Source organism: Uliginosibacterium sp. 31-12 (genome assembly GCF_030548425.1).
GTDB lineage: Bacteria > Pseudomonadota > Gammaproteobacteria > Burkholderiales > Rhodocyclaceae > Uliginosibacterium > Uliginosibacterium aquaticum.
On record NZ_JAUOOA010000001.1, the window covers coordinates 1,009,663 to 1,062,331 of the forward strand.

Here is a 52,669-nt window from a genome sequence, read left to right on the forward strand (position 1 = left end):
GGTCTTTGGCGGATTTGATCCATAACGTGTAAGTGAGGGGTGAGGAATGAGCGAAGCGAAAGACGAGTCCCGCTCGACTGCAGGGTTATGCCACAGCTTTACCGATGACAACGGCAAAGCATGGACGGCCTGCAGTGAGTGCGACAGGGGCGGAAACGGCAACGCAAAAGACAAGTGCTCGTGCGGCTGGCAATGCACCAAATGGAACGGGCTCGGCTGCTTCCTTGGAGTGCCGATAGTTGGCGAACCTACGAAGCCAAAGAAACGGACTAAATCGCAAGAGCGATACATGCGCTTTCTTGAGTACGGCGACGGGTTCGACAACTTTCTGGCCTTCCTTCGGTGGGACGCTGAATCGGAACGTAGCTGGAACGCTGGGGCATAACGGCTGACGTGAGGGGCGAGCGGAGCGAGTCCCGCTCGACGTAGAAGTTAGACGGCAACAACTGGAGATAACCATGGATGTTGTAAGAGAAGAGTTACTGCAAGAGATTGAGAACATCGTGAATCTGTTTGCGGGGATGCAATTTGACCCGTCAATACCGAAGCACGTTAAAGAGGCACTGAGCGTAAAAGCTGCGGCTCTTGAATCAGTGCTTGATCGGTACATCAAATGACGCCTAACGTTTGACTTAACCGGCCGAAGGTCCGGTTGAAGGAATGGTTAGGCCGCTATGCAACCAAAGCGAGAGGAACTGACGATGACGACACTACCTGAGAACGCGACCGAGCCGATGCAGAAGGCCATGCAACGCGCCGTGATGCTGCGCAAGAGCATGAACGACGTGTGGCGCGCGGCGCTAGCTGAGTTGCCGGAACCGGTTGCGGCTGACGCGGCGGAGGTGGCGCGGTTGCGCCAAGCCTTGCGCGACATTGCCGACCCGATCTCGGCATGGCGCCGCGACTTGAAGGACGGCTACACGCTTGATGGCGCGATGTGCGTTCACATGGCCTCCGACCCTGAAACGTATCGGCGCATGGCTCGCGAGGCTTTGGGGCCTAACGTATTGTAGGGCTCACTCAAAACAACGCAGCCCATGCCGATAACAAGGCATGGCGCGGCTTTCGCGCAATTCTTAGGGGTCAAAAATGGCAAAGCTTCCAGCAGACATAACCATCCGCCTGAAGTCACGCAACGGCCCAGGCGCGGTGCTTGAACTGATCCATGTTTCACGCGGGCGCTGCTGTGTCCGTCGCGACGGGAAGCGATCAACGCAGATCGAAACCACCACACCAACCGCGATAGGCCGCGAGCTAGGCAAGTGGTTGGCGCGTGAATTGCCGCGCGTCAGGATGCGTGATTACACAACGGCCGCGCCGAAGTGATCGAGCCAAATACTGCATCCTCAACGCGCTGCACGATTGCCCGCAGTGTTTCGATGTCGTGTTGGATGTAGTCGGTCGTCACGTCTGCCCGGTCTGGCGTGTGATTCAGCAGGCGCTTGATCTGGTACATACTGGGCGCCGGAGAAAGCGAATTGAGCAGGCTTGCAAAGGTGCGGCGCAAGTCGTGCGGCGTGAAGTGCGCCCCGCGCTCCCGAACGTCAGCAATCGGGAAGCGCGGATCAACAATGTGCGAGTCGCCCTTTTCATTCGGTATCAGCCAGGCGCCTTTGATTTCCGCCACCTGCCGGTTCAATACCCACTCCATGCGCCAGCCCACAGGCACTGCAAACGACCGGCCGGCGCTGTTCAGATTCTTCGGATCAGCCACCGTCAGCACGCGCGTTTCGGGGTTCCAATCCTGCCGCCTGATCTTGGCCGCCTCGCTTGATCGCAAGCCCAGGCACACCATCAGCAGCAAATAAGCCTGCACCGCGGCGACTCGCTGCGTGCCAAGCGCGTGCGTCTCGCACCAGCGCAGCGGGTCAAGCGTCAGCACCGCCTCAAGCCACCGACCAAGCTCCAGATCCGCCAGGTAGTTATGCTTGCGGCTCGACGGATTCCACAGCCGGCGCTTCTTCAGCACAGCAACCGGGTTGGATAGCACCAACGCATCACCGCCAGCCGTCAGGTAATCATCGTTATCCTGCACGAAGTTGAACACCGCCCGGCATAGACGCATGGCGCGATTGGCTGCCGTGGGCGCAACGGCGCTGATCACCTTGTGAAGATCCGCCACATCTCCGCGCGTGATACTGGCCGCCTCCCTGCCCATCAGCGGTGCGAGGTACTTGTCTAGGTCGTAACGATAGCCCTCGGCCGTGCTGGGCTTAATCCCGCCCTTCTGCATTCCCTCGCGCTCGGAAATGTAAGCCTCGGCCACCTGGCCGAATGTCACACCATCGGCCTTGCGCAGCCGCGCGCGCTTCTCCAGCACCGGATCAATCCCGTCGCGCATCGAGAGCAGCATCTTTTCCGCACGCTCCCGCGCCACGGTTGCGCTGATTTCACCGTGCCGGCCCACCGTCGCCCGCACATTCCGGCCGTTTACTACACGCTCAACGAAGTAGGATTTCACCCCAGAGGCCGTCACGCGCAAGCCAAAGCCGCGCGTTTCAGTGTCACGCACGATCAGGTATGCTTCAGCCGGCGCCTGCAGCGCCTCAACGCTGGTTTTTGTGAGCTTGATTCTTGTTGTGGCCATGTCGCCTCTTTTGTCCTGCGCCGGATTCTACACAGCCCACCGTGTAGGGGCTATGTAGGGGGCAGAAATACGACGAGCCACATTCAGCCAGATCAAAAGCGGCAAACAGAAGCCGCAAAACGCAGGCGCAGCAAGGAAAGAAGTGTCAAAAAGGATCGTAATAGAGCTTACTGGAAAGTGCCCACAGCAAACTTAAAATCCCTCGGCGCAAGCTGTACGGGTTCGATTCCCGTCCCGGGCACCAAAACAAAGAATCACACCGTATCAGGACACATTGCAAAGCCCGCACACAGCGGGCTTTTTGCTCTGTAGATCGTATCAGGACGTAGCAAGACATCCCCCTTCTCGGGGGCACATTCGGGGGCAAAGAAAAGCGTCTTGGGCTTGGCGTATATCCCCAGATTTCCGAGTGATGAAGCCCCCGAGAAGCGCGACGAAACCCGCAAGCAGATTGAATCGCCCCGCGGCGAATCAGTGCACACGCCTCAAAATGAAAAATGCCGTTCACCTAAGTGAACGGCATTACCAGCAAACCGGGTCTTTCTCAAAGCATTGAGTATGGGCGGCCGTCCTTGGTATGTCCCTTGGCACCGCTGTGCAGGTCATAGACCTGACCGCGCAACGGGGGCTCCGGCGGCACGATCACCCAGCTGCGACTGCTCTGAGTGATCGGATCCACCGGCAACGCACGCAGGTAGCGCTTGTCAACAAGCTCGCCGAGTGAGTCTGGATAGCGGCCATTGTCGCCATAGAACTTGTCGATCACGTCACGCGTGACCTTCAGGTTTTCCATCAACACCGCATCCTTGGACCGATCCAGGCCGTCAAAGTAGCGCGGCACCGCGATGGTCAGCAGCAAAGCCAGAATGGCCATCGCCACGATCATCTCAATCAGGGTGAAACCCCGGCTTGCCGGGGCCGCGCGCTGCAAATCAGTCACTTGAACCACCAAACTTGCGGGAGCCATCGCCGTTGCTCACCGGCTGCACCACGATTTGCTGCACCGGCTGCTGGACCTGGGGAGAAGACTCGATCGAAGAACCACCCCCATCCCCCCCCTCACGACGGCCACGCAAGCTGCTCTGGGTGCCCGCATTGAAGCTGCGAGCATCCGCATCCAGCGTACGGTTCTGACGGACCAGGCGCGGCGTGATCGACAGCACGATTTCAGTCTTGCTCTCATCCGGGGAGTCAGAGCGGAATAAGCGCCCAAGAATAGGGATGTCTCCCAAGAGCGGCACCTTGCTGACCGTTTTCTTGTCGATATCCTGGATCAGGCCAGCGAGGATCTGGTTCTCGCCATCCTTGAGGCGAAGCACTGTTGACGCATTACGTGTACCAATGCGGTAGGCAACGATGCCCGCGGCTTTGTTCTCAACCGTGCTGGTAATGCTGGAAACCTCCAGATTCACCTTCATGGAAATTTCGTCGCCGGGAAAAATCTGCGGTTCAACCTCCAGCTTGAGACCCACATCGATATAGGTAATCGCCTGACTGACCACTCCTGTGGAGGTCGTATTGGAACTGATATTAGGCACCCGCTCACCAATCAAGATCTTGGCCTTTTCCTTGTTTTTGGCGCGAATACGAGGATTGGCCAGCAAATTGAGGCTATTGTCAGTGGCATTGAAATTAAGGGCGAGATCGCTCCCTAAGGTCATACCCAAGGAGCCCGGAGTCAAGCCCCAGAGATCACGCAGAGTCAGGGGGGTTGTACTGCTCGTCGTTCCAGAGCTCGTGGTTGAGACCGGAGAGGCGCTACGCGCAAGCGGCGTCAGGCTCACTGAAGTCGGCCAGGACACGCCAAGATTTTCCAGCTTGCCCTTGCTGACTTCAAGCACGGTCACTTCCAGCATCACTTCCGGTTCGGACTGATCGTGCATGGCCACCAGCTTCTCGGCCATGGCGATGGCTTCTGGCGTATCACGCACCACGATCATGTTGAGCTTTTCGTCCACGACCAGATTAGTGAAGCGCAACACCGTCTTCAAGCTATTGGCGACAAACTTCGCATCCGCGTTGAAGAGCTGGAAACTTCGCACCGTGAGGGCCTGATAGTCACGCTGCTTGTTGCTGTCGTCCATATAGACCAGCAGGGTGTTCTCATCGAGATTGCGCCAGGCGAGCCCACTGGTCATCACGATCTTTTCGATAGCAGAGCGAACCGTCGTATTGCGCAGATAGACCGTAGTCCGCAGGTCAGGCGAAACTTCGCGGTCGAAAATTACGTTGAGGCCGGAAGCCTTGCCAATCACATCGAAGAGCGAGCGCACGGTTGCATCACGAAATTCCAGCGTAACCCGGCGAGCCATCGGATCCTCCACCGCGACCGGAGCGGGAGTGGGTGCCAGAGGTGCTTGAACGGCAGGTGCGGCCGCGGCAAGTGAGGCAGCAGACATGGCATTGCCGCGCACAGCGGCAGTGCTACGCTCACGCACGGCCATGGCTGACGAAGCAGACGCCTGACTGCCGTTCGCAAACACTTGGGGCAACTCGCTCGTCACAGCGGAGCTTTGGGCCGACGAAGTGGAAAAAACTGAAGGCACGGCATTCGCCGCCTGCCCCGGAAGTGCAGTACCACCTGCTACGGCAGCTACCGATGCAGAAGAAGTGCTGCTGGCAACACTGGTAGAGGCGAGCACAGCAGGCGCAGCAAGTTTGCGTGCAGCGGGCACAGCTGACACATCCTGAGCATGCTGGACACGCTCCAACCCCTCATTGGCTTTACCGGCCTGGCCAGGAATTGCAGCCAGCTCGCGATAGGCGCTGCGTGCGTCCTCCCAACGCCCTTCATTCAGAGCTGACTCGGCACGACGCAAGGATTGCAGCGCATAGCGTTCGCGGGCAGCCAGCGTTGCGTTGTGCAGTTCGGCGTTATCGGGGTGATCCGCGCTGGCTCTTTGCAACGTCTGCCAAGCCGGGCCGTACTGACCTGCGGCGCTAAGAGCCTGGGCACGCTCCAGGCTCGACTGCACGCCGCTGGTGGCACAGGCCGCCAGCAGGCCGAACGCCAGGATGGCAGCCCCCTTGCGCAAATATCGGGAGGTGTTCATGTGCTCAATCTCTCTTGTCGCCATCGATCGGTATTACCAGCTCTGTCTTGTCCGTTTCACGCAACAGCCTCACTTCATTGCTGCTGACTTTCACGAGTTTGAAACCATCCGCCACCTCACCTTCACGCAAGGCCCAAGCCACACCATTGCGCTCAAGGAACACTTGCCAGCGCCCCGCTTCAAGCATGCGACCAATCAATATGAAAGGCTGCTCAGGTGGCGGCGGAGGGGGCGTATTTTCAGCTGGCGCTGGCGGGGGAGGAGCACTCCCGGTGCCACTGAAAAGATCAGTACTCCGCTGGCCTCTCTCAACCAGACCCATTCGCGCCCCCAAACGCTTGACCTGCCCAGGGCGAGCCTCTTCCGGCTCAGAAACAGCCTCTGCAGCCGGTGCTCCGGGAGAAGCCGAAGCAGGTGCAGAAATGCCACGCGAAGGCATGGCTACCTGCTCTTCCGGTGGCGTCTTGTCTCCAAACAAGGCAAGCCAGCCCGCTATGGCCAGCAGCGGAAGCATCAGCAGGAGACGCTGGCGCGAACTCATCGTGCGCCCCCCGTGACCGCCACCGGCTGCTGCCAGATGGAAAGCGAAATCTGCGCCTCAATGATGTTGTTGCCAGTCTGCTCGCGCTTGATGTTGAGCTGGTCTACCGATACGGAAGGCATCTGGCCGAGCATTTCACCCAGAAAGCGCTTCAGTGACGGATAGGAACCCTTGACCGGCATCGACACCTGCAGTTGCGAGAAGGCGCCGGCACCGTCAGCCTGCCGCCGCATATCAAGCTGGGCAACGCTCAGACCCGATTCGATCGCTTTCTGGTGAATCACGCGTAGCTGGGTCGGCGTCGCATCCTGCATCGCCAGCGTGTCGCGGAACAACTGCAGCGGGGGCACCTGTTGCTGCACGCTCAAACCACTGGGAGTCTGCCGGGCACGCTCCAGCTCTGCCTGTGCGGCCTGCAGACCGAGATACTGTGCCGGAAGCCAGACCAGCCCGGTCAGCAAGGCTGCCAACAGCGCAACCGCGGCCAGCGGTAAACGCCAGCCAAAGCGCCACAATGCAAGTTCAGCCTGCAGGCGCAGGTGCGCGGCAGAATCCAGATTGACGCGCTTCATTCCTGCCCCCTTGCCGGCGCCTTGCTCAAGGCGCGCGGCACCGCGTCGGCCTGCGGCATTTCAAACGTGAAGCGCCAGCCCTGACCATCACCACCACTTGCTTCCTGACGAGTCAGCGCAAGATTCTGGAATCCGGGTTCATTGCGCATGTCTTCAAGGTAATCCAGCGCTTCAGGCAGGCTTGCAGCCTGAACAATGATACGGAATGTGGAGCGAACCGGCCCCAGCTCGGCCGACATCAGGGCCACGTTCGGGCGCGCGCGGTGTTCGAGCGCTTCGAGAATATCGATCAAGGGGTAATCCATGATGCGGATCACGCCATTGATCGAATCCAGCATGTCTGGTGCGATCTGCTCCTGATGTCGGGCAGCCGAGCGCAAGGCATCCCGTTCCATGGCCAGCTCGGCCGCCTGCTGACGCAGTGCTCCGGCTTCGCGGGAGAAGCTGCTGCCGGCCACCAGACCCAACAAAGCCAGCGCGCCCCCCACCAGCACGGCCAGCGACCACTTCCGCGCAGAGCTGCGGTGCCCGCCGGTGCGAGAAGACGCAAATTCAATCTGCAGGGACTTCATCCGCGCACTCCCTGCAAAGCCAGCGTGCCGGCCTCAGAACGTACCGTGCGGCCAGCCTCCTCGTTCTGTTGCAGCATCAACAACCGCATGCCAGCCAGCTTGCTATCGGGCTCCAGTGGCGGCTCGATACCCAGCACGCACAGTACGGGCGGTGCCTCACCGCCAAGGCGCAGGATTTCGGCCTCCAGCAAATCTTCCAGACGCTCGACATCGACCACCTTGCTCAGCGGATGGCGGCGCACATGGACCACCTCACCCTCGGCAACCCGCGCTAGCAAAACGCCATGACGACCATACACAGCCACCCAGCATTCATCCGGAATCTGGCGCGCGAAAGCCCCCAACAAACGCACGGCAGAGGGCTGGATGGAACGCACGCGCCAGCCCTTGAGACCTGCGGCCTGCAGGGCATTGACGAGCTTTTCAGGCAAGGCGCAGACCAGAATCGCCCCAGTTGCGCGCCAGTCTGCCAGCATGCACCAGCCCTGCATGCTGACACCGAACAATGCCTCGAAACGCGTCGCGGCGAGCGCCTGGAGTTCTTCGAGGCGACTAACGCCTTCCGGCACGATGAAAATCCAGTAGCGGGCCCACTCATCCGCCACCGTTACCTGCAGATCCGCCCCACTGCCCTGCCCGATCTGGGCAGCCAGAGCTGCAATCGAGGGTCCCCAGTCTGCGCTGACAGCATGGGCCACGCCCGGCACATAGGCGTCCAGCGGTAGCGATGTGAGCGGGCGTCGGGAAGCGAGGTCAACTACCGTCATTTCCTTGCAGCCCAAGCCCAATCCGTAATGTTTACGCCGCGAGTGTGACACGACGTACCTCCTCAAGCGTGGTTTCGCCGGTCGCCACCAGGCTCAGCGCGTCCTCATACAGGCTTCGCGTACCGTTGCGGCGTGCGGCCTCAATAATCTGACGCACCGAGCGGCGCTCGACAATCAGTTCGGCAATTTCGGGATTCATCGTCAGCACCTCGGCCACCGCCTTGCGACCACGATAGCCAGAACCACGACAATCCCCGCAGCCACGCCCCTTCATGAACACGTAATCCTTCACCGCCTCCGCACTGAGGCTGGCATCGGCCAGTTCGGCATCCGTCGGCCGGTAGGGAACGGCACAATGCTTGCAGTTCAGGCGCACCAGGCGCTGGGCAATCACACCGTTCAGGGCCGAGACAAAGGAATACAGATCGACGCCGATGTGATGGAAACGCCCGAATACGTCATAAACGTTGTTGGCGTGCACCGTGGAGAGCACAAGGTGACCCGTAAGCGCAGACTGCACTGCAATCTCCGCAGTTTCCTTGTCACGAATTTCACCGACCATGATTTTGTCCGGGTCGTGACGCAGAATTGATCGCAGGCCACGCGCGAAGGTCAGGCCCTTCTTGTCGTTAACCGGGATCTGCAGGATACCCGGCAACTGGTATTCGACCGGATCCTCGATGGTGATGATCTTGTCGCGGCCGTGATTGATTTCAGAGAGAGCAGCATACAGCGTGGTGGTCTTGCCCGAGCCGGTCGGGCCGGTCACCAGCACCATGCCATACGGCTCCTGCACCAGGCGGCGCAAGGTTGCCAGGGTATCCGGGTCAAAACCGGCCGCATCCAGAGTCAGCCCGCCATGCGCCTCGACCATGGCCTGCTTGTCGAGAATCCGGATCACCGCATCCTCGCCGTGAATGCTGGGCATGATCGACACCCGCAGATCGATCTCACGCCCCATCGCCTCAACACGGAAGCTGCCATCCTGAGGCACGCGGCGCTCAGCAATATCAAGCTCCGATAAAACCTTGATACGTGAGATCACCTGCTCGGCCAGCGCCACGCCGGGCATGGTGGCCACCAGATCCAGCACCCCATCGATGCGGTATTTGGAAACCATGCCGTTCGGCGTGCTCTCCAGGTGAATGTCCGACACACCCTGGCGCAGCGCATCGTAGAGCGTGGAGTTGACCAGTTTCACTGCCGGGCTGGCCGCATCACTCACCGAAGCGAAGGTCAGACTCTCCAGTGTCTTGCCATCCACCGCCACGCCAGAATCCGTGGTGATCATGCTGTCGATGGCCCGGATCGACTCTTCCTGGCGCGAAAGATAGGCCTGGATGTCAGAGGGCAGTGCGAGGCGATAACGTAGCGCCCGGCCGGTACTGCTCTCCAGCCAGACCTGCAGATCCTCATCGAACGGATCAGACAGCACGGCCAGCACAGCCGTCGACTTGGCCGGATCACGCATCAGCACGCAGCCACGCTGCTGGGCCCGCCCCAGCGGCAGCAGATCAAAGGCCGGCTGCAGATCAAGCATGTGCGCCGTTTCGATGACCGGAAAATGGAAGTGGGCCGCAACGGCACGCAACACTTCGCGGGCGTCGAGTCCACTCATGGCCTCCAGCTCGGCAATCACCGGGCGCCCGGATTTCTGCGCAGAACTGCGCGCGAGTTTCAGGGTTTCAAGTTCGATCATGCTGTCATTCATTGCAGCGAGCCCGCCAGATCGAAGATCGGCATGTACAGCAGCACGATGATCACACCGATCACGCCGCCGATCATGGCCATCAATGCGGGCTCGAAGACCTTGGAAAAACGCTCGATCCAGCGGGCGCTCTCACCCTCGTAAAAATTCGCCGAGCGCATGAGCATCGCTCCGAGCTGACCGGAGCGCTCCCCCACACGCAGCATGCGCAAGGCGATCGGCGTCGACAGATCATGCTGCTCGAAAGCCTGCGACAGGCTCTCGCCACTCGAAATCTGGGCGCAAGCGCCTTTGAGCTTGAAACGGGTTTCGGCAGACACGGAAGTCTCCACCATCTCCATCGCCATCACGATCGGAATCCCGCCATCGAGCAGCATCCCCAGCGTGAGGTAAAGCCGCGACAACTCCAGAATCCGGGCCCGTTCACCGATGCCCGGAATCTTCTTGGCGAGTTGGGCCCAGCGGCCTTCACGCGAATTGCGCCGCACCATCCACACCAAGCCGCTCACCACCCCCAGCATGACGATGCCGACCAGCAGCGTGTGCTGCCCGAGGAGCTCCCCCCAGGACAGCAGCAAGCGCGACATCAAGGGCATCTCGCGACCACTGTCCTTGTACACGGCTGCGAACTTGGGCACCACGTAAGTCATCAGGAAGAGTCCAACCAGACCGCCCACCGAGAACAGAACCGCCGGGTAGATGGTGGCACTGATGATCTTGCTGCGAACCATGTCCAGACGCGTCTGGTAATCGATATAGCGGCGCAAGGCCTGAGCCAGATCACTGGTCCGCTCGGCAGCGCGCACGATGCCGATGAAGAGCGGCGGAAAGAACTCCGGTTGGGCAGCCACCGCATCGGAGAGCTTCGAGCCTTCGCGGATGCGGGCATTCAAGGCTTCCATCACGCTACGCGAAACCGGGGTAGTCTCCTTCTCGATCAGACCTTCCAGCGCTTCAACCAGGCTCAAGCCGGCTTCGAGCAGGGACAGCAACTCCTGGCTGAACATCACCAGCGAGAAGTTGCCACGCGCGCCACCGCTGCGAGCATGGCCACGGCTGCGCACGGTCACGATGCGCAGATTCTTCGCCTCTACGCTCTTGCGGGCGGCGAGCGCATCCACCGCCTCGACCAGCAAGGTCTGCAGGCGGTTATCCGACGAGAGGGCACGTACCTCGAACTGCACTTGGAGCCGACGCTAAAGCGCGGATCAGTTCAGGATATCGGCGGCGACATCCGTACCGCCAGGCTGACCATCGCTACCATAGGAAATGATGTCGAAGTCGCGCCCGCGAGTACCGGGAATCTTGTAGATATAAGTCTTGCCCCAGGGGTCCAGCGGAATCGCCTTGGCCAGATACGGACCATTCCAGGTCCGCACATCCACCGGCTTGGTGAGCAGGGCATTGAGCCCTTCAGCCGTGGTCGGGTAACGACCGGCATCCAGACGGAAGGTATCCAGCGCCTTGCCGAAAGCTTCAATCTGGGCCTTGGCCACGTTCTGCTCAGACTTCCCCAACTGCGAAAAATACTTCGGCCCCACATAGGCAGCCAGCAAGCCGATGATGGCCATCACGACCAGCAATTCCAGCAGGGTAAAACCAAGGTTGCGCATAGTGTGCGCGGCGCGCTTTGCGTGCTTCTGCTTCATGTTCTGCATCCTGTCGATGTTCTGTATTGTCTGCGGCCTGTACCGGCGGCTGTCTCCACCGGCGCTAGACTGCCACAAAGCTGCGCGACTTCCAATCGGCAGCGCACAAGGAATACCCCCCTTTGCCTGCCGCCCGTCGACTATTTGGCAACAAGGGGTTCGCCCGAGTGATGTGGCTGCATGTAAAGGTGTAACCTCTTTGTCGAAAGTAATAGATTTGCCAGCCATGCAGACCTCTGCCCGATCATCCCGTCCGACTCATCGCCTTGGCTTCAGCCTGATCGAAATGCTGATCTCGCTGGCCATTCTCGGCATGCTGGCGAGCATCGCGGTGCCGCTTGCCCAGGTGGCACTTCAGCGCAGCAAAGAGCAGGAACTGCGCCTGGCTTTACGCGAGATTCGCACCGCACTTGACGCCTACAAACTCGCCGCAGACCAGGGCATCATCCAGCGCGCCATCGACAGTAGCGGATACCCCAAGACTCTGGATGATCTCGTCATCGGAGCACCGGACCAGCGCAATGCGAGAGGCCAGAAGATTTTCTTCCTGCGCCGCATCCCGCGCGACCCTTTCAGCGCCGACCCCAGCCTGCCCAACGGCGCAACCTGGGGCCTGAGAGCCTATACCAGCGAAGCTAGTGATCCGCAGGAAGGCGTCGATGTATTCGACGTCTACAGCAAGGCGGAGGGCATGGGTCTGAATGGTGTGCTCTACCGCCAATGGTAAAGCCCCGCCCCCAAACCTCGGCCCGGCTTGCCGGCTTCACCTATATCGGCCTGCTGCTGGTGATCGCCGTCATCGGGCTGGCTGCGGGCAGTGCCATCCAGCTCGGAGCCATTTCCCAGCGCCGCCAGGTGGAAGACGAATTGATGTTCGTCGGCCTGCAATACAAGCGTGCGATCCGCAGTTACTTTGAAGCGGCCCCTCCAGGAGCCACGGCAGCAGCGCCTGCGCGCCTGGAAGACCTTCTGCGCGACCCACGCTTCCCGCAAGTCAAACGCCATATCCGTCGCCTTTATGCAGACCCCCTCACTGGCAAAAATGACTGGGTGTTGATTCGCACTCTCGATGGCCAGGGCATCCTTGGCGTACACAGTCGCTCCCCGGAAACCCCCATACGGGTGGATAACTTCCCGGACGAGTTCTTCCATTTCAAGGGCAAGAAGCGCTATGCGGACTGGGTGTTCGTCTATGGCGTGGTGTGTACCGATGCCGGCTGCGAGCTTGCGCCCTCCCAACGGGCAGAGTAAAAACCGCCAGCATTCATGTCGGATGAGACTAAAGCCCTGAAACGGCAGCCGTTCGTCGGAATGTTCGCGGTCTCACCCTGCCCTCCACAGCGCCCAGCCATTACAAAATTCTTCCATTGAACAATCTCGAGCGGCCCGGAAAGCGGCGCTTTGAAGACATCCGCATAGCCACTTCAATTCGCAATTGACAAACAACTAACGTGCGGTCAAACAACTCCGTTCCTTGACGCCAGCCCATTCGCATACCAGATTTCGTCTGCCCGCAATTCTCTATTCGCCTTCTGTGGCAAAGAAGTGACGGGTAACACAAGGAAGCTGAAGGCGGCAGCCGGGTATATCACCCGACTCACCGACTGCAGCCCAAACTCAAAAGATCTGGAGACATTCACATGTATAGCAAGCTTCTGTTGGGCCTCGTGCTCACCATCTCGGCGCTGACTGCGTCAGCTACTACAACCATTTCAGGCACCAAGGACTATGGTGGCGCAACGGTTGGCACGTCCTGCGACGGTCAGTCTGAAAGCCAGCAGCCGGTCTTCGTGCTAAAGGATGGCGCAGTGCTGAAAAACGTAGTCCTCAAGGCCGGGGCTGCGGCTGACGGCGTGCACTGCCTCGGCTCCTGCACCATCCAGGGCGTGAAATGGGCCGATGTCTGCGAAGACGCAGCCACCATGAAAGGCGGCTCCGGAAAAACCATGAATGTGGTCGGTGGCTCCGCTTACAAGGCCTCAGACAAGGTTTTCCAGCACAACGGCATCGGCTCCACCATCAAGATCAGCGGCTTTGCTGCGGACACTATCGGCAAGCTCTACCGCTCCTGCGGCAACTGCTCTTCCAACGGAGGCCCGCGCAAGGTCAGCATCAGCAGCACCAAGCTGGCCAATGTGTCGGCTTCGGTAGTGGGGGTAAACAGCAACTTCGGCGACGTGGCTACCATTCGCACGCTGCAGATCAAGGGCTACAAATCCGGCAGCCCTAAAGTGTGTGTCGAATACAAGGGCGTACAGAGTGGCTCAGAGCCGACCAGCCTGGGCGAAAAGTGGAACACCACCGCCTGTAACGTCAGCAAAACCGACGTAACCTCTTACTGAGCCATCTTGAATGCAGGCGCCTCACCGGCGCCTAGCACTCCGCAGGCCCGCCCTCGGCGGGCCTTTTAATTTTCTAGTCATCAGATTCGTACGCGACACCTCACCCGTTTTTCATCTAGGGACTTTCCCTTAATCAAAGCAACATCCGTTTAATTCCAAAGGAATTTTTTGCTGCTCTGCAGCACAAACACCTGCTGCAACAGAATGTAGCACTCTGCTCAGCCACCAAGGATTGGTGTATGGCCGGATCAAATGCCCCTCGCTGGCCCCATACCAAGGCTTTCAGTGGTTTTGCACGGCGCCCAGCCAAACGCCGCGTAGCGTGCCAACATTTAGTTTCAAAACCGACAAATGTTTCCGGTATCAAAACAAGTACAGCGCAAACTGAACTTATCTTGCTGAGCAGCATGTTACCGAGATCAATTCAGACCCTGCCTGATGCCTTAAGCATCCTTGACAGGGCTTTTGGCCTGAACCAGAGTGCCCTTCAGCTATTGACCAGATGCGCCCCGGATCGTGCAGCAGAAGGCGCCAGGCAATAGTCCTAATAATGAAGTTCATGCCTGGAGACAAACAACATGTACAGCAAACTCATCCTCGGTCTTGTGCTCGCCGTATCAACCCTGAGCGCATCGGCCACGACCACCATTTCCGGAACAGTTGATTACTCCGGAGCCACCGTCGGCACCTCTTGCGATGGTCAGTCCGAAAGCCAGCAACCGGTATTCGTTCTGGCGGCCGGAGCCACCATCAAAAACGTGGTCCTGAAGGCGGGCGCAGCCGCCGACGGCATTCATTGCCTGGGTAGCTGCAAGCTTGAAAACGTGAAGTGGGCCGACGTCTGTGAAGACGCAGCCACCATGAAAGGCGGCGCCGGCACCACCATGTATGTGAAAGGTGGTTCGGCCTACAACGCCAGCGACAAGGTATTCCAGCACAACGGTCTGGGCTCAACAGTGCAGATCTACGGTGGTTTCTACGGAGAGAACATCGGCAAGCTGTATCGCTCCTGTGGCAACTGCTCCACCAATGGCTCGGCTCGCTATGTCGTGATTGATAGCGTCAAGCTCAACACCGTGAATGCTGCCGTCGTAGGGATTAATACAAACTACGGCGACAAGGCAACAATCACCAACCTGCAGATCAAAGGCTACAAGTCCGGCAGCCCCAAGGTTTGCTACACCTACAAAGGCACCACCAGTGGAGAGCCGACCGCTATTGGCGAAAAGTGGAACACCAGCAACTGCGTGGTTTCCAGCAGCAACGTGACGTCTTACTGAGCTTTATCGCAGCAAGCAGGACCCCGCCCGCAGGCGGGGTCCTGCCGTTCTTCCGGGGCGTCTCTCACCACGGTGGCGAAGGCCTAGAATTTTCGATTCCAGCCCATCCCTGAGGCCACAGGCATGAAGCCGATCAAATCCAGGAAGCCCGCCGTAGCGGCCCCCCGCCCCTCGAAACAGGATGCGCTCGCAGCACCCTGGTTTGCCCAGGCATTGCAGCGTCATCGTGCCGGTGATCTGGGCGCAGCCGAGCCGCTCTATCAACAGGCCCTAAAACTGGCCCCCAAACATTTCGATGCACTCCACATGCTGGGGGTCTTGCACGCACAGCGCGGGGAACCAGCCCTCGCTGCACCACTGATCACCCAAGCGCTGCAACAGCAAGCACATGATGTAGCGGCACTCAACAATCTGGCCGGCGTGCTCAATCTGCTGCACCGTTTCGAGGAAGCCCTCGACTGTTTCGATCGCCTGCTGACACTCCAGCCTGACAATGCCGACGCCCATACCAGCCGCGCCGATGCGCTGCGTGGTCTCGAGCGCCACGCCGAATCCCTCGCCGCGGCTCATCAGGCCTTGAAACTCAAACCGAACCTTCTGCGCGCCCGGATAGCGCAGGCCAATGCCCTGCGACGCCTGAACAGGTTTGAAGAGGCACTGACCAGCCTCGATCGCGTACTTGAGCTGCGCGCAGATTATCCGGAGGCGCTGAACGACCGGGCCAACGTGCTCTTCGATCTGCGCCGCTTTGATGAAGCCCTGCATGCACTCGACGCTGCGCTGGCCTTGAGACCAGGGTATGCAGACGCCCTCTTTAACCGGGCCAACTGCCTGCGTGCCAGCGGCCGTTGCGAGGATGCCCTCGCCGCCTACGATGCGCTCCTCCTGCTGCAACCTGCACATGCCGAAGCACTCAATAATCGCGGTGCGGCTTGCGAAACCCTGGGTCGCTTTGAGGAAGCCATCGCCAGCTATCAACGCGCCCGCGAGGTTGAACCGCAGCATGTGATGGCCCACCTCAACGAAGGCCTGTGCCATCTGTTACGGGGTGATCTTGAAAGGGGTTGGCCGCTCTATCAATGGCGCTGGCAGGCACCAGAGGCGCGCCTCAATGACCGCCCCCTGCCCGCTCCGCGCTGGGATGGACAGACCTCACTTGCAGGACGAAGCATCCTGCTCCTGAGCGAGCAAGGCCTGGGAGATTGCCTGCAATTCTGCCGCTATGCCCGCCAGCTTGAGGCGCTCGGCGCACGCGTCATACTGGAAACCTGGCCACCACTGGCGAGGCTTCTGGCGCGGGCAGAAGGGGTAGCGGAAATTGCGCTGCGTGACGAGGTAAGACCCACGCCCGATTATTGCGTACCTCTGCTGGACCTGCCAGGTCTGCTCGGCAGCACACTTGAAAACCTGCCTCCGCCCGCACCTCTCACCGCAGACCTTACCCGGCGCCAGTACTGGCGGGACATGCTCGGCAAAATTGCCGCTTCCCAGCATCCCCGGATCGGTCTGGTTTTCTCCGGCAACCCGCGCCACAGCAACGATCACAAGCGCAGCATTGCACTGGCCAAGCTGCAAACCTTGCTGGAACATCCCGCCAACTGGCTGTGTCTACAGCCAGAGATTCGCGAGTCTGATCTTCCGGCCTTTGCCATCAGTGGCCTCAGCGATCTGCGCACAGAGCTGACAGATTTCGAGGAGACCGCGGCATTGATCAGCGAACTGGATCTGGTCATTACGGTGGACAGCTCGGTTGCCCATCTTGCGGCAAGCCTTGGCTGTCCAACCTGGCTGATGCTGCCGGCCAAGCCGGACTGGCGCTGGCTGCTAGGCCGTGCGGACAGCCCCTGGTATCCGTCCATGCGACTGTTCCGTCAGACTGTCCCAGACGACTGGAGTGGTGTGATTGAAGAGATCAGCGCCATCCTGCCAAGCTTCATCGCGGAACTCAGACCGCCCGCTGCAGCAGCAAGCTGACCCGTTCGCAAAGCATCGTCACCCACGCCTCCTGAAGCTCAGCCTCTGGGCGTGCGACATCAAGGGCCAATACCGTCAGGCGCTCGGCCGGCATGCCCAGCACGCAGGCCAGGCGAACTGCATCGACCAGACCGTGTCCATGGGAAGAGAGGCGCAGTGCGGCCTGTGGCAAATCGGCCACGCTGAGTTGATGCAGCGTGCCGGCGAGGCCGTCGCCGAGCAGCGCATCGATCACGATGGCACGCGGGGCTTCAAGCAGCAGCGGCGTGAGCTCGGCGGGCAGGCTGCAGGCGACGAGCTTCACCCGCCCGGGCAGGGCTTCATGACGCAAGGCCTCGATCACGGCCCAGCCGAAACGGTCCGCTCCGTGCGAGGAGCCGATGCCGGCGATGAGGGTTTCAGTCATTCGGATTCTTCGCGTGCGCATTCAGCGCCGTGGGCCTCGCTCCCACAAAATCAACTCGCGACCGGAGGCCGCTCCTGCTCGCGGCGCCCCACGCCCTACTCCCGATCCTCACGCGCGATTGACCTTGAGCTTGAGGAAGTGGGTGGAGCACGAGAGGCAGGGGTCGTAGTTGCGGATCACTTTTTCGCACAGTTCGCGCAGCGCTTCGTCCGGCTGATCGAGGCCGTAGTGCTCGACGGCCGAATGCAGGTTCTGCTCCAGCCGCGCCTGGTTCTGCGAGGTGGGCGGGATCATGCTGGCAGTCTTGACGCGGCCGTCGCGGTCGATCTCGAAGCGGTGGTAGATCATGCCGCGCGGCGCTTCGGTGCAGTGGTGGCCGATGCCGGGGCGCGGCGTGTAGTCCTGCCAGGGGCGGGTCGGCAGCTTGTAGTGCTGCAGGATGTCCAGCGTTTCGACGATGGCGAGGTGGCATTCCAGCGCGCGCGCGGCGACGTTCATGAACATGTTGCGCGAGGGGAAGGAGAGGCCCAGATCGTGCGAGAAATCCTGCACTTCCTGCGGCAGGCGATCGAAATTCAGATTCACGCGGGCCAGCGGGCCGAGGAAGTAGCTGCGCCCGTCCATCATCGAGTAGTGGGCGGTGGAGTGCTCCACCTGATGCTCATGGAAGTGCGCCGGGTATTGATCGAAGCCGATATCGAGCCCCTTGTCCGACACCAAGCGGCCTTCGTTGATGCCGTATTCCTGCGGATGGCGAATGGCGACGCTGACAAAGTCCTGCTCATCCACCGGGCGCGGCAGGCTCACCGCCCAAGCGGCGAATTCGCGCACGGCATCGCGCGCGGCGAGCAGCTTGTCGACCAGATCGGCCACTTCGTGCTTGGGTGGCGCACGATGGAAGCCCCCCACGCGCAGGCCGATGGGGTGCACCGAGCGGCCGCCGAGCAGGCGCAGCATGTCGTTGCCCAGCCCCTGCAGCAGCATGCCGCGCTTGACCTCTTCGGGATAGCGCGTGGCCATCTGCAAGGCATCGGCATAGCCGAGGAAATCCGGCGCGGCGAAGAGGTTGATGTGCAGCGCGTGGCTCTGCAGCCATTCGCCGTAGTAGATCACCCGGCGCATGGCATGCACCCAGGGATCTTCGACCACGCCGAAGATGGATTCCATCGCCCGGATGGATGTCATCTGGTAGGCAATCGGGCAGACGCCGCAAACCCGAGCGGCGATGTGCGGCACTTCGGTGTAGTCCTGCCCCTCGAGGAATTTTTCGAACAAGCGCGGCGGCTCGAAAATGCGCAGCTGGAGTTGCTCGATGCGGCCATCGCGCGCGGTGAATTCGAGCGAGCCTTCGCCTTCCACGCGGGTCAGCAGCGGCACCTGGATGTCGATATCGCGTTTCGGATCAAGTGTTGTCATCGCTTACTCTTCCATCCAGGGTTCGGAGCAGAACAATTTGGCGGCATCACTGAAAGCGGGCGACGCGTTGTTGATCGAGGCAAACTTGCGCAGCACCTGCTCCTGCGACAGGCCCAGCCCCATCAGGCGTCGGCCAAAGCTGCCGACGTTGATGTTCTCGGCCGGGCCGTAGCAGGTGTAGCACGGCGCGCCGAAGCTCGGGCACAACGCGCCGCAGCCGGTACGCGTCACCGGCCCCATGCAGGCCGCGCCCTGCGTGACCAGAATGCAGTTGTTGCCGCGCCGTTTACATTCCTGACAGACCTTCTCGCGCAGGTTCGGCGGCGTCACGCCAAACAGGAAGGCACGCACCGCCGCCAGCATCTGGCGCACGCTGACCGGGCAGCCCCATAGCTCGAAATCCACCTTCACGTAGTTGGCAATCGCGCCAGAGGACGACAGCGAGTGGATGAACTCGGGCTTGGCATACACCGAGCGCATCCATTCGGCCGTGTCGGCATTGTTGCGCAGGGCCTGGATGCCGCCGGAGGTGGCGCAGGCGCCCATGGTGATGAGGAAGCGACTGTGCTCGCGGATCTTCTTGAGGCGCTCCACATCATGCGGCGTGGTGATCGAGCCCTCGACGAAGGCAATGTCCATATCCTCGTCTTCGGACAGCACATGGCCCACCTCGGCCATGTGGGCGATATCGACCAGCTTGGTCAGCTCGATCAGCTCGGCCCCCATGTTCACGAAGGCCAGCTGGCAGCCGGAGCAGGAGGCGAACTTGTGAATCGCGACACGCGGTTTGGCGCTCATCTCAATACCCCTTCACGCGCATGAGCTCGGCGACCTGCGGCCAGGTGAAGATCGGCCCGTCCTTGCAAACGAAATGCTGGCCGAGCTGACAATGGCCGCAATGCCCCACGGCGCACTGCATGTTGCGCTCCAGTGAAACATGGATGCTCCCGCCCGGCACACCGAGATCGACCAGGGTGCGCGAGGTGTCGGCCATCATCTGGTCCGGCCCGCACATCATCACCACGCAGTTCTGCTTGTCATACTGCGCTTCATCGAGCAGCACGCTGACCCGGCCGAGATGCCAGTGCGGCCAGCGCGTCTTGTCGCGCGAGGCGGTGAGCAGCACTTGCGTATCCGGCAGGCTGCGCCATTCGTCGTACTGCGGCTCCCACAAGCCTTCGTTGCGGTGGCGCACGGACTGCATGATCACCAGCCGGCCGTAGTCCGCGCGATTGGCCACCACATGCTTGATGGACGAAGTGACCGGCGCGCAGCCGAGTCCGGCGGTGACGAAAACGATGTCCTTGCCGCGCGCCACTTCCAGCGGCCAGGCGCTGCCGAAGGGGCCACGCACGCCGATGTGGTCACCAATCTTCAGCTCCATCATCGCGCGGGTCACGCGGCCGACGGCGCGGATCGTGTGCAGCAGCTCTTCGCCTTCATTGGACATGACCGAGATCGCCACCTCACCCACGCCATACAGGTAGAGCATGTTGAACTGGCCGTGCTTGAAGCCGTACTGGCGTGCCACTTCGCGATCGGTGAAGCGCAGCCGCCAGGTGAAGATGTCGGGCGTTTCCTGGATGCGGTCGACGATCTCGGCTTCCCAGGGGAGATAAGGATTCGCGGGTTTCACTCGGCGGCCTCCGATCCATCCACATGCGGCAGTTCCGCCTCGGGTGCTGCTGCCAGGCCCAGCAGCACATTGGCCTCCAGCACGAAATCGATGCCGGCCGGGCACCAGGTGGTGCAGCGCCCGCAGCCGGTGCAGCCGATGCGGCCGTACTGCGGCACCCAGTTGAAGAGCTTGTGCGTCATCCACTGGCGATAGCGCTCGCGGGTGCCGTGGCGCACCACCTCGCCGACAATGTAGCTGTGGTCTTCGTTGAAGCAGGAATCGGCGTCACGCCAGTGCTCGGTGCTCTTGCCGTCGAGCGCCGGCACTTCGAATTCGCGGTGGCAGAAACAGGTCGGGCACACCGCTGTGCAGTTGCCACAGGACAGGCAACGCTCGGCGATACGCGTCCAGCGGGCATCTTCGAGCAGCGCGTCCAGTTGCTGAAGGTGTTGCTGCGATGGCAGGACGCGCTGCTGCTGCCGCGCGCAGGCTTCGCTTTGCTCGGCGGCCTCGGTCTGCTGCGCCGCGCCGGCTTGCTGTAGCGGCAGATCGGCCGCAATCATGGCTCCGCGCTCGCTGCCCACGCGTAGCAAATAGCCCTCTTCCAGCTCGTCCAGCAGCAGGTCATAACCCTCGCGCGCCACGGGGCCATCGCCAGTGGAAGCGCAGAAACAGGTGGCGGCCGCATGGGTGCAATTGACGGCCACCAACAGCAGACGCTCGCGCCGCGCCTTGTAATAAGGATCCACATAGGTGCCCTGCAGGAAATGGGCGTCCTGCAGCTCAAGTGCGGCGAGGTCGCAGGCGCGCACGCCGAGGATGGCGGTCTTGGCGGCCTCACGCTCGACCGCCTCGAAATGCACCCGCCCCTCCTTGCGCATCGCGCGCCAGAGTTTTTCACGCGGCGCATACAGATAGGGCTTGATGGCAGAGGCGGTATTGACCCAGGCAAAGCAGCGCGGGGAATTCGTTTTCGTCAGGCGGTAATGACCGGGGGCCTGACTGTCCCGCACGCCCTGCGGCAGATCCTCCACGCCATCGATCTCACGATACACAAGGCCGCCCTGACCGGTCTCCTCGCGCGGGCCGATCAGCCGGTAGCCTGCCGCCCGGATCGCACTGAACAACGTGGGCAGATCGGCGCGGTGCAGGTAACGCATGTCACTCATGGTCATGCTCCCGAAAGTGCTTGCACTCCTCTTTATCGGCAGCCCCGACGGATGCAGCAAGCCCTATCGGGAAGGCCTTTGATTTGATCGTAAATGCCTGTTCATAATTGCTTCGCCGGATATGCCCATCCGGACTGAAGGGCTTTAGGGTCTGTTGACATACATTCGGCGAATCGCGTTGAAACGTATGGCTTGTGGGACAAGGCGTGCAACACAGTGTGGAGTGGGCCTCCACACAAGGAGCGCAACACAGTGCCACGAGCCATACGCTTCAACCCTCAGGGCTCGGGCGCCTTGAGCGCGGCCGACGAATGTATGCAACAGCCCCTCAGGGAGACAGGGATGTGCCTCGGCGTACCCATGAAGATCGTCAGTCTCCACGGCGAGCGCGCCTTCGCCGAGGCGCTGGGCGTGCGCCGTGAAATCGGCCTGAGCCTGCTACCCCAGCCCTGGCCAGACCCAGGCGACTATGTGATGGTGCATGTCGGCTATGCCATCGAGCGCGTGGATGCCACCCTGGCTGAGGAATCACACACTTTGTGGCAGGCCATGGAGGCGGGTCGCGATGCATGAACTTGCGCTGTGCCGCGCCCTGATTACCTGTGCCGAGCGCGAGCTGGCAAAACACCCCGGTCGCCAGTTGCGCGCATTGCAGGTCAGCGTCGGCGCCCTCTCGGGTTGCGAGCCGGATCTGCTGGCACACCTCTTTCCGCACGCAAGCCCCTATACGTCAGCGGCTGGCGCCAAGCTCGAAATTACCTTTCAGCCCGCGCGCGTGCGCTGTACGCGCTGTGGCCAGGAGGCCGAAGTCGCGCCCAGCGCCCTGTGCTGTCCGGCCTGTGGCAGCCCGGCGGTACAACTGATTGCCGGGGATGGGGTGTTATTGACCAGCCTGACCCTGCGCGAGGATGCCCATGTGCAATGAATGCGGTTGCGGCCTGCCTTACTCGCCTGCGGCACGCAAGCAGCGCCTGCCTGCCGAGGCTCTCTCGCATGAAACCGTGATCGCTGTGCGCGAATCATTGTTTGGTGCCAACGAAGCGATAGCGGCGCAGAACCGGGCAGACTTCCGCCACCATGGCGTGCTGGTGCTCAATCTGATGTCCAGCCCCGGCAGCGGCAAGACGGCTTTGCTCGAAGCCCTGATCCCGCGCTTGCCACTACGCTGTGCAGTACTGGTCGGCGATCTGGAAACAGACAACGATGCTCGCCGCATTGCCTGTACCGGCGCGCCAACAATCCAGATCACCACCGGGCAGGCCTGTCATCTGGATGCAGCGATGATCCGAGCAGCACTGCCGCAGCTACATCTGAACACCATCGATATCCTCTTCATCGAGAATGTGGGCAATCTAGTCTGCCCGGCGAGTTTCGATCTGGGTGAGGCAAAACGCATCGCCCTGCTCTCGGTCTGTGAGGGGGACGACAAGCCCGCCAAATACCCAGGTCTGTTCCACAAGGCCAATCTGATGCTGATCACCAAGGCCGATCTGTTGCCGCATCTGCCCCAGTTCGACCCCGCGCGCAGTGAAGCCTGCCTGCGTCAGCTCGCCAGTTCAGCCCCCTGCCTGACCCTCTCAAGCCTGCAGCCCGACAGTCTCGTGCCGCTGCAGGACTGGATCCTCCGCGAACACACTGCGGGCCGTCTGGCGCATGTCTGGAAACCAGCATGAACGCCCGCGACACGCTGGCCCGCATCCAAGCCCTGCCCGCCCCGCCCCACCCGATCCGGGTGCTCAATGTGTGTGGCGGGCATGAGCGCAGCATTACCGAACTGGGCCTGCGCAGCCTGCTGCCGAACTGGGTGCAACTGATCCCGGGGCCCGGCTGCCCGGTCTGCGTCTGCCCCGAGGAAGCCATTCACCAGGCGATCCAGATGGCCTTGCTGCACCCGCTCACCCTCGTCGCCTTTGGTGACATGCTGCGCGTGCCGGTCAATGTGCATAAGGGTGAAGCCAACTCCCTCGCTGCCGCTCGCGCACAGGGCGCGGACATCCGCCCGATCGCCTCGCCGCTTGAGGTCATCGCCCTCGCGCGTAGCCTCGCACCGCGCCCGCTGGTGTTCTTCGTCGCCGGCTTCGAGACCACTCTGGCCCCGGTCGCAGCGATGCTGGCCGAGGCAGATCTGCCTGCCAACCTGTTCCTGCTGCTGGCCGGTCGCCGCACCTGGCCGGCCGTGGAATTCCTGTTGCAAGCGGGTAGCAGCTTTGAAGCGATGATCGCGCCGGGCCATGTCGCCGCCATCATGGGGGCGAACGAATGGCGCTTCGTCGCCAAGAAATACGCCCTGCCAGTGGCCGTTTCCGGCTTTGCGGCCGACAGCCTGCTCGCCGGATTGCACACGGTTCTGCATCACGCGCTGCAGCACGAAGCAGCGCTGGACAACGCCTATCCAGCCGTCGTGAAAGCCGACGGCAATCCGCAGGCGCAAACCCTGCTCGCCAAAGCCTTCGACATAGTCGATGCCCCCTGGCGCGGCATCGGCAGTATCCCGGCTTCCGGCTACCGTCTGACATCCCAGCACGCGGCGCGTGACGCCTCGCTGCAGTTCCCGGTCGCCATCAACGGCCACAAACGCAGCGGCCAGATGCCCGCCGGTTGTGATTGCGCCGCCGTACTGCTGGCCCACAAACGTCCCAGCGAATGCCGGCTGTATGGCCGCGCCTGCACACCGGAGTCACCGATCGGGCCCTGTATGGTCTCCGACGAAGGGGCCTGCCACATCTGGTGGCGGGCCGGCGAACGCGTTGCCACCGCATGAGCTTGCAGCGACGCCATCTGACCCTCAGCGGCATCGTGCAAGGCGTCGGCTTTCGCCCCTTCGTGCACCGCCTCGCACATGAGTTGAGCCTGGGGGGATGGGTGCAGAACCGGTCCGGCCAAGTGCAGATCGAAATCGAGGGCTTGGCTGACACTCTCGATAGCTTCAGTCTGCGCTTGATCAAGGAAGCGCCCCCGCTAGCCAAGCCGCAGATTCTGGAAAACACCCGGCAAGCCATCGCTCAGAGTCGCCGTGATTTCGTCATTCTCGCCAGCCACACAGAAGATGCGCCCGACATCCATCTGCCAGCGGACACTCATCTGTGTGCCGACTGCCGTCGCGAGTTGTTTGACCCGGCCAACCGCCGCTTCCGCTACCCCTTCATCAACTGCACCCAGTGCGGCCCACGCTACACCTTGATCGCCGAACTCCCCTACGACCGCGAGCGCACCAGCATGGCGAGTTTTCCGCTGTGCCCTGCCTGCCGCGCGGAATATGAGAACCCGGCCGAGCGGCGCTTTCATGCCGAACCGCTGGCCTGCCCGGTCTGCGGCCCGCAACTGCGCTGGCACGACGAGACCGGTGAAGCTGCCCTGCAGGCCGCGCTCAGCGCCCTGCGCGAGGGGCAGATCATTGCGGTGCGCGGCGTTGGTGGCTATCACCTGATGTGCGATGCGCGCAATGCAACCACTGTCACCCGCCTGCGCGCGCGCAAGCAACGCCCGGCGCGCCCTTTCGCGCTGCTCTTCGACGAATGTGGCGAAGATGGCAACGCCATGCTGAACGAATACCTTGCGCCTAACCCTGGCGAACTAGCCCTGCTGCACAGCCCGCAACGCCCCATCGTGCTGATCGAAGCCTGCGCCCACCACGCACTGGCCGCTGGCATCGCGCCGGGCATGCGACGCATCGGTGCGATGCTGCCCCACTCGCCCCTGCAAGCCTTGCTGGCGGCAGACTTTGGCGCACCTCTGGTCGCCACCTCCGGCAATCTCTCAGGCGAGCCGATCTGCCTCGACCCTGCCGATGCCGAAGCTCGCTTAGGCCGGATTGCCGACGGCTTCCTGCATCACGACCGCCCGATCCTGCGCCCGGCGGAAGACAGCGTGTGGCAATGCGCAGCTACGCCCATGCCGATCCGCCTCGGACGGGGCGAAGCGCCTCAGGAATGGCAACTGCCGGGACGACTGGCGCAGCCCACGCTGGCGCTGGGCGGCGAGCAGAAGGTCTGCATCGCGCTGGGCTGGGAAGACCGTGCCGTGATCTCGCCCCACATCGGCGATCTCGATCATCCCGAAAGCATGGCCTGGCTGGCGCGCGTGGTTGCGGACTTCAGCCGCCTGTACCGAGTGACGCCCGAACGCATCGCACTCGATGCCCATCCGCACTACCGCAGCCACCAGCATGCCGTGACCAGCGCGTTGCCACTGCACGAGATCTGGCATCACCATGCCCACGCCAGCGCGCTCGCCGCCGAGCATCCACAGATCAAAAACTGGCTGACATTCACTTGGGATGGAGTAGGCCTCGGGCCGGACGGCCAGCTATGGGGTGGCGAAGTCTTGCTTGGCGTACCGGGGCACTGGCAGCGCGTAGCCAGCCTGCGCCCCTTCCGTTTGCCCGGCGGCGAGGCCGCCAGCCGCGAGTGCTGGCGCAGCGCGGCCGGCTTATTCTGGGAGGCAGGCCTGTCCTGCCCGCCCTGGCATCCACAACTCGAACTCCTGAGACAGGCCTGGCAAGGCGGCTTGAACAGTCCGTCCACGTCTGCCATCGGTCGCGTCTTCGACGCCGCCGCAGCCATCCTCGGCGTATGTACCCAAGCCAGCTTCGAGGGCGAAGCACCGATGCGTCTGCAGGCGCTGGCCGAATCCGTCAGTGAGGGGCCGCTCTGGCCGATCCACTGGCAAACCGAAGCGGGGCTCTGGCTGCTCGACTGGCAAGCCTGGCTTGCCGGCCTGCGCGATCTGCAGATCCCCGTTGCCGCGAGGGCCTGGGCATTGCACGACGCCTTGGCTCGCGCGGCCGCTGAACTCATCTTTCTACTTGCCTTGCCCGGCGAAACCGCCATCGGCGGCTGCGGTGGCGTGTTCCAGAACAGGCTGCTGACCGAGCGCCTGCAAGATCATCTCGGCGCGCGCCCCCTCCTCCTCCCGCAGCGCCAACCACCGAACGATGCCGGTCTGGCCCTAGGCCAGCTCATGGAAATCCTTGCGAAAGATTGCGCATGAAAGACATCCATATCCAGCTCGCTCACGGCAACGGCGGCCGTCTGATGCGCGAGCTGCTCGAAACCCTGATATTCCCGGCGCTAGGCTGCCGTGAAGCCTTCACAGACGCCAGCCCTCTGGCGCCGGACAAGCGCATTCCACTCATGACCAGCGACAGCTTCACCGTGCAACCGCTGGAGTTTCCCGGCGGCAATATCGGCAGCCTTGCGGTGCATGGCACGCTCAATGATCTGGCGGTCTCCGGTGCCGAGCCGGCAGCGCTGACCCTCAACCTGGTCATTGAAGAAGGCTTCGCTGTCGACACGCTGCACCGCCTGCTCGAATCCGCCGGTGCGGCAGCGCGTGCAGCCAACGTGCCGATTGTCGGTGGCGACACCAAGGTAGTGCCGCGCGGCCAGGGCAGTGGTCTGGTGATCGCGAGCACCGGCCTGGGCTGGCGCGACGCCAGCTGCGCGCTGGACATCCGCAGCGTACAGCCGGGCGATGCAGTGCTGGTCAGCGGCCCGCTGGGCGATCACGGCGCCACCGTGCTGATGGCACGCGAAGCTTTTGGCCTCTTCAGCGAATTGCAGTCTGACGCCTGCTGCGTACTGCCGCTGGCTCGTGCCGTACGCGACTTGCCAGGCCTGCGCTTCATGCGCGACCCCACGCGGGGTGGCCTCGCCAGCGTGCTGCATGAAATCCTGCATGCCAGCAGCTGTGGCAGCGAACTGAACGAGGCCGTCATTCCCCTGCGCCCTGAGGTCAGCGGCGTCTGCCAACTGCTCGGCTTCAACCCGCTGCAACTGGCCTGCGAAGGGCGCGTCGTGGCTATCGTCGCGGCGGAGTCAGCCAATGAAGTGCTGGCGCGCTGGCAGGCCCTGCCTGAAGGCCAGTCGGCCACCCATATTGGTCATCTCACCGCGGATGAACACGTCATCCTGCGCACCCCGCTCGGCGGACAGCGCTATCTGGACGAACTCGCCGATGACCCACTGCCGCGCATCTGCTGAACCACCCTCAGCGCGCAGGAATCTTGAACCTTATATCGCAGCATGAATCACATGGCTCTGCCGCCTCGTGGTTTCCGCCATCACGGTGATGCGCTAAGCTGACGAAGTCCTGAAACAGGAAACAACAACATGTCTGACACGCCCCCCGACTCCATCACTCATCGCTACGTTCCGGTTTCGGAGAAAATCCGCAGCCGCATCCAGCAGGCGCAGCAGCGCTTTCATGCCAATGACAATATCTCCGCCTTCATCGAGCCCGGCGAGCTGGACGCGCTGCTCGACGAGGTCGAAGAAAAAATGAAGGCCGTGCTCGAAAGCCTGGTGATCGACACCCGTAGCGATCACAACACCCAGGACACCGCGCGCCGCGTGGCCAAAATGTATCTGACTGAGGTGTTTCGCGGCCGTTACCTGCCAGCGCCGCCGGTCACCGAATTTCCCAATGCCGAGCACCTCAACGAGCTGATGATCGTCGGCCCAATCACCGTACGCAGCGCCTGCTCCCACCACTTCTGCCCGATCATGGGCCGGCTGTGGATCGGCATCATGCCCAACGAGCATTCGAACCTGATCGGCCTGTCAAAATACGCCCGGCTCGCCGAATGGATCATGAGCCGTCCGCAAATCCAGGAAGAAGCCATCACCCAGGTTGCCAATCTGCTGATGGACAAGGTCAGCCCGGACGGCCTCTCGGTAGTGATGGAAGCGGATCACTTCTGCATGCACTGGCGCGGCGTGAAGGACAGTGACACCAAAATGATTAACAGCGTGATGCGCGGCGTCTTTCTCAAGGATGCCTCGCTGCGCCGCGAATTCCTCTCACTCATCAACCTCAAGAACTGACGGAGCCTGCCATGCTCGTTCGATTGCTTTACGCCAGCCGTGCAGCTCAGCCGCTCTCACCCGAAATGATCGAGGGCATCCTCGCTCAATCACGCGCCCACAACCCCGAGCAAGGCATTACCGGCATTCTTTGCTACAGCGGTGACATCTTCATGCAGGTGCTCGAAGGCGGGCGTGATGCCGTCTGTGAGCTCTACAACCTGATCGTGCGCGACGAACGCCATCGCAACGTACGCCTGCTTTCCTTCGAGGAGATCCGTGAACGTCGCTTTGCCAGCTGGACCATGGGCCAGGTCAATCTCGCCAAGATCAACCCTTCCTTCATGCTCAAGTACGCTGAAAAAGCGGAGCTGGACCCGTTCTGCGTCAGTGGCGCAGCCTCAATGGCCTTGCTGGACGACCTGATCGCCACCGCCTCGGTACTTGGACGCGCTAGCTGATATCACGGCTGAAGTGCCCCAAACCCGATCAAGAAAATTCTTCCTTGAAATATGGGCAGGCAGGCATTACAAAGAGATTGCAGGCACACCCTGCGCAACAAAAGGGAACCCTTATCGCAACAGCAACAGCGTTGAGCATCAGGTAGACCTAACCGGGACAAACCCGGCGACGGTGGTGGATCCACCGAAACGAAACGCCGCGCAATGCGGCGTTTCTCTTTTGTGTTTGAACCTCAGCAGCAAACCTTCGGGGTCAGGAATCCGAGCCTTAGCGGCGGTTCAAACGAGGAGCGCTCAAACCACGGGCCCCTGCTTTTCGCTGCGGTCGACAACTGTTTTGGCTATGCGTACCACACCCAGCGCCAAATTCAACCAACGCCCCCAACGCGCGGGCAAGATTGATCCGAGCAAGGCCCCTGCCCCATCAAGCCAGGCCGTTCGCGTGAGTTCCTCGCGCAGGGAACGGGCGGTGGCATCGCCCAAGCGATGACGCATCGCAGCCCGATACTGGGCCGACTGCAGCAACAGCATTTCCTTGCGCAGCTTACGCATGCTTTGTCGCTGGTTCATTGCGCAGTCTCCCGGGCGCCATTAAGCGCCAATCGGTCACGCTCGAACTCCTGCCGAGTCGCCTCGAAGGGCTCCGGAGCGTCAGCCAGACGTCGCCGCAAATACCAAGCCAAGCCCAAGGCCAGTAGCAGGAACAGCACTGCCAGCGTTGCACATACTTCGAGCAGCACGCCATACCGGGCAGCCAGCACGAGCCCCGCTACAAGCGCACTCAGCAAACAAAACAAGGTGCAGATTGCAGCCCCCAACAGCAGCGCCAGGTGGCCAAGCAGACGCTCACTCTCCTCCTGCAGTTCGATCCCGAACAGGGCAACGCGATTGCCCAGCAGGCCGGCAAGATTGTCGGCCTGCTGGCGCAGGCGCTCGAGGAAACGCGGCAACATCAGCGGCGGGCGATCAACATACCGACCACTACGCCGACAGCGGCTCCGATACCAATGGCCTTCCAGGGATTGTCATGCACATAAGCATCAGTGGCCTGGGCGGCAGCCTTGGCTTTGTCCAGGGCGATCTGTTCGGCCACCCCCAAGCGTTCCTTGGCGTCACGCAGGCCGGCAATGATGCGCGCCTGCAGGGCCTCCGCTTCCTTGCCAGTGGCGTGAGCGGCATCAGCGATCAGCTTTTCGGTCTTATGCAGGATTTCCTGGGATTCATCGAGCAGGGTGGAACTGGTGTTTTCAGACATGTCGCTCTCCTGAGTGGGTGATGACGTATTTAGAGGGACTGCCGGGCTCGTCATTCGTTCCGCAGCATTCACACAATTAATCCTAGCCACTTGCACAGCCGGCGCGAGGAAAATTGCCCGTCCAAACTATCATTTCCGGGTTAAAGTTGGTCACGCATACGCTTTAGTACGGCAGCAGAGAGAATCCTTGATGGAATATATGAGACCCCAGAGCCGGGGCGAAGAATTTGCCAACTGGGCCAGCCACAGTCTTGGCCTGCTGGCAGCATTGAGCGCCTTCCCGATACTCGTGATCCTCACCGCCCGGCACGGCAGCGCCATGAATATTGCTGCGGCCAGCATCTATGCCAGCACCCTAGTGTTGATGTTTGCCAGCTCCACGCTCTACCACATGGTTCGGCCGGGACGCATCAAGCAGATCCTGCGCAAGCTGGATCATGCGTCCATCTACCTGCTGATCGCAGGCACCTACACTCCTTTCACTTTCAGCGTGCTGGCCGGCCCCTGGGGATGGACCCTGTTCAGCGTGATCTGGGCGCTGGCGGCTCTGGGGCTGTATCTGAAACTCAGCGAACGGATGACCAAGGAGTGGATCTCCATGGGCCTTTACCTGCTGATGGGCTGGCTGGTGATCGTAGCGGCGGTACCGCTCTTCCAGAATCTATCCGCTGCCGGCACAGTGTGGCTGATTGCGGGTGGGCTGGCCTATACCGGCGGTGTGGTGTTCTACGCACTCGATAGCAAGCTGCGCTACGGCCATTTCGTTTGGCACCTCTTCGTGCTGGCTGGCACCATCTGCCACTTCTTTGCCGTGCTGTATGGCTGCACACCCGAAGCAGCCGTCGCGTGATCAAAAATCGCTGTGAGTCTCAGGGGCCTTGAGGTGGACCTGACCCTCTATCTCGACCTCTACCGCCTTAAGGTCAAGCACGTAACCGTCAGCCGAGCGGATGCGGATCCGCACCGGCGCACTGCGCCAGTCCGGCGCGAGCCAGACATTGACCTGAGTACCGTTGTTCGCCCGGGATTCGTAATGCCGGGCTTCTATCTTGCCGGAAGACAGGGATAGCTGCTCCAGCCCGCGGGCAATCAAGACGGAATCCTCGACCCAGAAGTCCCCCACCACGAACAGGGCGGCTTTCTCAAGCGACTCATCCAGCGTCATCAGAAATTGCGGCAATGCCGACATGGCCACCGCAAGGCCCTTGATCGTACGCTCGCGGGTATCTCCACCACGCTGCATGGTCACTTTGCCGCCCGCCTGATCGATCAGTCCGGTGGACTGTTTCTTCATGCGCCGGTCACTGGTGGTTTCGCTGATCAACTGGCCTGCGGCGAGGCGACCGGTCGAACGATAGTCGAACATCCCGTCTGAAGCACCCATCCCCGCTGTCAGACGGCTCTGGAAACGCGCCCCATCATGCTCCCAGCTGGCTTCGCCGATGGCATTCAGGGAAACGAAACCACCGACAGTGCCGTGATAAAACACACGCCCCTGACGCGGCAAGGGCTTGGCGACAAGGTGTGGGGATGGAGCTGGCGAGGATGCCTCCGGGGCAGGTTCGGCAATAGGTGCCGAGCTCGTAGCCTCTGCAAGCGTTTCGATGCCGGGCTCTGACACTACCGATTCGGTCGCGACAGGCAAAGAAGCTTCAGGGACCGGCTCCGGTTTGGCTGCAGGGGCTGGTTTTGGCTGCGACCGCCGGGTAGTGGAAGGGGCGGCAACAGGCACGACAGCTGCGGGCGCAGGGCTGGCTGCAGCCAGAGTGGCTTCAATACGCCGGGCATCGCCCTCGGGAACATCCGCATCCGGCAGTTCCCAGCCGGGGCTGAGCAAGCTGCCCAGATGCACGGCCAGCGAACAGGCACAAGCGACGATCAGGGGCGTCTGTCGTCGCATTGCCGCAACCTTAGTCGTCCACCGGTGGCACACACCAGCCCAGCGGACCGCGCTGCGCATCGCGCACACACACGCGACCATTTTCGAGACTCAAACGCCCTTCCACGAACCAGCGTACAGCCTGCGGATAGATCTGGTGCTCCTGAGCCAGCACACGCGCGGCAAGGCTGTCTTCATTGTCCTCGGGCAATACAGGCACCACGGCCTGAATCACGATCGGGCCATCATCGAGCTCAGGGGTCACGAAATGCACCGTCGTGCCGGCCACCTTCACTCCGGCTTCGATCGCCCGACGATGGGTATGCAAACCGGTAAAACTGGGCAGCAGTGAGGGATGGATGTTCAGCATGCGGCCTTCGAAGCGGCGCACGAAGGCATCCGTGAGGATGCGCATGTAACCAGCCAGCACCACCAGGTCCGGCTCGAAGCGCTCGATCTCGACTGCCAACGCGGCATCGAAGGCCTCGCGGCTGGCATGGGCCTTGTGATCGAGAGCAAGGGTTTCAATGCCGAAGCTGCGAGCGATCTCCAGGCCCTTGGCATCGGGTCGGTTGGAGATCACAGCCGCAATCCGGGCACCGGGAATGCCTGCTCGCGCAATGGCTTCCATGTTGCTGCCGCGGCCGGAAATAAGGATGACGATATTTTTCATGCAGAAACTCGGGAATAGCCGGAATTACCTTGAACTTAAGCCCCGGCGGCCGCTTTGCGGCTCTTGAGCCAGGCAACAAAGACCGGCATCAGGGAAACGGCAATAATGCCCAGCACGAAGAGCGTCAGGTTGTTCTTGATGAAAGGGATATTGGCCAGGAAGTAGCCTGCCCAGGTCAAGGAGAAGATCCAGATCGCGCCGCCAATGATGTCCAGTGGCAGGAAGCGCTTATAGCTCATCTCCGCCACGCCCGCCACGAAGGGCGCAAAGGTACGCACCAGCGGCATGAAGCGCGCCACGATGATGGTTTTGCCGCCATGAGTCTCGAAATAGGAGTGGGTCTTGTCGAACACAGCACGGTTGAAGAAACGCGACTGTTCCCACTTGAACACTTTGTGACCAAGGCTGCGGCCAATCCAGTAATTGACGTTATCGCCCAGTACGGCCGCCACAAACAAGGCACCAGAGAGCAGATTGATATCCATGCCACCTGCTGCAGCCACCCCGCCAGCCACGAACAGCAGCGAGTCGCCAGGCAGGAAGGGGGTCACCACCAGTCCGGTCTCGCAGAAGATGATCAGGAACAGGATCACATAGATATAGCTGCCGTATTCCGCCACCAGTTGGGGCAAAAATTTGTCCAGATGCAGGACGATATCGAGGAATTGGGTGATCAGTTCCATGCCGGGGCTGCTGGATGAATGGGGAGGCTGCCATCATACCGGAAGCCCTGCCCTTCACGCCTGCATGTGGGCCAGGATCCGTCGCCGCGTACGCCGCGCATGCGCCACCCAGCCTCCGAGACGCCAGCGTGTCGCCATCATGATGCCGCGGCAACATTCGTCAGCCGCATAACCAATCCACACGCCGACCAGACCCAATCCGTAATGCACGCCCAGCAGCCAGCCCAGGCCGACGCCAAACAGGAAAACCGAGACCATGCTGACCTTCACCGGAAAGCGCGCATCGCCTGCCGCACGCAGCCCACTGGTCATTACGATATTGAAGGCCCGCCCGGGCTCCAGCACCAGTTCGATCAGCACGATCATGCCGACCAAGGCGAGGATTTCGGGATTTGCAGTAGCGCGCGCTACCGCCAGTGGCGTCAGCCACCAACTAGCCAGAGTACACAGCAGCATCACCGCCATGCCCCAGGCCATGGCCTGCCACAGTACGCGATTGGCCCGATGCAGGCGCCCTGCGCCAACGTGATGCCCCACCACGATCTCGGTGCCGAAACCGATTGAACCCGTCAGCAAGGTAACCAGGCGTACCGCATTCCACACGTAGGCGTGCGTCGCCAACGCGGCTTCGCCCATGCTCGCCACGATGGCCACGCTGATGATGAAACTCGCCCGGAAAGCCACTTTCTCTCCAGCCCCCGGCAAGCCGATATGCAGGATGCTCGCCAGCGGTACGCGTTCAAGACGCAGCCAGTCCGGCAAGCGCAGGTGAATCTCCAACCGGCTACGCCACACCCGCCAGGCCAACGCAATGCCGAACAGGCGTGAAACAGCCATCGCCAATGCCAGGCCATTCAGGCCAAGACCAGGCCAGCGCCCCACTCCGAGCATCAATGGCACCGAAAGCAGCACCTGCAACAGATTCATGCCCAGCACGATCTTCATCGACTCGCGGGTATGGGTGTAGGCACGCAGCACCGCGATCATGCACATCGATACCGCATCGAAGAGCAAGGCAAGCCCCAGCCAGCGGGTATAGGTCTCCCCCGCCGGACGCAGCTCTGGCGGCAGGTTCATTGCAGCAAGAATCCAGCCCGCAGAGCTCAGCAACAGCAACAGTGTGGCCAGACCAACCCAGCCGGAAGCGGCCAGCCCGCTTTGTGCAACCCGATGCGCGCCGGCTTCGTCGCCCGCACCATGATGCTGGGTCACGACCACACTTGTGCCGATACTGACGACCTGAAACACGATCTGCAAGGCACCGAGAATCTGGTTGACCAACCCATAAGCGGCGACCATCCCGGTTGAAATCCGGCTCGCCAACCAAAGGCCGAACAGGCTCATCAGTACCATCAGCAGGTTTTCGATGAAGATCGGCCAGGTAATCGCAAACAGATGGAGTTTCTTTTCAGACATGGGCGGAATTCTAGTCCTGGCTAGAAAAGTTGTCTGACAAATTCTTCATTCAAGGCGCCAGCTACGGCAGAAGCCAGACGGCGCGCAGACTTTCCACGCCCCCGCAAGCTATAATCAGCCCTTTTTCCAGCAGCTTTCATGCGCATCTTCAGGGGTATCCGGGCACACATCAGTGAGCCATGCGTGCTGACCATCGGCAATTTCGATGGCGTGCACCTCGGCCACAAGGCGCTGCTCGCCCGTGTCCGCGCCAAAGCCGCCGAACTGGGCCAGCCGGCCACCGTGCTGTGTTTCGAGCCACATCCGCGCGAGTATTTCGCGCCTGACACCGCTCCACCGCGCCTGTGCAGCATGTGGCGCAAACTGGCGCTGCTGCAGTCCGCCGGTGTCGACCAGATCTGTGTGCAGCCCTTCAATGCCGACTTTGCCGATCTGGATGCGGACACCTTCATCCGTCAGGTGCTGGTGGAAGGCATGCAGGTTCGTCACCTGATGATCGGTGACGACTTCCGCTTCGGCCGTGGCCGCAATGGCGATTTCGAGGCCCTGAAGGAAGCCGGCGCGCGCTACGGTTTCAGTGTCGAGGCGATGGGAACAGAAGAGGTCGCAGGTGAGCGAGTCTCCAGCTCTGCCGTACGCGAAGCGCTGCAGGCAGGCCAGATTGAACATGCCACGCGCCTGCTCGGCGAACCCTTCGTGGTTGAAGGCTGGGTACAGCATGGCGACAAGATTGGCCGCACCATCGGCTTTCCGACTGCCAACATCCGCATGCGCCAGCAGACCCTACCACTCTCGGGCATTTTCGCAGTGACCGTAGATGGCGGCCCACTGAAACATGCCGTGGGCGCCGCCAGCATCGGTTACCGCCCGACGATTGCCGAGGGCCTCGCGCTGCGTGTGGAGGTCTTCATTCTCGATTACTCCGGCGATCTCTATGGAGAACGCCTATCCGTGCGCTTCTGGCACAAGCTGCGCGACGAGAAGAAATACGACTCGCTGGACGCCCTCAAGGCGGCGATCGGCAAGGATTGTGATGATGTGCGGGCATGGTTTGCCACGCACCCCGAGTATTTGAGCTTGCGAGAACAACATGGCTGACTACAAACCGACCCTGAACATGCCGGACACCCCCTTCCCGATGCGCGGTGATCTGCCCAAGCGCGAACCGGGCTGGGTGCAACAGTGGCAGCAGAAAAATCTCTACGCAAAGATCCGCAAGGTTTCTGCCGGACGCCCTCGTTTCGTGTTGCATGACGGTCCGCCCTACGCCAACGGCAACATCCACATCGGCCATGCGCTGAACAAGGTTCTCAAGGACATCATCATCCGCTCCAAAACCCTGGCGGGTTTTGACGCTCCCTATGTGCCGGGCTGGGATTGCCACGGTCTGCCGATCGAACACAAGATCGAAGTCACCCACGGCAAGAAACTGCTCGCCGACAAGGTGCGCGAGCTGTGCCGCAGCTATGCTGCCGAGCAAGTGGAAGGTCAGAAGAAGGACTTCATCCGCCTCGGCGTGTTGGGCGAGTGGGAGAACCCCTATCTCACCATGAACTTCGGCAACGAGGCTGGCGAGATCCGCGCGCTGGGCACCATGGTCAAGAATGGTTGGGTCTTCAAGGGTCTGAAGCCAGTGAACTGGTGCTTCGATTGCGGCTCCGCACTGGCTGAAGCCGAAGTCGAGTACGAGGACAAGAAGTCAGATGCCATCGATGTAGCCTTCACCTGTGCCGTGCCGGATCAACTAGCGGTGGCCTTCCGTATGGATGCGCTGCCCAAGCCGGCCGCCATCGTGATCTGGACTACCACGCCCTGGACCATCCCCGCGAACCAGGCGCTGAACATTCATCCGGAGCACCGCTACGCGTTGGTCGACGTCGGTGATCGCTTGTTGGTGCTGGCCGAAGAGCTGGTGACGGAATGCCTCAAGCGCTACAAGTTGCACGGAGAGATCCTTGGTCTGGCCGAGGGTTCGCGCCTTGCCGGCATCACCTTCCAGCACCCCTTCTACGACCGCGTCTCGCCGGTGTATCTCGCCGATTACGTCGGCGTGGATGCCGGCACTGGCATCGTGCACTGCGCCCCCGCTTACGGTGCAGACGACTTCAATATATGGCGTGCGAGCGGCCGTGGCTTTGACGAGATCCTTAACCCGGTGCAGGGCAATGGCGTGTACGTGCCGAGCCTCGAATTCTTCGGCGGTCAGTTCATCTGGAAGGCCAACCCGAACATTGTCGCGAAACTGGAAGAAGTCGGCGCCCTGCTGCGCCACGAGGTCATCAGCCACAGCTATATGCACTGCTGGCGCCACAAGACGCCGGTGATCTACCGCGCCACCGCGCAGTGGTTCGTCGGCATGGATCACAAGCCTGACGGCACGACCAGCCTGCGCGAACGCGCCCTGCAAGCGGTTGAAGACACCGCCTTCTTCCCCGCCTGGGGCAAGCCGCGCCTGCATGCCATGATCGCCGGCCGACCAGACTGGTGCATCTCGCGCCAGCGCAACTGGGGCGTGCCGATCCCCTTCTTCCTGCACAAGGAAACGGGCGAGCTGCATCCGCGCACCGTGGAGCTGATGGAAGAAGTCGCCCAGCGTGTCGAGAAAGAAGGCATCGAAGCCTGGTTCAAGCTCGATGCGGCCGAACTGCTCGGCGCCGACGCCGCGCACTACGACAAGATCAGCGATACGCTGGACGTGTGGTTCGACTCGGGCACCACCCATTCGCACGTCATGCGCGGCTCACACCCGGATCAGCACGGCTATCCTGCCGATCTTTATCTGGAAGGCTCGGACCAGCATCGCGGCTGGTTCCACTCGTCGCTCCTGACTGGCTGCACCATCGACGGCCGCGCGCCCTACAAGGCCCTGCTGACCCATGGCTTCGTGGTGGATGCGCAAGGCCGCAAGATGAGCAAGTCGCTCGGCAACACTGTGGTGCCACAGGAAGTCACCGACAAGCTCGGTGCCGAAATCCTGCGCCTGTGGGCCGCCAGCACTGATTACTCAGGCGAAGTCTCGATCGGCAAGGAAATCCTCGACCGCGTGATCGAGGTCTATCGCCGCGTGCGCAACACCTTGAGATTCCTGCTCGCCAACACCGCCGACTTCGATTTCGCAACAGACGCGCTGCCGGTCGAACAATGCTTTGAAATCGACCGCTACGCCCTGAGCCTGACCCGGCAGCTGGCCTCAGGCGCAGAGACTGACTACGCGAAGTATGAGTTCCATCGCATCGTGCAGGCACTCCAGCTGTTCTGCTCGGATGATCTGGGCAGCTTCTACCTCGATATCCTCAAGGACCGCCTCTACACCAGCGCCACCAAGTCCATCGCCCGTCGCTCGGCACAGACTGCGCTGTGGCACATCACCCAGACCCTGGTGAAGCTCATGGCACCGATCCTCTCTTTCACCGCCGAGGAAGCCTGGGCCGTGATGAGTGCAGATGCCGACGATAGCGTGATGCTCCACGCCTTCCACCAATTGCCCGAGCTGACGACTGACGAGACCCTGGTTGCACGTTGGGCAACGATCCGCACCGTGCGCGCTGAAGTCATGAAAGAAATCGAAGCCGTGCGTACGGCCGGTCAGGTCGGCTCGTCCCTGCAAGCCGAAGTCACCTTGCACGCCAGTGGCGCAAAATTCGCGGCGCTCGCCGCACTGGGTGATGATCTGCGCTTCGTGCTCATCACCTCAGCTGTCAGTGTGGTCGAAGTGACAGCGGAAACCGACGAGAAGATCATCGTTACACCTTCCGGCCACCAGAAGTGCGGCCGCTGCTGGCATTACCGTGCCGATGTGGGTCGCAATCCGGAGCATCCTGAGCTGTGCGGCCGTTGCGACGACAACCTGCACGGAGCCGGCGAAGCACGGAGCCTTGCATGAAGCGTTTCACACTCTGGCTGGTGCTGGCACTGGCCGTGATCGGGCTGGATCAGTGGAGCAAGCTCGCGGTACTGGCGCACTTTGCCGAGTACGAATCGCTGCCGGTCACGGGCTTTTTCAATCTGGTGCTGGTCTATAACCCAGGCGCGGCCTTCAGCTTTCTCGCCGGGCATGATGGCTGGCAACGCTGGTTTTTCGTCACGCTGGCGGCTGTGATCTGCTCCTGGCTGCTGCGCCTGATCTGGCTGCATCGTACCGAGACTCTGCAGCCGGCAGCATTCGCCCTCGTCGTGGGCGGCGCTATTGGCAATGTGATCGACCGCTTGGCCCATGGGAAAGTGGTTGATTTCCTCGACTTTTACCTGGGCAGCTATCATTGGCCGGCCTTCAACCTCGCCGATTCGGCCATCTGCCTCGGCGTGGCCCTGATGATTCTGGCCCAGCTGCGTGAGAGCCGCCGCGAAAACCAACAGAAAGCCAAGCCCCAATGAGCACTATCCAGCCCGACAGCCTCGTCACCCTGAACGTCCGCATTGCCCACGCAGAGTCCGGCACAGTGATGTTTTCATCCTTCGAAGCCACCCCAATGACGCTGAAACTCGGCACGGGCGAATTGATGCCAGCCATCGAATCCCGCCTGATCGGCCTCAGCGCTGGCCATCGTGAAACATTCCAACTGGCGTCAGGTGAAGCCTTTGGCCCCTACCGCGATGAGCTGGTCGAAAAGGTGGACCGCCAACACGTTCCGGCCGGTATGGATCTGGCAGAAGACACCGTATTTGCTTTCACCGCACCGGATGGCAGCCAGTACCCGGGCTTGGTGCGCCAGCTCACCGAAGCATATGCGCTGGTCGACTTCAACCACCCCCTTGCCGGCCACGCCGTGAGCGTGGAAGTGGAAGTCATCGGCGCGATTTGAGTTTCATCCGAAAGCCAGCATATGAGCAATTCCGAAATTCTCCTCGCTAACCCACGCGGTTTCTGTGCCGGTGTCGAGCGAGCCATCGCCATCGTCGAACGTGCCATCGCTGTGCACGGCGCGCCGATCTATGTGCGTCACGAAGTGGTGCACAACAAGTTCGTGGTCGAAGACCTGCGCGCCAAGGGCGCCATCTTCATCGAAGACTTGAACGAGGTGCCGGCCGGCGCCACCCTGATCTTCTCGGCTCACGGCGTACCCCAGGAGGTGCGCCGCCAGGCCGAAGCCCGCGGCCTGCGAGTGTTTGACGCCACCTGCCCGCTCGTCACCAAGGTACACGTGGAAGTGGCCAAGATGCGTGAAGCCGGGCGTGAAATCGTCATGATCGGCCACAAGGGCCACCCGGAAGTGGAAGGCACCATGGGCCAGGCGGAGTCCGGCATGTATTTGGTCGAATCCGTGGAAGAAGTGGCAGCCCTTCAGGTGCGCGACGAGAACCTACTCGCCTACGTAACCCAGACCACCCTCTCGGTTGACGACGCCCAAGTTATCGTCGATGCGCTCAAGGCGCGCTTCCCGGCCATCGTCGGGCCAAAGAAGGACGATATCTGCTACGCCACCCAGAACCGCCAGGATGCCGTGAAATTCATGGCTCCGTTAGTCGATCTGGTGATCGTGGTCGGTTCGAAGAACAGCTCTAACTCCAATCGCCTGCGCGAAGTGGCCTCTCTGCGCAATGTGCCGGCCTATCTGGTAGACAATGCGGCGGGACTCGATCCGGCCTGGCTCTCTGGCAAGCGCCGGATCGGGGTAACCGCAGGCGCGTCAGCACCGGAAATCCTGGTCAATGAAGTCATCGCCCGTCTCAAGAAACTGGGCGCCAGCAACGTTCGGCCACTCGATGGCGCGATCGAAAACATCACCTTCCCGATTCCGAAGGAATTGCAGGCCTGAGGCTCGCTTTGCCGTGATACGGCAATGTGTGACAGATCAGACAAGTCCTTCATTTAATTGTAACAAGGCAAGACCTTGGCCCTTTCGGGCTGATATCATCGCGCCTTCTTTTCAAACACGACTGCGCTCCCATGTTCGGACGATTCATGCCCCGCGAGGGCCGTTTTTTCGATTTCTTCAACGCTCATGCCGAGCAGGTTGTACTGGCAGCCCAGCAACTGGTTGCCCTGATGTCGGCCAGCCCGGAAGACATGCCCGGCATCGTCTCGCGCATTGACGAAATCGAAACGCAAGCCGACAAGATCACGCACGATACGGTGGCCCTGCTGCACACCACCTTCATTACGCCTTTTGATCGCGATGCGATCCATGCTCTGGTCAATGATCTCGATGACATTGTCGACTCGATTCAGGACGTCGCTGAGGGCATCAGCCTGTACAACGTGCGTCGTCTGACACCGGACGCCGTGCAGATGTCGGAACTGACTCTTTCCTGTGCCGAGCGCGTCAAGCAAATCATCAAGCTGATCGGCGACATGGAGCACGCTAGCGACATCCTGCGTACCTGCCGTGAGATCGAGCAACTGGAATCGGATTGTGACCGTGTGATGCGCTCGGCGCTGGGCCGCGTCTTCCGCGATGAGCGTGACCCGCTGCAGGTGATCAAGATGAAGGCCATCTACGAAGGCCTGGAAAAGATCACCGATCACTGCGAAGACGTGAGCAAGGTTGTCGAAGGTCTGGTGCTGGAAAACGCCTGATCGCTATGGAAACCGTGCAAATCAGCCTGTACGTGGTGATCGCGCTGGTCGCGCTCGCCCTGATTTTCGACTTTCTGAATGGCTTTCACGACGCAGCCAACGCAATCGCCACGATTGTCTCCACCGGCACGCTCAAGCCGACCCAGGCGGTCGCCATGGCCGCCTTCTTCAATTTCGTGGCTATCTTCGTGTTTCACCTCAAGGTGGCTGCCACGGTTGGCAAAGGCATTGTTGATCCGAGCGTAGTCGATCACTACGTGGTTTTCGGCGCATTGATGGGTGCGGTGAGCTGGAACGTCATCACCTGGTATTTCGGCATTCCGTCGAGTTCCTCACATGCCCTGATCGGTGGCATCGTTGGGGCAACGATGGCCAAGGCTGGCAGCGCTCCGCTGATCTGGACCGGTATCGGCAAGACCGTGGCCTTCATCGTGATCTCCCCGATGCTCGGCATGTTGCTGGGCTCGATCATGATGCTGATCGTGTCACACAGCTTTTTCCATAGCACACCTACCAAGGTTGACCGCTGGTTCCGCCGTTTCCAGATCGTCTCGGCCAGCGCCTATAGCCTCGGCCACGGCGGCAATGACGCCCAGAAAACCATCGGCATCATCTGGCTGCTGCTGATTACCACAGGGTATCTGGGACAGGATTCGGAGCTGCCGATTTGGGTCATCATTTCCTGCTACTCGGCCATTGGCTTCGGCACGCTTTTTGGCGGCTGGCGCATCGTTAAGACCATGGGGCAAGGCATCACCAAGCTCAAGCCTTACAGCGGCTTCTGCGCCGATAGCGGCGGTGCGATCACGCTCTATCTCGCAACCTGGCTTGGAATCCCGGTATCCACCACCCACACCATCACGGGCGCCATCGTCGGCGTAGGCTCCTCGCGCCGCTTCTCGGCCGTGCGCTGGGGCTTGGCAGGCAGCATCGTGTGGGCCTGGGTGCTGACCATTCCTTGCAGTGCGCTGATAGCAGCGATCTCCTGGTGGATCGGCCGGCAGATCCTCTAAGCGCTCAAAGGATTGAAAAAAGGCGTGTCCAAGGACACGCCTTTTTTGTATCTGCCGCAGCTCAGGCAGCCTGGATCGCCACCATACGCCCGAAGTGTGTGGCCGGATCGGCCGCCAATTCGGCAAAACGACCCTGCTCGACGATCTGCCCCTGCTCGAAAACCACCACCTGGTCCGCCTCCCGCAGAGTACTGATGCGGTGCGCAACGATGATCAGGGTGCGCCCCGGCGCAAACTCGTTCATCAGGCGCTGGGTCACTTGCTGTTCGGTTGCGGAATCGAGTGCGGAGGTCGCTTCATCCATCAACAGGATCGGCGCGTCACGACAGATCGCCCGTGCAATGCCAATCCGCTGACGCTCGCCACCGGAGAGTGCATGCCCATTCTCGCCCACCGAGGTATCGAGCCCCTCAGGCAAGCGCGCGATGAGTTCATCGAGGCAGGCGATCCGACAAGCACGCGCGAGTAGCTCGGCGGATACTTCGCGCATCATGGTGAGATTTTCTTTCAACGAGAAATTGAACAGCTCGGTTTCCTGCAGTACGACAGCCACCTTACTGGTCAATGCCTCGTGCCGGATGTCAGCCACCGGCGTACCGCCGATCTTCAACTCGCCATGTTCCAAGTGATAAAGGCCCAGCATCAGCTTGATCAGGGTGGACTTGCCCGAGCCGGAGTGTCCGGCAATGCCCAGCACGCTGCCACGCGGAATTTCCAAGGTCATGGGCCCCACCGCCGGCTTGTCCCCATAACGAAAACTGGCCTTTTCCAAATGGATCGCATCCCATTCAGTGGGGAAACGCGCCTTACCCTTGGCCAACGTATTGCGCCCCCAGAAGATTGACATCATTCGTCCAAGGTTGGACTTGCGCTCGATCATCAGCTGAATCTTGTCGGTGAACTCGATTGAGGCTTCGCGCAAACGGTCGAAATAGGCCGCGTAGGTCAGGAAGAAGCCCGCCAGCAGTGCCCCCTGCATCACCATCCAGCCGATCACCAGCAGGAACGCGCCCCAGGCAATACTGTTGTGGATCTGAAAACACATCCACTTCGTGTTCGACAGGCGCAGCCGCTCGTAGGAAAGCTGGCGCGCCAGCTCTTCGCGGCGAGCCACATTGCTGGTCATGTTATCCGCCGCGCCAAGTGCCTTCACGGCAAGGATGTTGGACGCACTCTCTACAAAGCTACCACTGGCGTTCTCCATCGATTTATTGATGCGATCCGACAACTTCGCGATGCGATAGTCGAAATAGAACTCCACGCTGAGGAGAATTCCCAGGTAGTAGGCAAAGAACAGGATGAACGCCGGGTGCAACAGCATGCAGGCAATCAGCGAACCCACGAAGGCGGCCACTGCCGAGCTGAGGCTGTTGACCATGTCACCGGTCCATTCGCGCACCGATTCGGAGCCCGTCAGGATTCGCTGGGCCTTGTTGCCTGTGCTCTCCTGCTGGTGCCAGGCCAGCGAATAATCGAGCAAGCGCTCAAACCCCCACACCTTGGCGCGATAGCGCGCATTCAGGCTGATTCGCCCGAGCATACGTTTAGATGACAGGCGTACCAGCGCAACCACTGCGTGGCTGCCCGCCAACACACCAACCAGCCACCACAGCTGACTCACGGCTGGGCGCACATCCGGCGCGGCCGCACCATATGCAATCAGGAAGTTAGCGATCATGCCGATCAACAGCGGCGGCACCAGCGTGTAGAACATCACTGCCAGCAAGACCAGCAGGAACAACAGATAGAACCAGCGCTCTTCGGCAAGAAAGAACCACAGCGCTCGGGGCAGATCACGGAAACGGAAGACCAGTTCGTCGGACTTTGGATCGGGCTGCAGCATCAGGCATTCACTCCGCTCTGGGGCACAAGAGGCGCCGCTCATACATTGTACGCGGCCGATCGCACTGCATCATTGACACTACCAGCAGGCGCCCAGCAAACTCCTGCCCGCATCGCGCTTCACCATGGCGCAGCAAGGCGCCGCTCAGGGACAGGACGACAAGATGGCAAAGCCGAAAAACCAGAATCCAAGCGCAGCTCCGGCTGCCTCTGCCACAGCCGCCGTTAGCGGCAACGGCGCATCGCAAAAGGTCTTCGATGCCATCGAGCGCATCCCGGGCTGGCTGCGCACCACGCTATGCTTCCTCATCGTGCTGGCGATCGGCTGGTGCATGTACTTCGTTAACCATGCCGAACCCAAGTATGCTTTCTGGGACGAGAACTATCACCTCACTTCAGCCCAACGTTACATAGAAGGATTCGCCCACTTAGAGCCGCACCCGCCTCTTGGCCTGCTTCTCATCGCTGCTGGCGAGAAACTATCCGGCGCCAATCAGGGCATCGACATGAGCGCCCTCACGCCGACGAAGTACATCGACGGAGACAAACTCCCGCAAGGCTTCTCATTTTCCGGCATGCGCCTAGCCCCCAGCCTGTTCGGAGCACTGGGCGCACTGATGTTCTTCGGATTGATGCTTGAGCTCACCGAAAACCGCCTCGTGGCCCTGTTGTTCTCAACTCTTTACTTGTTCGAGAATGCTTTTATCGTACATTTCCGCGCCGTGCACCTGGACAGCTTCCAGATGTTCTTCAGTCTCGGCGCACTCTGGGTTTTCATCCGCATGTGGAAGCATGAAGGCCCCATCCCCGTACATCTCTACGCCAGCGCTGCAGCCTTGTGCGGACTGGCGATCATGGTCAAGATCAACGCAGCCCTTCTGCTCGCGCTATTCCCTGTGCTCTATTTCAAGGACTTCGGCACACGCCTGCGTGGTTTCGATGTTCTGCACCAGCTACGTCACTTCGCACTCAAGGCTGGCATTGTGACGCTCACGATAGCAACAATCACCTTGGTTGTGTTTGCCCTGCACGCACTGATCGGAAAGCAGCCGGCCAGCGAAGGCACATCCGCCCAGACCGATCAGCAATTCATGTCACAGACCTATAAGGACTACGTCACACGGGGTCAGCATCTGACACCGTCAACGCTGCTCGCCATTACCAACGACTACTTCAGGTTCATGGATCACGACCACAAGGGAGTGCCAAAACTGGATGTGTGCAAACCGGGCGAGAACGGCTCCTCTCCTCTGAACTGGCCCTTGCACAACAAGACCATCAATTACCGCTGGGATTCGGCCGACGGTTTCACACGCTACGTACAGCTCGCCGGCAATCAGGTGAGCTGGTACCTTGGACTTGCCGCGGTGCTGCTCTCGATTCTGACCATCGCCAACCGCCGCCTCTTCGGCGTGGAAGCCGGTTCTGGCCGCAGCTATGCGCTGATCGAAGTATTCACCGGTCTGTATCTGGTCTTCATGCTGCTCCATCTGTATCTGGGCGCCCAGCGCGTGATGTATCTCTATCACTACTTCCTGGGCCTCCTGATCAGTTACATCCTGATCGTGCTGAACTGGCAGAATCTGTGCGAGCTGAATCAAATCAAAGCGCGCACCCGCCTCCTGATCGTGGCCGGCATGAGCGTGCTGATCATTGCCAGCAGCCTGTTCTTCTTGCCACTCAACAACCACAAACCACTCAACAAGGAGCAATGCGAGCGCCGCAACGTGTTCTCGCATATCGTTGACTGCCAAGGCTGAACGCCCGCTCAGCATTCAGGAAGCCCGCCCGCCTGCCGTTATTGATGGCAGCGGGCGGGCTTCGTGCCACTCCGGCCGTGAAATCAGTCACGAACACCTGCGCAGACACAGTTCGTGACAAGGCGCTGCCAAGTCCTTCGGCGGCACCACTGATAAAGTAGGCACCCTGTTCGAAAGCCAACAGCCATGCCTTACATCCGTCGTTCTGCAACAGGGGAAATCGTCGCCCTGCTGCATGAAGCCAGCCCCGACGCCCAAGAGTTCCAGTCTGCCACCACGCCTGAAGTCTGTGCTTTTCTCGGCCTGCCGATGATCAACAACTTCGCCGACCTGGATGCTGACTTCATCCGGGTAATGGAGGACCTGATCGACGTAATGCTGGACAAGGGTTTGCTACGCCTCACCGACCTACCTGCGGAAGCCCAGCGCAAGCTGCTGGCCCGCAAGGACATGCGGCGTAGAATGCAGGGCGCCCTTGACCTGCTGGGCGGCAACGACGTGATTTGACCCCGGACCCTGCGCACCCGATGAGCGACTCAAACCCAAGCGTCACCCCGGCCACTCCCCCCGCTGGCTCCGAAGCCAGTTGGCTACTGGGCGCTCACAAAGCCCACCTCGATCCGCTGCTGGAATGCCTGGTGCAGCTCACCCGCATCCACGGCAAGCCATGGAGCGCCGAAGCCCTCGCTGCCGGCCTACCCAAAGCAGATCACCTGCTGCCGCCGTCCCAATTTGCCCGTGCCGCTGCGCGCGCGAGCCTCAACGCCCGTCTTCTGCGCAAGGATCCAGCCGATATCGACGCCCGCTTGCTGCCCGCCGTACTGCTGCTGCACGGCAAGCGTGCCTGCCTGCTGCTTGATCACACGCCAGACGGGAAATTCCGCATTTCGCTGCCGGAAGCGCCGGAGAGCAGCATCGTGATCAGCGCGGTGGAGCTTGAGGATGCCTACGCCGGCATTGCCATCATCGTGCGGCCACGCTTCCGTTTTGACGAACGCGCGCCTGAAGTGCACAAGTTGCGTGGTCAGCACTGGTTCTGGAGCGCCATGCTCGGTAACTGGCGCCTCTACCGCGATGTGCTGGCCGCTGCGCTGCTGGTCAATATGTTCGCGCTGGCCATCCCGATGTACTCAATGAACGTGTACGACCGGGTGGTGCCGAATCACGCCATTGAAACGCTGTGGGTGCTGTCTATCGGGGCCCTGTTGATCCTGTTCTTCGACTTTGCCTTGCGCAGCATCCGCGCCTTCATCATCGACACGGCCAGCAAACGGGTCGATGTCACCCTTTCAGCACGCATCATGGAGCGTGTACTGGGCGTAAAACTCGCCGCGCGCCCGATCTCGGTCGGCTCCTTTGCTTCCAACCTGAGAGCCTTCGAAGGCGTGCGTGATTTCATTGCTTCAGCGACCGTCACTGCGCTGGTGGACCTCCCCTTCGTGCTGATCTTCCTGCTGGCGATGCTGTGGATCTCCCCCTGGCTGATCCTGCCGGCCGTATTCGGCATGCTGGCAGTCGTTGCGGTGGCGCTATTCTCCCAAGGCAAGATGCATGAACTGACGGAAACCACCTATCGAGCTTCGGCGCAGCGCAACGCCGGCCTGATTGAAAGCCTAGTCGGCCTGGAAACCATCAAGACCCTCGGCGCAGAAAGCGAGATGCAGCGCCGCTGGGAGCGTGCCACCCTGTTCATCGCACAGATCGGAGCGCGCACCCGTCTGCTCTCGTCCACTACGATGAATTTCGCGCAGACCACCCAGCAAGCGGTCAACATCATCACCATCATCCTCGGGGTGTACCTGCTCACCGACAATCAGGTCTCCATGGGCGGCATCATCGCCGCAGGCATGCTCTCGGGCCGTGCCCTGGCGCCACTGGGACAAGTCGCAGGCCTGATGATGCAGTTCCAGAACGCACGAACCGGCCTCAATTCGGTGGATTCACAGATGCAGCTGCCCGTTGAGCGGCCAGAGGAAGCCAGCTTCCTGCATCGCGCCAGCTTCCGCGGCGATATCGAATTCAAGGAGGTTGGATTTGCCTATCCCGGCAACGAGCAGAAGGTTCTGCGCAAGATTTCCTTCAAGCTCAAGGCTGGCGAAAAGGTCGGCATCATCGGCCGCATCGGGTCCGGCAAGACCACGCTCGAACGCCTCATCCTCGGGCTTTACGAACCCACCGAGGGCGCAGTCCTGATCGATGGCGTGGATGCCCGCCAGATCGATCCGGCAGAACTGCGCCGCGCCATTGGCTTCGTGCCGCAGGACGTGACCCTGTTCTTCGGCAGCCTCAAGCAGAACATCATGATGGGCTCCCCCCTGGCCAGCGATGCGGCGGTACTCGCTGCTGCCGAACTGGCGGGGGTCACCGAATTCGCCAATGCCCATCCGCAAGGCTTCGATATGCCGATTGGCGAGCGTGGTGAGTCTCTCTCCGGAGGTCAGCGTCAGGCGGTAGCCATTGCCCGTGCGGTGATCAACGATCCGCCCATGTTGCTGCTCGACGAACCCACCAGCAGCATGGATCACCAGAGCGAAGAGCAACTCAAGCAGCGCCTGCGCGGCTATGCCGCTGGCAAGACGGTGATTCTGGTCACCCATCGCACGTCCCTGCTGGATCTGGTCGACCGCCTGATCGTGATCGACTCCGGCACCATCGTGGCCGATGGCCCCAAGGCCCAGGTCGTTGAAGCCCTGCAACACGGACGCATCGGGAGGGCCGCGTGATGCAAGCACTGCAGCGCCTGTATGCCCGTCTCTCAGCCCTCTACGACCGGGCCATCGACTACGCCGAGCGCAACGAAATCCACGACGACGACGATTTCGGTGCCGATGCCCACTGGGCGCTGGCCGAGCAATCGCCGCGCGGTGCGCGGATTGCGGTGCTGGCCTCGGCACTGGCCCTGCTGCTACTTGTGGTGTGGGCGGCCCTGGCCGAGCTGGACGAAGTTACCAAGGGCGAAGGAAAGGTCATTCCCTCGCGCCAGGTACAGGTCATTCAAAGCCTGGATGGCGGTCTGGTCTCCGAGATTCTGGTGCGTGAAGGCCAGCTCGTGAAGAAAGGCCAGTTACTGCTGAAGATCGATCCGACCCGCTTTGTTTCCAATCTCAAGGAAAACCGTTCCGAGTATCTGTCACTCCTGGCCAAAGCCGAACGCCTGCAAGCCATCGCCGAGACACGCCCCTTCGTGCCCCCGCCCGAAGTCGTCACAGAGGCGCCCGAAATCGTCGCGCAGGAGCAGGCTTTGTTCGAGGCCGTGCGCAGCGAACTGCTCAACAGCATTGGCATCGCCCAGCAGCAACTCACCCAGCGCGGTCAGGAGCTTAAGGAAATCCGTGCGCGTCGCGAATCGGCCGAGCAAGGCTATGAGCTGACCCGCCAGGAACTTGAGAAAACACGCCCGCTGGCGCGTACAGGGGCCGTTTCCGATGTTGAACTGCTGCGCCTGGAGCGCGATGTATCGCGCTATCGTGGCGAACGCGATATGGCCAATGCACAGATCCCGCGCATCGAGTCCGCCATTGCCGAAGCCCAGCGCAAGATCCAGGAAGTGAATCTGGGCATCCGCAACAAGGCCCGCACCGAATTGTCCGAAGTCAGCTCACGCCTGGGCCGCCTCTCAGAAGGCAGCGTCGCGCTGGAAGACCGGGTCAAGCAATCCGAAATCCGCTCACCCGTGAATGGCACGGTCAAGCAGTTGCTGGTCAATACCGTCGGCGGTGTCGTTCAGCCCGGCCGCGACATCATCGGCATCGTGCCGAGCGACGATGCCCTGCTGCTCGAAGCCAAGGTACTGCCACGCGACATCGCCTTCCTGCGTCCGGGGCAGAAAGCGCTGGTCAAGTTCACGGCCTACGATTTCGCCATCTACGGCGGCCTCGAAGCCAAGCTCGAACACATCGGCGCAGACTCGATTACCGACGACAAGGGCAACTCCTATTACATCGTGCGGGTGCGCACCGACAAAAGCGTGATCGGCGCCGAGAACCTGCCGATCATCCCCGGCATGATTGCCGAGGTCGATATCCTCACCGGCAAGAAAACCATCCTTGCCTACCTGATGAAACCCGTCCTGCGTGCTCAGGCCAATGCCCTGCGCGAACGCTGAGTCCACATGCCGCATCACGAATTTTCGATCCTTACCGACGACGAAACCGTCTTTGCCCGTTTCCGCCTGCTAGCCGATCAATGGGTCATCCACCGCCTCAGTGGCGCCGCCAGTATTCCCCGGCAAACTGCGGGCAGCCTGATCGTCATCGACAGCAATGCCCACGCCCTGCCCGCCCCCGGGCTCCCGGACTGGCAAAGCTGGAGCCAGCAGCACAAGCTGATCGTAGCCAGCAGCCTGCCGAGCGACGACGAAGGCCTCGCCTTCCTCGAAGCAGGTGTCAGCGGCTATTGCCAGGCCTATGCCCCCCCTGCCACGCTGCGCCAGGTACTTGAGGTTGTGGCCAGCGGTGAGCAATGGGTTGGTAGAAGCCTGCTGACCCGGCTGCTGCGCGGGCTTAACCGTCAGCGCGCCGTACAGGGAGAGGACTGGAGCAGTCGACTCTCCGAGCGCGAACGCGAAGTGGCGCGCCTTGCCGCCTCAGGTGAATCCAATCTTTTCATCGCCGGAGCGCTGAACATCACCGAGCGTACGGTGAAGGCTCACCTGAGCGCCTGTTTCAACAAACTGGATGTCACCGACCGACTCCAGCTTGCCCTCAAGGTTCACGGCCTCCGCCCCTGAGAAAAGCCCCTTCTGAAGAGGTTTTGCGGCATTTTTCGTGGCGTGTGACACATCGCGACGAAAAACTGTACCCAGGTACAATACGAGCACGCTGCACTGCGTCGTAAATTCCGGCTCATTCCTACTAAAAGCCGGAAAAGAGACCCCGCATGGCAGCCTCCAAGTCCACCACTCCCGCCCTCAGCGCCAATGTTGTCCGCATCGACGGCAAGGCCTATCTGCGTACCCCCGAAGGTCTGATTGCCCTTAAAGCCGGGGACCGCATCGAGCAAGGACAGGAAATCGTGGTGGACGCCAAGGGTCAGTTGCAGATCCGCCTGCCCAATGGCGAGCTGCTTGACCTTGGCGGTGGCCGCAACGTGCGCGCCGATGAAGACATGCTCGGCCAGAACACCGAGCGCAGCGAGGCCGCGGTCAAAACACCCTCGGCAACAGACGCCGAAGCGGTTCTAGCCGCACTGAACGCCGGCGAGGATCCTTTTGCTACGTTGGATCCTGCTGCTGCAGGCCTGGGTGCAGGTGGTGCAGAGGGTGGCCACGGCTTCGTGCGCCTATTGCGCGTCACAGAAGAACTCTCACCGCTCGAATTCCAGAGTGGAACGTCCTTTGTCGCCGAAGCGATCAACGTCCCTAACGGCAACGATGACACCCTGCAAGACGCCACCCTGGCAGATATCCAGCCGCCCTCCCCCAGCATTAGCCTGAATTCGAACATCACGCCGGACGACATCATCAATGCCACTGAAGCCGGTCAGTCGATCGCCATCACCGGCGTGGTCGGGGGTGACGCCAAGGTGGGTGACACTGTCACCCTGACCGTCAATGGCAAGGATTTCACCGGCACGGTCGCGGCAGACAAGTCCTTCAGCATTGCAGTGCCGGGCGCCGATCTGGTGGCTGACGCGGATGCCACCATCGATGCACGCGTGAGCACCACCGATGCCGCAGGCAACACCAGCAGTGCCACGAGTCGCGAAAGTTATTCGGTCGACACCAACCCTCCCAGCGTTGCCGTCAACGTCACCGACAGCGCACTGAACAGCGGAGACAAGGTCTCTACCGTCACCTTCACTTTCAGCGAAGCACCTAGTGGCTTTAGCACTGCGGATATCACCGCAGTGGGCGGGACAATCAGTGGGCTGACTGCCACGTCCGATCCGAGGGTCTTTACGGCGACCTTCACCGCCACTGACGGCTTCTCCGGTACTGGCAGCGTAACCGTAGCCAATGCCAGCTATACCGACTCTGCAGGCAACCCCGGCACAGCTGGCAGCGATACAGTTGCAATCGATACTGTTGCGCCAGGCGTCAGCGTCAATATCATCGACACCGCGCTGAACAACGGCGACAAGATTTCCACAGTCACTTTTACCTTCAGTGAAGCACCTAGCGGCTTTAGCGCCGCAGATATCACAGCGGTAGGCGGCACAATCAGCGGTCTCACTGCCACCGCAGACCCGAAGGTCTTTACCGCCACCTTCACCGCAACCGACGGCTTCTCCGGCACTGGCAGCGTAACCGTAGCCAATGCCAGCTATACCGACTCTGCAGGCAACCCCGGCACAGCTGGCAGCGATACAGTTGCAATCGATACTGTTGCGCCAGGCGTCAGCGTCAATATCATCGACACCGCGCTGAACAACGGCGACAAGATTTCCACAGTCACTTTTACCTTCAGTGAAGCACCTAGCGGCTTTAGCGCCGCAGATATCACAGCGGTAGGCGGCACAATCAGCGGTCTCACTGCCACCGCAGACCCGAAGGTCTTTACCGCCACCTTCACCGCAACCGACGGCTTCTCCGGCACTGGCAGCGTAACCGTGGCCAATGCCAGCTACACCGATGCTGCAGGCAACTCTGGTACAGCTGGCAGCGATACAGTCGCAATCAATACTGTTGCACCAGGCGTCACCGTGGATATCGTCGATGCGGCGCTGAACGTCGCTGACAAGGTTTCCACCGTCACCTTCGCTTTCTCTGAAGC

Annotated in this window: 53 protein-coding genes (1 of these 53 cut by a window edge); 30 read left to right on the top strand and 23 right to left on the bottom strand. The window is 61.1% G+C overall.

The annotated features are described in order from the left end of the window. From Q3Y64_RS04935 to Q3Y64_RS04945, 3 genes are all read left to right on the top strand, one after another. Nucleotides 1-18 carry the final stretch of a hypothetical protein gene (locus Q3Y64_RS04935; RefSeq protein WP_303560330.1) on the top strand. The gene continues 237 nt to the left of window position 1, outside the view, so only the last 18 of its 255 coding nucleotides appear in the window; its start codon lies off the left edge, out of view; it ends in the stop codon at nt 16-18. Between the two features lie 440 nt (nt 19-458). Continuing rightward, nucleotides 459-617, top strand: a complete 159-nt coding sequence (locus Q3Y64_RS04940) for a hypothetical protein (protein WP_303560331.1) — start codon at nt 459-461, stop codon at nt 615-617. A gap of 84 nt (nt 618-701) precedes the next feature. Next, nucleotides 702-1,013 (top strand): hypothetical protein, encoded by a 312-nt coding sequence (locus Q3Y64_RS04945; protein WP_303560332.1) that lies wholly within the window; start codon nt 702-704, stop codon nt 1,011-1,013. A gap of 275 nt (nt 1,014-1,288) precedes the next feature. Here Q3Y64_RS04945 and Q3Y64_RS04950 read toward each other — a convergent pair whose 3' ends face one another. The 10 genes from Q3Y64_RS04950 to gspG all read right to left on the bottom strand — a co-directional run bounded on the left by Q3Y64_RS04950 (nt 1,289) and on the right by gspG (nt 11,449). After that, entirely contained in the window at nt 1,289-2,587 is a 1,299-nt protein-coding gene (locus Q3Y64_RS04950; protein WP_303560333.1) for an integrase family protein, read from the bottom strand. A gap of 544 nt (nt 2,588-3,131) precedes the next feature. Next, a complete protein-coding gene (locus tag Q3Y64_RS04955; protein ID WP_254048278.1) occupies nt 3,132-3,527 on the bottom strand; it encodes a type II secretion system protein in 396 nt (131 codons plus the stop codon). Further along, the gene (locus tag Q3Y64_RS04960; RefSeq protein ID WP_303560334.1) at nt 3,520-5,640 is read right to left on the bottom strand and encodes a secretin N-terminal domain-containing protein; all 2,121 of its coding nucleotides are present in this window, start codon (nt 5,638-5,640) and stop codon (nt 3,520-3,522) included. The genes Q3Y64_RS04955 and Q3Y64_RS04960 overlap by 8 nt, the downstream gene beginning before the upstream one ends. 4 nt (nt 5,641-5,644) lie before the next feature. Continuing rightward, complete coding sequence (locus Q3Y64_RS04965) at nt 5,645-5,827, bottom strand: hypothetical protein (RefSeq protein WP_303560335.1); 183 nt, start codon at nt 5,825-5,827, stop codon at nt 5,645-5,647. A gap of 350 nt (nt 5,828-6,177) precedes the next feature. Beyond that, nucleotides 6,178-6,753: a type 4a pilus biogenesis protein PilO gene (pilO, locus tag Q3Y64_RS04970; RefSeq protein WP_303560336.1), complete on the bottom strand. Its 576-nt coding sequence runs from the start codon at nt 6,751-6,753 to the stop codon at nt 6,178-6,180. Continuing rightward, nucleotides 6,750-7,325: a hypothetical protein gene (locus Q3Y64_RS04975; protein WP_101943942.1), complete on the bottom strand. Its 576-nt coding sequence runs from the start codon at nt 7,323-7,325 to the stop codon at nt 6,750-6,752. Before Q3Y64_RS04975 ends, pilO begins: the two co-directional genes overlap by 4 nt. Then, nucleotides 7,322-8,092 carry a hypothetical protein gene (locus Q3Y64_RS04980; protein ID WP_143707450.1) on the bottom strand — a complete coding sequence of 257 codons (771 nt, stop codon included), beginning with the start codon at nt 8,090-8,092 and terminating at the stop codon, nt 7,322-7,324. The genes Q3Y64_RS04975 and Q3Y64_RS04980 overlap by 4 nt, the downstream gene beginning before the upstream one ends. Nucleotides 8,093-8,123: 31 nt before the next feature. Further along, the gene (locus Q3Y64_RS04985; RefSeq protein ID WP_216821778.1) at nt 8,124-9,791 is read right to left on the bottom strand and encodes a GspE/PulE family protein; all 1,668 of its coding nucleotides are present in this window, start codon (nt 9,789-9,791) and stop codon (nt 8,124-8,126) included. An 8-nt stretch (nt 9,792-9,799) separates the two neighbouring features. Then, nucleotides 9,800-10,984 (bottom strand): type II secretion system F family protein, encoded by a 1,185-nt coding sequence (locus Q3Y64_RS04990; RefSeq protein WP_303560337.1) that lies wholly within the window; start codon nt 10,982-10,984, stop codon nt 9,800-9,802. A 24-nt stretch (nt 10,985-11,008) separates the two neighbouring features. After that, nucleotides 11,009-11,449, bottom strand: a complete 441-nt coding sequence (gspG, locus tag Q3Y64_RS04995; RefSeq protein ID WP_101944041.1) for a type II secretion system major pseudopilin GspG — start codon at nt 11,447-11,449, stop codon at nt 11,009-11,011. Nucleotides 11,450-11,675: 226 nt separating this feature from the next. Here gspG and Q3Y64_RS05000 point away from each other — a divergent pair, with 226 nt between their 5' ends. The 5 genes from Q3Y64_RS05000 to Q3Y64_RS05020 all read left to right on the top strand — a co-directional run bounded on the left by Q3Y64_RS05000 (nt 11,676) and on the right by Q3Y64_RS05020 (nt 17,045). Further along, nucleotides 11,676-12,176, top strand: a complete 501-nt coding sequence (locus Q3Y64_RS05000) for a type II secretion system protein (protein ID WP_101943949.1) — start codon at nt 11,676-11,678, stop codon at nt 12,174-12,176. Beyond that, on the top strand, nt 12,170-12,700 hold the full coding sequence (locus tag Q3Y64_RS05005; protein WP_303560338.1) for a type II secretion system protein: 531 nt from the start codon (nt 12,170-12,172) through the stop codon (nt 12,698-12,700). The genes Q3Y64_RS05000 and Q3Y64_RS05005 overlap by 7 nt, the downstream gene beginning before the upstream one ends. Nucleotides 12,701-13,089: 389 nt before the next feature. After that, nucleotides 13,090-13,791: a pectate lyase gene (locus tag Q3Y64_RS05010; protein WP_101943952.1), complete on the top strand. Its 702-nt coding sequence runs from the start codon at nt 13,090-13,092 to the stop codon at nt 13,789-13,791. Between the two features lie 578 nt (nt 13,792-14,369). Beyond that, the gene (locus Q3Y64_RS05015) at nt 14,370-15,071 is read left to right on the top strand and encodes a pectate lyase (protein ID WP_101943954.1); all 702 of its coding nucleotides are present in this window, start codon (nt 14,370-14,372) and stop codon (nt 15,069-15,071) included. Nucleotides 15,072-15,194: 123 nt separating this feature from the next. After that, nucleotides 15,195-17,045, top strand: coding sequence for a tetratricopeptide repeat protein (locus Q3Y64_RS05020; RefSeq protein ID WP_303560339.1), 1,851 nt, complete (start codon nt 15,195-15,197; stop codon nt 17,043-17,045). Here Q3Y64_RS05020 and Q3Y64_RS05025 read toward each other — a convergent pair. The 5 genes from Q3Y64_RS05025 to Q3Y64_RS05045 form a co-directional block, all read right to left on the bottom strand. Further along, nucleotides 17,017-17,451, bottom strand: a complete 435-nt coding sequence (locus Q3Y64_RS05025; protein WP_303560340.1) for a hydrogenase maturation protease — start codon at nt 17,449-17,451, stop codon at nt 17,017-17,019. The genes Q3Y64_RS05020 and Q3Y64_RS05025 overlap by 29 nt on opposite strands. Before the next feature lie 108 nt (nt 17,452-17,559). Further along, nucleotides 17,560-18,867 carry a Ni/Fe hydrogenase subunit alpha gene (locus tag Q3Y64_RS05030; protein ID WP_303560341.1) on the bottom strand — a complete coding sequence of 436 codons (1,308 nt, stop codon included), beginning with the start codon at nt 18,865-18,867 and terminating at the stop codon, nt 17,560-17,562. Between the two features lie 3 nt (nt 18,868-18,870). Next, nucleotides 18,871-19,665, bottom strand: a complete 795-nt coding sequence (locus Q3Y64_RS05035; RefSeq protein WP_303560342.1) for a sulfhydrogenase subunit delta — start codon at nt 19,663-19,665, stop codon at nt 18,871-18,873. Nucleotide 19,666: 1 nt separating this feature from the next. Beyond that, complete coding sequence (locus Q3Y64_RS05040; RefSeq protein WP_303560343.1) at nt 19,667-20,503, bottom strand: FAD/NAD(P)-binding protein; 837 nt, start codon at nt 20,501-20,503, stop codon at nt 19,667-19,669. Further along, a complete protein-coding gene (locus tag Q3Y64_RS05045; RefSeq protein ID WP_303560344.1) occupies nt 20,500-21,654 on the bottom strand; it encodes a 4Fe-4S dicluster domain-containing protein in 1,155 nt (384 codons plus the stop codon). Before Q3Y64_RS05045 ends, Q3Y64_RS05040 begins: the two co-directional genes overlap by 4 nt. 342 nt (nt 21,655-21,996) lie before the next feature. Here Q3Y64_RS05045 and Q3Y64_RS05050 point away from each other — a divergent pair, with 342 nt between their 5' ends. The 8 genes from Q3Y64_RS05050 to Q3Y64_RS05085 all read left to right on the top strand — a co-directional run bounded on the left by Q3Y64_RS05050 (nt 21,997) and on the right by Q3Y64_RS05085 (nt 28,918). Then, nucleotides 21,997-22,227, top strand: a complete 231-nt coding sequence (locus Q3Y64_RS05050) for a HypC/HybG/HupF family hydrogenase formation chaperone (RefSeq protein ID WP_101943973.1) — start codon at nt 21,997-21,999, stop codon at nt 22,225-22,227. Continuing rightward, nucleotides 22,220-22,579 carry a hydrogenase maturation nickel metallochaperone HypA gene (locus tag Q3Y64_RS05055; protein WP_303560345.1) on the top strand — a complete coding sequence of 120 codons (360 nt, stop codon included), beginning with the start codon at nt 22,220-22,222 and terminating at the stop codon, nt 22,577-22,579. Before Q3Y64_RS05050 ends, Q3Y64_RS05055 begins: the two co-directional genes overlap by 8 nt. Beyond that, nucleotides 22,569-23,327, top strand: coding sequence for a hydrogenase nickel incorporation protein HypB (gene hypB, locus Q3Y64_RS05060; RefSeq protein WP_303560346.1), 759 nt, complete (start codon nt 22,569-22,571; stop codon nt 23,325-23,327). The genes Q3Y64_RS05055 and hypB overlap by 11 nt, the downstream gene beginning before the upstream one ends. Further along, nucleotides 23,324-24,415 (top strand): hydrogenase formation protein HypD, encoded by a 1,092-nt coding sequence (gene hypD / locus Q3Y64_RS05065; RefSeq protein WP_303560347.1) that lies wholly within the window; start codon nt 23,324-23,326, stop codon nt 24,413-24,415. Before hypB ends, hypD begins: the two co-directional genes overlap by 4 nt. Next, nucleotides 24,412-26,643, top strand: a complete 2,232-nt coding sequence (gene hypF / locus Q3Y64_RS05070) for a carbamoyltransferase HypF (RefSeq protein ID WP_303560348.1) — start codon at nt 24,412-24,414, stop codon at nt 26,641-26,643. The genes hypD and hypF overlap by 4 nt, the downstream gene beginning before the upstream one ends. Then, nucleotides 26,640-27,635: a hydrogenase expression/formation protein HypE gene (hypE, locus tag Q3Y64_RS05075; RefSeq protein ID WP_303560349.1), complete on the top strand. Its 996-nt coding sequence runs from the start codon at nt 26,640-26,642 to the stop codon at nt 27,633-27,635. The genes hypF and hypE overlap by 4 nt, the downstream gene beginning before the upstream one ends. Nucleotides 27,636-27,764: 129 nt before the next feature. After that, nucleotides 27,765-28,478 (top strand): GTP cyclohydrolase I, encoded by a 714-nt coding sequence (gene folE, locus Q3Y64_RS05080; protein WP_303560350.1) that lies wholly within the window; start codon nt 27,765-27,767, stop codon nt 28,476-28,478. 11 nt (nt 28,479-28,489) lie between these two features. After that, nucleotides 28,490-28,918: a BLUF domain-containing protein gene (locus tag Q3Y64_RS05085; RefSeq protein WP_101943986.1), complete on the top strand. Its 429-nt coding sequence runs from the start codon at nt 28,490-28,492 to the stop codon at nt 28,916-28,918. Between the two features lie 294 nt (nt 28,919-29,212). Here Q3Y64_RS05085 and Q3Y64_RS05090 read toward each other — a convergent pair whose 3' ends face one another. The 3 genes from Q3Y64_RS05090 to Q3Y64_RS05100 are packed head-to-tail and all read right to left on the bottom strand — an operon-like array spanning nt 29,213 to nt 30,173. Beyond that, nucleotides 29,213-29,488, bottom strand: coding sequence for a hypothetical protein (locus Q3Y64_RS05090; protein WP_101943988.1), 276 nt, complete (start codon nt 29,486-29,488; stop codon nt 29,213-29,215). After that, the gene (locus Q3Y64_RS05095) at nt 29,485-29,871 is read right to left on the bottom strand and encodes a phage holin family protein (RefSeq protein WP_101943989.1); all 387 of its coding nucleotides are present in this window, start codon (nt 29,869-29,871) and stop codon (nt 29,485-29,487) included. The genes Q3Y64_RS05090 and Q3Y64_RS05095 overlap by 4 nt, the downstream gene beginning before the upstream one ends. Next, the gene (locus Q3Y64_RS05100) at nt 29,871-30,173 is read right to left on the bottom strand and encodes a YqjD family protein (RefSeq protein ID WP_101943992.1); all 303 of its coding nucleotides are present in this window, start codon (nt 30,171-30,173) and stop codon (nt 29,871-29,873) included. Before Q3Y64_RS05100 ends, Q3Y64_RS05095 begins: the two co-directional genes overlap by 1 nt. Nucleotides 30,174-30,372: 199 nt before the next feature. Here Q3Y64_RS05100 and Q3Y64_RS05105 point away from each other — a divergent pair, with 199 nt between their 5' ends. After that, a complete protein-coding gene (locus Q3Y64_RS05105) occupies nt 30,373-31,023 on the top strand; it encodes a hemolysin III family protein (protein ID WP_216821780.1) in 651 nt (216 codons plus the stop codon). On the opposite strand, the gene Q3Y64_RS05110 is transcribed toward Q3Y64_RS05105, so the two are convergent. Genes Q3Y64_RS05110 through Q3Y64_RS05125 form a run of 4 tightly spaced genes read right to left on the bottom strand, consistent with a single transcriptional unit; the run spans nt 31,024 to nt 34,824 of the window. After that, a complete protein-coding gene (locus Q3Y64_RS05110; protein ID WP_303560351.1) occupies nt 31,024-32,073 on the bottom strand; it encodes a DUF3108 domain-containing protein in 1,050 nt (349 codons plus the stop codon). A gap of 10 nt (nt 32,074-32,083) precedes the next feature. Beyond that, nucleotides 32,084-32,725 carry a phosphoribosylglycinamide formyltransferase gene (purN, locus tag Q3Y64_RS05115; protein WP_101943997.1) on the bottom strand — a complete coding sequence of 214 codons (642 nt, stop codon included), beginning with the start codon at nt 32,723-32,725 and terminating at the stop codon, nt 32,084-32,086. Between the two features lie 35 nt (nt 32,726-32,760). Beyond that, a complete protein-coding gene (locus Q3Y64_RS05120; protein WP_101943999.1) occupies nt 32,761-33,408 on the bottom strand; it encodes a DedA family protein in 648 nt (215 codons plus the stop codon). Between the two features lie 54 nt (nt 33,409-33,462). Further along, nucleotides 33,463-34,824, bottom strand: a complete 1,362-nt coding sequence (locus tag Q3Y64_RS05125) for an MATE family efflux transporter (RefSeq protein ID WP_101944000.1) — start codon at nt 34,822-34,824, stop codon at nt 33,463-33,465. A gap of 138 nt (nt 34,825-34,962) precedes the next feature. Here Q3Y64_RS05125 and Q3Y64_RS05130 point away from each other — a divergent pair, with 138 nt between their 5' ends. The 7 genes from Q3Y64_RS05130 to Q3Y64_RS05160 all read left to right on the top strand — a co-directional run bounded on the left by Q3Y64_RS05130 (nt 34,963) and on the right by Q3Y64_RS05160 (nt 42,354). Further along, nucleotides 34,963-35,922, top strand: coding sequence for a bifunctional riboflavin kinase/FAD synthetase (locus Q3Y64_RS05130; protein ID WP_101944002.1), 960 nt, complete (start codon nt 34,963-34,965; stop codon nt 35,920-35,922). Then, the gene (gene ileS / locus Q3Y64_RS05135; protein ID WP_303560353.1) at nt 35,915-38,707 is read left to right on the top strand and encodes an isoleucine--tRNA ligase; all 2,793 of its coding nucleotides are present in this window, start codon (nt 35,915-35,917) and stop codon (nt 38,705-38,707) included. Before Q3Y64_RS05130 ends, ileS begins: the two co-directional genes overlap by 8 nt. Then, complete coding sequence (gene lspA, locus Q3Y64_RS05140) at nt 38,704-39,198, top strand: signal peptidase II (RefSeq protein WP_303560354.1); 495 nt, start codon at nt 38,704-38,706, stop codon at nt 39,196-39,198. Before ileS ends, lspA begins: the two co-directional genes overlap by 4 nt. Beyond that, on the top strand, nt 39,195-39,626 hold the full coding sequence (locus Q3Y64_RS05145) for a peptidylprolyl isomerase (protein WP_101944008.1): 432 nt from the start codon (nt 39,195-39,197) through the stop codon (nt 39,624-39,626). The genes lspA and Q3Y64_RS05145 overlap by 4 nt, the downstream gene beginning before the upstream one ends. Before the next feature lie 21 nt (nt 39,627-39,647). Continuing rightward, the gene (gene ispH / locus Q3Y64_RS05150; protein ID WP_303560355.1) at nt 39,648-40,580 is read left to right on the top strand and encodes a 4-hydroxy-3-methylbut-2-enyl diphosphate reductase; all 933 of its coding nucleotides are present in this window, start codon (nt 39,648-39,650) and stop codon (nt 40,578-40,580) included. Nucleotides 40,581-40,726: 146 nt separating this feature from the next. After that, nucleotides 40,727-41,341: a DUF47 domain-containing protein gene (locus Q3Y64_RS05155; RefSeq protein WP_254048279.1), complete on the top strand. Its 615-nt coding sequence runs from the start codon at nt 40,727-40,729 to the stop codon at nt 41,339-41,341. Between the two features lie 5 nt (nt 41,342-41,346). Continuing rightward, nucleotides 41,347-42,354 carry an inorganic phosphate transporter gene (locus Q3Y64_RS05160; protein ID WP_101944014.1) on the top strand — a complete coding sequence of 336 codons (1,008 nt, stop codon included), beginning with the start codon at nt 41,347-41,349 and terminating at the stop codon, nt 42,352-42,354. A gap of 61 nt (nt 42,355-42,415) precedes the next feature. Here Q3Y64_RS05160 and Q3Y64_RS05165 read toward each other — a convergent pair whose 3' ends face one another. Beyond that, the gene (locus Q3Y64_RS05165) at nt 42,416-44,197 is read right to left on the bottom strand and encodes an ABC transporter ATP-binding protein (RefSeq protein WP_303560356.1); all 1,782 of its coding nucleotides are present in this window, start codon (nt 44,195-44,197) and stop codon (nt 42,416-42,418) included. Nucleotides 44,198-44,360: 163 nt separating this feature from the next. Here Q3Y64_RS05165 and Q3Y64_RS05170 point away from each other — a divergent pair, with 163 nt between their 5' ends. From Q3Y64_RS05170 to Q3Y64_RS05195, 6 genes are all read left to right on the top strand, one after another. Further along, nucleotides 44,361-45,956, top strand: a complete 1,596-nt coding sequence (locus Q3Y64_RS05170; RefSeq protein ID WP_303560357.1) for a phospholipid carrier-dependent glycosyltransferase — start codon at nt 44,361-44,363, stop codon at nt 45,954-45,956. Between the two features lie 186 nt (nt 45,957-46,142). Further along, entirely contained in the window at nt 46,143-46,463 is a 321-nt protein-coding gene (locus Q3Y64_RS05175) for a hypothetical protein (protein ID WP_303560358.1), read from the top strand. 20 nt (nt 46,464-46,483) lie between these two features. Then, nucleotides 46,484-48,679 carry a type I secretion system permease/ATPase gene (locus Q3Y64_RS05180; protein WP_303560359.1) on the top strand — a complete coding sequence of 732 codons (2,196 nt, stop codon included), beginning with the start codon at nt 46,484-46,486 and terminating at the stop codon, nt 48,677-48,679. Further along, nucleotides 48,679-50,061, top strand: a complete 1,383-nt coding sequence (locus Q3Y64_RS05185) for an HlyD family type I secretion periplasmic adaptor subunit (protein ID WP_101944023.1) — start codon at nt 48,679-48,681, stop codon at nt 50,059-50,061. The genes Q3Y64_RS05180 and Q3Y64_RS05185 overlap by 1 nt, the downstream gene beginning before the upstream one ends. A gap of 6 nt (nt 50,062-50,067) precedes the next feature. Further along, entirely contained in the window at nt 50,068-50,685 is a 618-nt protein-coding gene (locus Q3Y64_RS05190) for a response regulator transcription factor (RefSeq protein WP_303560360.1), read from the top strand. A 149-nt stretch (nt 50,686-50,834) separates the two neighbouring features. Further along, the coding region (locus Q3Y64_RS05195) for a retention module-containing protein (RefSeq protein WP_303560361.1) at nt 50,835-52,669 on the top strand (1,835 nt) is incomplete at its 3' end.

Bases quoted from the DNA above. Each gene is read 5' to 3' on its own strand.
- Q3Y64_RS05145 (WP_101944008.1), top strand. From the start codon at position 39,195: ATGAGCACTATCCAGCCCGACAGCCTCGTCACCCTGAACGTCCGCATT.
- Q3Y64_RS05020 (WP_303560339.1), top strand. From the start codon at position 15,195: ATGAAGCCGATCAAATCCAGGAAGCCCGCCGTAGCGGCCCCCCGCCCC.
- Q3Y64_RS05185 (WP_101944023.1), top strand. From the start codon at position 48,679: ATGCAAGCACTGCAGCGCCTGTATGCCCGTCTCTCAGCCCTCTACGAC.
- pilO (WP_303560336.1), bottom strand. From the start codon at position 6,753: ATGAAGCGCGTCAATCTGGATTCTGCCGCGCACCTGCGCCTGCAGGCT.
- Q3Y64_RS05055 (WP_303560345.1), top strand. From the start codon at position 22,220: ATGCATGAACTTGCGCTGTGCCGCGCCCTGATTACCTGTGCCGAGCGC.
- Q3Y64_RS05085 (WP_101943986.1), top strand. From the start codon at position 28,490: ATGCTCGTTCGATTGCTTTACGCCAGCCGTGCAGCTCAGCCGCTCTCA.
- Q3Y64_RS05165 (WP_303560356.1), bottom strand. From the start codon at position 44,197: ATGCTGCAGCCCGATCCAAAGTCCGACGAACTGGTCTTCCGTTTCCGT.
- hypF (WP_303560348.1), top strand. From the start codon at position 24,412: ATGAGCTTGCAGCGACGCCATCTGACCCTCAGCGGCATCGTGCAAGGC.
- Q3Y64_RS05035 (WP_303560342.1), bottom strand. From the start codon at position 19,665: ATGAGCGCCAAACCGCGTGTCGCGATTCACAAGTTCGCCTCCTGCTCC.
- Q3Y64_RS05000 (WP_101943949.1), top strand. From the start codon at position 11,676: ATGCAGACCTCTGCCCGATCATCCCGTCCGACTCATCGCCTTGGCTTC.
- Q3Y64_RS05005 (WP_303560338.1), top strand. From the start codon at position 12,170: ATGGTAAAGCCCCGCCCCCAAACCTCGGCCCGGCTTGCCGGCTTCACC.
- Q3Y64_RS05160 (WP_101944014.1), top strand. From the start codon at position 41,347: ATGGAAACCGTGCAAATCAGCCTGTACGTGGTGATCGCGCTGGTCGCG.
- Q3Y64_RS04940 (WP_303560331.1), top strand. From the start codon at position 459: ATGGATGTTGTAAGAGAAGAGTTACTGCAAGAGATTGAGAACATCGTG.
- Q3Y64_RS05090 (WP_101943988.1), bottom strand. From the start codon at position 29,488: ATGAACCAGCGACAAAGCATGCGTAAGCTGCGCAAGGAAATGCTGTTG.
- Q3Y64_RS05175 (WP_303560358.1), top strand. From the start codon at position 46,143: ATGCCTTACATCCGTCGTTCTGCAACAGGGGAAATCGTCGCCCTGCTG.
- Q3Y64_RS04980 (WP_143707450.1), bottom strand. From the start codon at position 8,092: ATGACGGTAGTTGACCTCGCTTCCCGACGCCCGCTCACATCGCTACCG.
- purN (WP_101943997.1), bottom strand. From the start codon at position 32,725: ATGAAAAATATCGTCATCCTTATTTCCGGCCGCGGCAGCAACATGGAA.
- ileS (WP_303560353.1), top strand. From the start codon at position 35,915: ATGGCTGACTACAAACCGACCCTGAACATGCCGGACACCCCCTTCCCG.
- Q3Y64_RS04975 (WP_101943942.1), bottom strand. From the start codon at position 7,325: ATGAAGTCCCTGCAGATTGAATTTGCGTCTTCTCGCACCGGCGGGCAC.
- Q3Y64_RS05100 (WP_101943992.1), bottom strand. From the start codon at position 30,173: ATGTCTGAAAACACCAGTTCCACCCTGCTCGATGAATCCCAGGAAATC.
- ispH (WP_303560355.1), top strand. From the start codon at position 39,648: ATGAGCAATTCCGAAATTCTCCTCGCTAACCCACGCGGTTTCTGTGCC.
- Q3Y64_RS05130 (WP_101944002.1), top strand. From the start codon at position 34,963: ATGCGCATCTTCAGGGGTATCCGGGCACACATCAGTGAGCCATGCGTG.
- Q3Y64_RS05180 (WP_303560359.1), top strand. From the start codon at position 46,484: ATGAGCGACTCAAACCCAAGCGTCACCCCGGCCACTCCCCCCGCTGGC.
- gspG (WP_101944041.1), bottom strand. From the start codon at position 11,449: ATGAAGCAGAAGCACGCAAAGCGCGCCGCGCACACTATGCGCAACCTT.
- Q3Y64_RS05045 (WP_303560344.1), bottom strand. From the start codon at position 21,654: ATGAGTGACATGCGTTACCTGCACCGCGCCGATCTGCCCACGTTGTTC.
- Q3Y64_RS05105 (WP_216821780.1), top strand. From the start codon at position 30,373: ATGAGACCCCAGAGCCGGGGCGAAGAATTTGCCAACTGGGCCAGCCAC.
- Q3Y64_RS05010 (WP_101943952.1), top strand. From the start codon at position 13,090: ATGTATAGCAAGCTTCTGTTGGGCCTCGTGCTCACCATCTCGGCGCTG.
- lspA (WP_303560354.1), top strand. From the start codon at position 38,704: ATGAAGCGTTTCACACTCTGGCTGGTGCTGGCACTGGCCGTGATCGGG.
- hypD (WP_303560347.1), top strand. From the start codon at position 23,324: ATGAACGCCCGCGACACGCTGGCCCGCATCCAAGCCCTGCCCGCCCCG.
- Q3Y64_RS05170 (WP_303560357.1), top strand. From the start codon at position 44,361: ATGGCAAAGCCGAAAAACCAGAATCCAAGCGCAGCTCCGGCTGCCTCT.
- Q3Y64_RS05030 (WP_303560341.1), bottom strand. From the start codon at position 18,867: ATGACAACACTTGATCCGAAACGCGATATCGACATCCAGGTGCCGCTG.
- Q3Y64_RS05155 (WP_254048279.1), top strand. From the start codon at position 40,727: ATGCCCCGCGAGGGCCGTTTTTTCGATTTCTTCAACGCTCATGCCGAG.
- Q3Y64_RS05120 (WP_101943999.1), bottom strand. From the start codon at position 33,408: ATGGAACTGATCACCCAATTCCTCGATATCGTCCTGCATCTGGACAAA.
- Q3Y64_RS05095 (WP_101943989.1), bottom strand. From the start codon at position 29,871: ATGTTGCCGCGTTTCCTCGAGCGCCTGCGCCAGCAGGCCGACAATCTT.
- Q3Y64_RS04985 (WP_216821778.1), bottom strand. From the start codon at position 9,791: ATGATCGAACTTGAAACCCTGAAACTCGCGCGCAGTTCTGCGCAGAAA.
- Q3Y64_RS05015 (WP_101943954.1), top strand. From the start codon at position 14,370: ATGTACAGCAAACTCATCCTCGGTCTTGTGCTCGCCGTATCAACCCTG.
- Q3Y64_RS05190 (WP_303560360.1), top strand. From the start codon at position 50,068: ATGCCGCATCACGAATTTTCGATCCTTACCGACGACGAAACCGTCTTT.
- Q3Y64_RS04965 (WP_303560335.1), bottom strand. From the start codon at position 5,827: ATGCTTGAAGCGGGGCGCTGGCAAGTGTTCCTTGAGCGCAATGGTGTG.
- Q3Y64_RS04960 (WP_303560334.1), bottom strand. From the start codon at position 5,640: ATGAACACCTCCCGATATTTGCGCAAGGGGGCTGCCATCCTGGCGTTC.
- hypE (WP_303560349.1), top strand. From the start codon at position 26,640: ATGAAAGACATCCATATCCAGCTCGCTCACGGCAACGGCGGCCGTCTG.
- Q3Y64_RS05125 (WP_101944000.1), bottom strand. From the start codon at position 34,824: ATGTCTGAAAAGAAACTCCATCTGTTTGCGATTACCTGGCCGATCTTC.
- Q3Y64_RS04945 (WP_303560332.1), top strand. From the start codon at position 702: ATGACGACACTACCTGAGAACGCGACCGAGCCGATGCAGAAGGCCATG.
- Q3Y64_RS05025 (WP_303560340.1), bottom strand. From the start codon at position 17,451: ATGACTGAAACCCTCATCGCCGGCATCGGCTCCTCGCACGGAGCGGAC.
- Q3Y64_RS05110 (WP_303560351.1), bottom strand. From the start codon at position 32,073: ATGCGACGACAGACGCCCCTGATCGTCGCTTGTGCCTGTTCGCTGGCC.
- Q3Y64_RS05050 (WP_101943973.1), top strand. From the start codon at position 21,997: ATGTGCCTCGGCGTACCCATGAAGATCGTCAGTCTCCACGGCGAGCGC.
- hypB (WP_303560346.1), top strand. From the start codon at position 22,569: ATGTGCAATGAATGCGGTTGCGGCCTGCCTTACTCGCCTGCGGCACGC.
- folE (WP_303560350.1), top strand. From the start codon at position 27,765: ATGTCTGACACGCCCCCCGACTCCATCACTCATCGCTACGTTCCGGTT.
- Q3Y64_RS04950 (WP_303560333.1), bottom strand. From the start codon at position 2,587: ATGGCCACAACAAGAATCAAGCTCACAAAAACCAGCGTTGAGGCGCTG.